Genomic DNA, 56880 nt, shown 5'->3' with positions numbered 1-56880 from the left:
GCTTTCACTACTACCGCCCGACACCGGACGGCCGGATCCTGTGGGGCGGCTACGACGCGGTGTACTACTTCGGCGGCCGCACCGATCCGGCCCTGGCCCGGCACGATGTCGCGCACCGCGCGCTGGCGCGGAACTTCTTCCGCACCTTTCCTCAGCTGGAGGGGCTGCGCTTCACCCACCGCTGGGGCGGGCCGATCGACTCCACGGCCCGGTTCACGCCGGTCTTCGGCCGCGACCGAGGGGTGTCCTACGCGATCGGCTACACGGGCCTGGGCGTCGCGGCATCCCGCTTCGGCGCGCAGACCGCGCTGGACCTCCTGTGGGGAGAGGACACCGAACGCACCCGGCTGCGAATGGTGCGCGACCGGCCGATCCCGTTCCCACCGGAGCCGCTGCGCTGGCCGCTGGTCCAGTACACCCGCAGAGCCCTGGCCCGAGCCGACGAGAGCGGCGGGCGCCGCGGCCGCTGGCTGCGCTTCCTCGACAACCGCGACATCGGCCTCGGCAGCTGACGGGTTGGTGTCCGGTGGCGTCGATTTCCCGCGAGATCGGCATCATCTGCGAGTGACCCTGCCGGTCAGTCCAGTTGTGGTCGTTCCTCGATCGGGAAAAGGATCGGGCTCAGCAGGTGAAGGCTGCGGCCTGGCGTGGGTTGGTTGTCCAGCCTGGACGCGATGACGCTGCGCAACTCGTTTATGAGCTCGACGAGTTCGTCCTGGCCGAGCCAGAGCGGAATCTGCCGGTAACCCACCGAGTCAGCGGTCGGGTCTGCGTTCTCCCGGTCGAGGTAGGTATTGAATTCGGCGTGCAGGGCTGCCATGGCTGCGGTGAATCCGTGGCGGTGGTCTTCCAGCGACATGGATGCTGCTGCGTCGGCGTCGATCGTCGCGTTCTCGCGGCGCAGGCGGTAGCGGCGTTCGACGGCTCCGTGCACCCGCTGTTCATCGACGACTTCCAGCAGCCCTGCCTCGGCCAGCAGGCCGACGTGCCGGTAGAGGGTGGTCTTGGGGACGTCGGGCAGGCTCGCGCACAGGTCGGAGGTAGTGCGCGTACGCCCGCCGGACATGGCGTGCACGATGCGAACCCGCACCGGATGCAGGAGAAGGTCAAGCGTGTCCACCGAGCCATGATCCCACATATGGTACCGTTTCCAAAAATGGAAAAGGATGTTTGTGCGCCGACATCGAGGAGTCAGCGATGCAAGACGAACCGTTCGTGGATCCCGGCATCGCGACTGGCGCGCCAGCGCTGGGGCGGTACTACGACGTAGGGGGTCGACGGTTGCTGCTGCATCGTTCGGGCAGCGGCGGCCCGGCGGTGGTGTTCCTGCCCGGTGGCGGCGCGGTTGGCCTGGACTACTGGAACGTGCAGGAGCGGGTCGCCGAATTCACCACGAGCGTGGTCTACGACCGGACAGGGACGGGCTGGAGCGATCGGGTCGACGTCCCGCTGACCTGCGCTGAAGTGGTCGACGAGCTGCGCTGGCTGCTGAGGGCTGCCGACGTGCCCGCGCCCTACCTACTCGTCGGCCACTCCCTCGGTGGGCTTCACGCCCGTCTCTACGCGACGCGCTTTCCCGGTGAGGTGGCCGGCCTGGTCCTGATGGACCCGGACCACGAGGACTACGACGATTACATGCCCCCGCAGTTGGCAGAGATGCGGGACGCGTGGGATCCGGACCAGGAGTTGCCCGACGAGTTGCCGGAGGAGGCCGTTGCGCTCTACCGCGACCTGTTCGCGCAGATGATGGGGGACTGGCCGGAGCGGATTCGCGAGTCGCTCATCGAATGCCACGTCAGCCCGGAATGGATCATGGACGGGTACGAGTTGGTGCCGTACCGCGATCGGTTCCTCGACGAGATGCGTCACGCAGGACCGCTGCCCGATGTTCCGTTGATCGTCCTCACAGCCATGGACATCGACGACTTCAAGAAGGCGGTGCTGATCGGCGAATCCGAGTCGCTGCTGCGCGAGGAGATCGACGGCAAGCGGCGGCTTCACGACGCGCTGGCCGCATCGGTCCCGCGCGGCGAGAACCGTCTCGTCGACGGCGCCGGCCACGCCTCCATTCACTGGCGCCGCCCCGACGCCGTGCTCCGAGCGGTCCAGGACCTGCTCGGCAGATGACCCCGCTCGTGAGTGCGCAACCGGGCTAGGGCCCCGATGCGTACTCACGAGCGTGACCGCCGTGACCGCCTATGCGTCGGGGTCGATCCAGTCCCGGTCGCCTTCCTGGAGTCAGTCGCTTATGTTGCTGAGCTTCGAGCCGAGCAGGTCGGCCTGTTCCGGCCCGATCACGATGTGCCGTCCATTGGAATCGGTGACGCGAACTTCGGGAATCCGCAGCGCTACGGTGACCGGCCCTTTGCTGCCCTGTGCCGGAATCTGCCAGGTTTTCTCCTGTGCTGCCTCGCTCATGATGTGCAATTCGATTTCGGTCCGCTTCCGTGCGAGCTCGTCGGCCATAACCCCTCCCGAATTCTCTTCGTGTTTGCCCTGGTGGTGGGTATGTTCTTGGAAGAAGATGCTGATCTTGCTCCCTGTCGCCTCGCGCTGAGCAATATCCTCAGCGTTGCGTTGAAGTCTGCCGAGTCAGCGGACCTGGTTCGTTGGATGGCGGCAGAGGAGTGATGCGAGAGGAGTGCGGAATGTCGCGCTTAACCTGACGGCCGCCCGATGGCGCAAGAGCAGCTACAGCAGCGATCAAGCCAACTGCGTCGAGGTGGCCTTTGCCGGGCCAGCTGTCGGGGTGCGGGACTCGAAGGACCCCGGTGGCGCGGTGCTCGCCTTCCCGGCCGATCGCTGGTCTCGGTTCGTCGAGTCGCTGCGCTGAGGGTCGGTCATGGATCTTCTTCCCGTGTTGCCCGGGTTCCTGGTCGCCGTGCTGCTGATTTCGGCTTCTCCTGGCCCGGCCATGGCGTTGATCTTCCGGCGGGCCGCGTTGCACGGCTTCGGTTCGGCCGTCGCGACGGTGCTCGGGTTGGAGACCGGGATCTACCTGTGGGCGCTGGCTGCGGGCGCGGGCTTGGCCGCTCTGGTGGCCGCGTCCGAGGCGGCGTACCTGATCTTGAAGGTCGCCGGTGCGGCACTGCTGCTGTACCTCGGGGTGCGGTCCTGGATCGCGGCGATCCGGGCTCGGGGAGCCGCCGAGGAGGCCCAGGTTCCGGTTCCGATGGCCCGGTCGTGGTGGCGGATCTTCGGTGAGGGCCTGGTGGTGCAGGCAGCCAACCCGAAGGCGGCGATCTTCATGTTCGCCTTCTACCCGCAGTTCATCCCGGCCGACCGGCCGCTACTAGGCACGACGGCGGTCCTCGCGCTGATCCAGGTGGCGCTGGAGACCGTCTTCTACCTGGTACTCGCGGCGAGCGTGTCTCGCGCCGGGGCGTGGTTCCGGCGCGCCAAGATCCGTCGTCGGCTCGAAGCCGTCAGCGGTACCGTCCTGGTCGGTCTGGGGCTGCGGGTCGCGGTCGAAAGCCGCTAGCGCGACCGCTCGACACAACACACCGGCGCTTCGCCTGTTCGAAGGAATTCGGGTGGCGGGGTACCGGCGTGATTCCGGCATCGCCCCACGCCCGGGCCGTGCGGTGCTTCCCGCCACCACCGAACGGGAACACTGCGGAATCGCTTGATCATTGCGCGTCATGGCTGCTGGTCATACCTTCGATGGACGGGCCGCCCGGCTCGTCTCGATCGCCCTGGCGAACACCGTCTGCGAGGGCATCAGCGACCGAAGGGGTGCAGCGCAGCCATGCCCAACATCGTTCGTGCGGCGCTGGTCCAGGCGAAGTGGACCGGCGACACCGCCTCGATGGTCGACCAGCACGAGAAGCACGCTCGCGCCGCGGCCGGCCAGGGCGCCGGGATCATCGGCTTCCAAGAGGTCTTCAACGCCCCGTACTTCTGCCAGGTGCAGGAGACGGAGCACTACCGCTGGGCCGAGCCGGTGCCCGACGGGCCGACCACGCAGCGGATGTGCGCGCTGGCGCGGGAACTCCGCATGGTCGTCGTCGTGCCGATCTACGAGGTCGACGGCCCCGGCTTCTACTACAACACCGCCGCCGTGATCGACGCCGACGGCAGCTACCTCGGCAAGTACCGCAAGCACCACCTGCCGCACCTGCCCGGGTTCTGGGAGAAGTACTACTTCCGGCCCGGCAACCTCGGCTGGCCCATCTTCGACACCGCGGTCGGCCGGATCGGCGTCTACATCTGCTACGACCGGCACTTCCCGGAGGGCTGGCGGGCGCTCGGGCTGGCCGGCGCGCAGCTGGTCTACAACCCGTCGGCGACCAGCCGCGGCCTCTCGTCCTACCTGTGGAAGCTCGAACAGCCCGCCGCGGCGGTGGCCAACGAGTACTTCATCGCGGCGATCAACCGGGTCGGCATCGAGGAGTACGGCGACAACGACTTCTACGGCACCAGCTACTTCGTCGACCCGTACGGGCAGTTCGTCGGCGAGCCCGCCAGCGACGCCGACGAGGAACTCGTGGTGCGCGACCTGGACTTCGACCTGATCGACGAGGTCCGGCAGAAGTGGGCGTTCTACCGCGACCGCCGCCCGGACGCCTACCGCCCGCTGACCGAGCCGTGAGAGGAGCGACGATGACGAGCACGCACGCAGAGCTGACCAAGCGGCACCGCGCGGTGCTGCCGGACTGGCTCGCGCTGTACTACGACGAGCCGATCGACATCCAGCGCGGCGAGGGGCGGCATGTCTGGGATGCCGAGGGAAACCGGTACCTCGACTTCTTCGGCGGCATCCTCACCACGATGACGGCGCACGCGCTGCCGGAGGTGACCGGGGCGGTCAGCGAGCAGGCGGGCCGGATCCTGCACACCTCGACGCTGTACCTGAACCGGCCGATGATCGAGCTCGCCGAGCGGGTCGCGGAGCTCTCCGGCATCGACGACCCGCGGGTGTTCTTCACGACCAGCGGCACCGAGGCCAACGACACCGCGCTGCTGCTGGCCACCGGCTACCGCGCCTCGAACCAGGTGCTGGCGCTGCGCAACAGCTACCACGGGCGGTCGTTCTCGGCCCTGGCGGTGACCGGCAACCGCGGCTGGTCGCCGACCAGCCTGTCCCCGGTGCAGACGGCCTACGTGCACGGCAGCCGCCGGCGCGGCACTCCGTTCGCCGGCCTGCCGGACGCGGAGTTCACCGCCGCGTGCGTGTCCGACCTGGAGGACGTGCTCGGGCAGCTGCACGGCAACGTCGCCTGCCTGATCGCCGAGCCGATCCAGGGCGTCGGCGGTTTCGCCACCCCGCCGGACGGGTTGTTCGCCCGCTTCAAGGAGGTCCTCGACCGGCACGGCATCCTGTGGATCAGCGACGAGGTGCAGACCGGGTGGGGGAGGACCGGCGAGCACTTCTGGGGCTGGCAGGCGCACGACGCCAACGGCGCGCCGGACATCGTCACCTTCGCCAAGGGCATGGGCAACGGCCTGTCGGTCGGCGGCGTCATCGCCCGCGCCGAGATCATGAACAGCGTCCGGGCGAACTCGATCTCCACCTTCGGCGGCAGCCCCGTCACCGCCGCCGGGGCGCTGGCAAACCTCGACTACCTCCTCGCCAACGACCTGCAGGCCAACGCCGCGCGCATCGGCGCGGTGCTGCGCGAACAGCTCGACGGTGCGCTCGGCCGGGTTCCGGGCGTCGTCGACGTGCGCGGCAAGGGCCTGATGATCGGTGTGGAGCTGGCGCACGCAGACGGAACGCCCGCACCGGAGATCGCCACCGACGTCCTCGAAGAGGCCCGGCGCAACGGCGTGCTCATCGGGAAGGGCGGCCTGGATGGCAACGTCCTGCGGATCGCGCCGCCGCTGAGCCTCACCGAGGCGGAGGCGCGCGAGGGTGGCCGGATCTTGTTGGCGGCGCTGGAGAAAGTGGGGCGGTCATGAGCAGAACGATCATCCGCGGCGGCCTGGTGATCACCGCGACCGAGGAGATCCGCGCGGACGTGCTCGTCGACGGCGAGCAGGTCGCCGCCATTGCCGCGCCGGCCGCCGCGGAGCAGTGGCTGTCCACCGCGGACACCGTGCTCGACGCGACCGGGCACTACGTCATCCCCGGTGGTGTCGACGGGCACACGCATATGCAGATGCCCTTCGGCGGGACGTTCGCGTCGGACACCTTCGAGACCGGGACCCGGGCCGCCGCGTGGGGCGGCACCACCACGATCGTCGACTTCGCGATCCAGCCGGTCGGCGGCTCTCCGCGCGAGGGCCTGGACGCCTGGCACGCCAAGGCCGACGGGCAGTGCGCGATCGACTACGGCTTCCACATGATCCTCTCCGACGTCGGCGACGAGGCGTTGAAGGAGATGGACGCGCTGGTCGCCGAGGGGATCACCAGCTTCAAGATGTTCATGGCCTATCCCGGCGTGTTCTACAGCGACGACGGGCAGATCCTGCGAGCCATGCAGCAGGCCGCCGGAAACGGCGCGCTGACGATGATGCACGCCGAGAACGGCATCGCCATCGATGTCCTGGTGCAGCAGGCGCTGGCCGCCGGGCGCACCGACCCGCGGTTCCACGGGCAGGTCCGGCACCCGCTGCTGGAGGCGGAGGCGACGCACCGGGCGATCCAGCTGTCCAGAGTGGCCGGTGCTCCGCTCTACGTCGTGCACGTCTCGGCCGCCGAGGCCGTCGCGGAGATCACCAGGGCCCGCGACAACGGGCTGAACGTCTTCGGCGAAACGTGCCCGCAGTACCTGTTCCTCACGGTCGACGACCTGGCCCGGCCGGAGTTCGAGGGCGCGAAGTACGTCTGCTCGACCCCGCTGCGGCCGGCCGAACACCAGGCGGACCTGTGGCAGGCGTTGCGCACCAACGACCTCTCGGTGGTGTCCACCGATCACTGCCCGTTCTGCTTCAAGGACCAGAAGGAGCTCGGCCGCAGCGACTTCTCGAAGATCCCCAACGGCATCCCGGGCGTGGAGAACCGGATCGATCTGCTGCACCAGGCCGTGGTGGAGGGGCGCATCAACCGCCGCCGGTGGGTCGAGCTGGCGTGCACCACGCCGGCTCGGATGTTCGGCCTGCACCCGCGAAAGGGCACGATCGCGCCCGGCGGAGACGCCGACATCGTGATCTACGACCCGCGCGCCGAGCACGTGCTCTCGGCCGAGACGCACCACATGAACGTCGACTACAACGCCTACGAGGGCAAGCGGATCACCGGCCGGGTCCGCACCGTGCTGTCCCGCGGCGAGGTCGTCGTCGACGACGGCACCTACACCGGCCGACCCGGGCGCGGCCGGTTCCTGGCCCGCGACACCTGCCAGTACCTGATCTGAATTCCTTCTTTGAAGCGGCGAAGCCGCTTACCCACCTTCGCAGCTTGCACCGCCGCGGGTTCTCAGACGTCGTCTGGCGAGGACAACCCCGATGCCGCGTATTGGTCACGTAAGTCGGGGCTCCCACAGTCCAGGCGGCGTTTGAGGTTCCGCTACCCGCACCGCAAAGCAAATCCGATTCAAGAACAGTTTTGGGGGAGTGATGGACTTCGGACTGGTTCTGCAGACCGATCCGCCCGCGTGGTCCGTTGTGGACCGGATGCGCCGGGCCGAGCGGCTCGGCTTCAGCCACGGCTGGACCTTCGACTCGTGCGTGCTGTGGCAGGAGCCGTTCGTCATCCACAGCCAGATCCTGGCCGCCACCGAGCGGCTCGTGGTCGGCCCGATGGTGACCAACCCGGCCACCCGCGACTGGACGGTCACCGCCTCGACGTTCGTCACGCTCAACGACATGTTCGGGCCGCGCACGGTGTGCGGCATCGGCCGCGGCGACTCGGCGGTGCGGGTCACCGGCGGGCGGCCGACCACGCTGGCGACGCTCGAGCAGGCCATGCGCGTGATCAAGGAGCTGGCCGAGGGCCGGGAGGTGCAACTGCACGGAACCCCGGTGCGGCTGCCGTGGGTGCGCGACGGCAGGCTGCCGATCTGGATGGGCGCCTACGGGCCGAAGGCCCTGGAGCTCGCCGGCCGGCAGGCGGACGGCTTCATCCTGCAGCTCGCCGACCCGTACCTGACGCGCTGGATGGTCGACCACGTCCGGGAGGCCGCCCGCGATGCGGGGCGCGACCCGGCGTCGATCACCGTGTGCGTGGCCGCCCCGGCCTACGTCGGCGACGACCTCGACCACGCCCGCGAGCAGTGCCGCTGGTTCGGCGGCATGGTCGGCAACCACGTCGCCGACCTCGTCGCCCGCTACGGCGACGCCGCCGAGGGGGTGCCCACCGCGCTCACCGACTACATCAGGGGCCGAAAGGGCTACGACTACACGCACCACGGCCGGACCGACAACCCGAGCACCGAGTTCGTGCCGGACGAGATCGTGGACCGGTTCTGCCTGCTCGGGCCCGTCGAGGCGCACGTCGCCAAGCTGCGGGAACTGCGCGATGCCGGCGTCGACCAGTTCGCGATCTACGCCATGCACGACGCTCTGGATTCCACAGTGGACGCCTACGGCGAAACCATCATCCCGGCCATGTCCTGACGCCCCACGGGCCTGCGGCGGCGGTCACACGGCCGCGGGTTTGTAGAGTTCCGCCGGAAAGTGGCAGCCCCGGTCGGCGGGGTGGAACGGGGAGGGGCGCCATGCGGCAGGGACTCGGCGCGAGGCTGGGCATCGGCTGGAAGCTGCACGGGGACGGCAGCACACCGCGCCCCGGCGAGGCGGTGGCTCCGGACGAACGGCTTTCCTGGGGGCGCACCGTCGGGCTCGGCGCGCAGCACGTGGTGGCCATGTTCGGCGCCACCTTCGTCTTCCCGGTGCTGATGGGCCTGGACCCGAACCTGGCGATCATGGTCTCGGGCGTGGCGACCATCCTGTTCCTGCTGATCGTGCAGGGCAAGATCCCCAGCTACCTCGGCAGCAGTGCGTCCTTCGTGGGCGTGGTGACGGTGATCCGGGCAGGCGGCGGGGACAGCTCGACGGTCACCGGCGCGATCCTGGTGCTCGGCCTGGTGCTGTCCGCGGTCGGGGTGATCATCCACTTCGTCGGCCCGCAGCTGGTGCACCGGCTGCTGCCGCCCGCGGTCTCCGGCGCGGTGGTGATGCTGATCGGCTTCAACCTCGCCCCGGTGGTCGCCGAGTCGTACTGGCCGCAGGACCAGTGGATCGCGCTGATCACCATGGTGGTGGTGCTCGGCTGCAGCGTGCTGCTGCGCGGATTCTGGTCCCGCATCGCGGTGCTGATCGGGCTGGTCGTCGGCTACGCCCTGTCGTGGCTGTTCGACCTGGGCTTCGGCCCGATCACCGCGCCGAACGCCAGCGGCGAGGTCAGCACGCACCTCCGGCTCGACCTCAGCGGCGTCGCGGATGCCAGCTGGTTCGGCCTGCCGACGCTGCACGCGCCGTCGTTCGACGCGGCGGCGATCATGGTCGTGCTGCCCGTGGTGATCGCGCTGATCGCGGAGAACACCGGGCACGTGAAGGCCGTCGAGGAGATGGCCGGCACCAAGCTGGACGGCAGCCTCGGGCGGGCGATCTTCGCCGACGGCTTCGCCAGCACCCTCTCCAGCGCGGTCGGCGGCCCGCCCACGACCACCTACGCCGAGAACATCGGCGTCATGGCGGCCACCCGGGTGTACTCCACGGCGGCCTACTGGGTGGCCGCGATCGTGGCGATCCTGTTCGGGCTGTGCCCGAAGTTCGGCGAGGTGATCGCCGCGACCCCAGGCGGCGTGCTCGGCGGCATCACCGTGGTGCTCTACGGCATGATCGGGCTGCTGGGCGCGAAGATCTGGACGGAGAACCGCGTCGACTTCGGCAATCCGGTCAACCTGATGCCGCTGGCCGCCGGGCTGGTGGCCGGCATCGGCGGGGTGTCGCTGCAGATCACGCCGCAGTTCAGCCTCAGCGGCATCGCGCTGGGCACCATCGTCACGCTGCTGGGCTACCACGTGCTGCGCTGGCTGGTGCCAGCCCGGAAGTGACCGCGTCGCCGCTGATCGTCAGTGCGGCCGCAGCGGGCAGGCCGTAGGTTCGCAGACGACCACCGGCGTCGAGGAGGCCGCCATGCTGCGTCCCGTGCACTTCGAGATCCACGTGGGAGACGTGGATCGCGCCCGCGAGTTCTACTCGACCGTGTTCGGCTGGCGGTTCCAGCAGTGGGGCGACGAGCAGTACTGGCTGATCTTCACCGGCGAGGGCCCGGGCATCGACGGCGGCCTGCTGCCCCGCAAGGGCTCCGAGCCCTCCGACGAGACCCCGATCGCGGCGTTCGCGACGACCATGGAGGTGGCGGACGTCGACGCGATGCTGTCGATCGTGGAGTCCGCGGGCGGCCGGGTGGCGATGCCGAGGACCGCGCTGACCGGCATGGGCTGGGTGGCTTACTGCCGGGACACCGAGGGCAACATCTTCGGCATGTTCCAGGCCGACGACCTGGCGAGCTGACCAGCGCCGCGTTCGAAGCGGTCAGACGGTCTGCTCATCGGCTGCTGCCGCGTTGTGCCGCGCCAGGGCGATGTCGGCGATGGTCACCGGCCTGCCGGGCAGCGGCGTGCCGGGGCGGGCCTGCAAGCCGTCGAGCATCAGCGTCAGGTAGCGGGCCGAAGCGTCCTGGCGGATGTCGTCCGGGGCGATGTGCACGCCCTGGAGCACGATCGAAAGGATCATGCCGAGGTCACCGCCGCTGACGTCCGGCCGCATCGAACCGTTCGCCTGCGCGGCGCGCACCATCCCGTCGAGGATCTCCAGCAGTTCTTCGCGTGCCTGCTCGACGTCCGGATCGGCGGCCAGGATCGCCCTGGCCCGCTGGGACAGCATCGAGAACCGGACGACCGTGCGCAGGTTGGCGGCGCGCAGCAGGAAGTCGCAGAGCGCGCGCCACGGGTCGGATTCCTGGTCGCCGATCGCCCGGGCCTCGTCCAGGACCTGCTGGAACGCGTCCCGGCCGATCGCGCCGAGCAGCGATTCGCGGTCGGGGAAGCGGCGGTACAGGGTGCCGATCCCGACACCGGCGGCGCGGGCGATCTCCTCCATCGGGACCTCGGTGCCGTGCTCGGTGAAGACGGTCCGCGCCGCAGCGATGATCCGGTCCCGGTTGCGGCGGGCGTCGGCCCGCAGCCGTGGAGTGGCGTCGGTCGTCATGGTCCTCGCTCGCGTGCTCTGCATTGGGTTGGGCGGATTGTCGCATGTGCTGAGCCGAAAGTAGGTGGACGAAATTCTTCCGCTTCGCTATAACCGGAAGAGAGTCATCCACTTGTTCTCTCGGTGATCAGGGAGTCACGATGTCCGACCAAGCCGTTGACCCGGCGGCCTACCCGAAGGCCCGCACCTGCCCGTTCGCACCCGAACCGGAATACGCCAAGCTGCGTGCCGAAGCGCCGATCACCAAGGTGCCGATGGCCGGCGGCGGCACCGCCTGGCTGGTCACCCGGCACGACCTCGTCCGCCAGGTGCTCGGCGATCGGCGGATGAGCTCCGACCGGCGCCGCCCCGGATTCCCGCAGCTCTCGCCCGGCCAGCGGACCGTTGCCGGCACCATCACCCCGTCACTGATCGGGATGGACGCGCCGGAGCACACCGAGGCCCGGCGCGCCGTGCTCGGCGAGTTCACCGTGCGGCGGATCGAGGCGATGCGGCCGCGCATCCAGCAGATCGTCGACGACTGCATCGACGAGATGCTCGCCGCGCCCCGCCCGGTCGACCTGGTGCGGGCGCTGTCGCTGCCGGTGCCGTCGCTCGTGATCTGCGAGCTGTTGGGCGTGCCCTACGCCGACCACGACTTCTTCCAGGAGCGCACCAGCCGGATTCTGCGGAAGACCACCCCCGCCGAGGAGCGCCTCGCCGCGGTCGAGGAGATCACGGCCTACCTGGACGAGCTCGTGACGGGCAAGGAACGGGAGCTCACCGACGACCTGATCGGCAGGCAGATCCGCAAGCAGCGCGAAGCCGGCGAGGTCGACCACGACGCGCTCGTGCGGATGGCGTTGCTGCTGCTGGTCGCCGGGCACGAGACGACCGCGAACATGATCTCGCTGGGCACGCTGGCGCTGCTGGAGAACCCGGACCAGCTCGCGGAGATCGTCGCCGACCCGGCCAAGACCCTGCCCGCCGTCGAGGAACTACTGCGCTACTTCACCATCGTCGAGGCGGCGACCTCGCGCACCGCCATGGATGACGTCGAGATCGGCGGCGCGCTGATCCGGGCGGGGGAGGGCATCGTCGCGCTGGGCAGCTCGGCCAACCGCGATCCCGAGGTCTTCGACCGGCCCGACGAGCTGGACATCGCCCGCAACGCCCGCGGGCACGTGGCGTTCGGCTTCGGCCCGCACCAGTGCCTGGGGCAGAATCTGGCGCGGCTGGAGCTGCAGATCGTCTTCGACACGCTGTTCCGGCGGCTGCCCGGGCTGCGGCTGGACGTCGCCGTCGACGACCTGCCGTTCAAGTCCGATGCGAACATCTACGGGATCTACGAAATGCCCGTGACCTGGTGAGAGGAGCGATCATGCGGATCGAGGCGGACCTGGACCGCTGCGTCGGGGCGGGCCAGTGCGTGCTGACCGAGCCGGCGCTGTTCGACCAGAACGACGAGGACGGCCGGGTGGTGCTGCTGGCGGCCAAGGTGGACGACGGCGACGCCGACTTGGTCGCTGCGGCCCGGGAGGCGGTGCACATCTGCCCGTCGGGCGCGCTGTCCCTGGTCGACGACCGGTAGCCGCGACGTGAAGCGGCGCCACCTCCCCCTCTCCTGGAGATGGCGCCGCCGGCGTGGTTGAGCCGCCACAGCGCAGCTTGCTGGCTGTAGCGCGCCGGTCACAGGGCATTAGGTCCCTGGACAGGCCCGATTAAGGTTTTCTTGATCTTTCCCGCAGCAGCTCGGTGATTTCCCGGGCGGCCGCGCGGCCGGCGCGGTTGGCCCCGATGGTGCTGGCCGACGGCCCGTAGCCGACGAGGTGCAGCCGGGGCTCGGCGACCGCGCGGGTTCCGGCCACCCGGATGCCGCCGCCCGGTTCGCGCAGGTGCAGCGGCGCGAGGTGGGCGATGACCGGCCGGAAGCCGGTGGCCCAGAGGATCACGTCCGCCCGCTGCGAGCGCCCGTCGGCCCATTCGACGCCGTCGGCGGTGATCCGCTCGAACATCGGCAGCCGGTTCAGCACGCCCCGGTCCCGCGCGGCCTGCACGGCCGGGGTGTTCGGCAGTCCGGTCACGCTGACGACGCTGCCCGGTGGCAGGCCGAGCCGGACGCGGCGCTCGACCTCGGCGACCGCGGCCCGCCCGTCGATCGGGGTGAACGCGGCGTCGGTGAACTCCGGCGGCCGCCGGGTCACCCAGGTCGTCTCGGCGACCTCGGCGATCTCCAGCAGGTGCTCCACCGCGGAGATCCCGCCGCCGACCACGATCACGTGCCTGCCGCGGAACTCCTCGGGCCCGCGGTAGTCGGCGGTGTGCAGCTGGCGGCCGGCGAACGAGTGCTGCCCCTGGTAGTGCGGCCAGAACGGGTTCTCCCAGGTGCCGGTGGAGTTGAGGACCGCTCGCGCGGCCCAGGTTCCCGCCGAGCTGTCCACCAGCAGTCGCTCGCCGCCGTCGCGCACCGCGTCGACCTTCACCGGCCGCAGCACCGGGAGTTCCTGCTCGTACTCGTACCGCCCGAAGTACTCCGGGACGACCTCGGCGGCGGGGCGAGCACCGTCGGTCTCGCGCAGCGGGCTGTCCGGCAGGTCGTGGATGCCGTGCACGCCGCCGAGGCGCAGCGACGGCCAGCGGTGCCGCCACGCGCCGCCGGGCCCGTCACCGTGGTCGAGCACCACGTGGTCGATGCCTGTTCGCTGCAGGTGGTACGAGCCGGTCAGCCCCGCCTGGCCGGCTCCGATCACCACGACGTCGATGTCCTCCACATCCAGCAGAACAGCCGCCGCGGCGGATTCTTCCCGCGCGGGAGGTGGTCTGTGCCACTGCCGCGGAGTTGCCCGGATAGGCCAAGAGAGTGCGACGCAAGACACCCGTGGGGTGCCTTTAATTCGACCGAAACAACGCCCTACGATTGATTCCGTAAGCAGTGGTTCCCCAAACCTTCTTCCGTTCGTCCTGCCCTTTGTCGGCGGTGCCTCGCGCGCGCGTGCGGAAGACGGGGAGGTTTGCAGAAGGGAGGCAAGAAGTGACAACGGTGTGGGTGGCCCTGGTGGCCGAGTCGGTTGTACTGCTGGCGGTGGCGGGAGCGATGACCAAGTGGGCGCAGCGGCTGCAGCCGGGCACCCCGGACCAGGTGATCGAGCCGATCGGCCCCGCGGCCGAGCGCATCGCCTGAGGAAGCGCGCAGCCGGGCTTGCTCCCGTCGCCGGGAACAAGCCCGCAAACCTCGGACCGGCCATGGCGGCGAATCCAATCGCCGCCCGGCCGGTTTTCGTTACTTGAATTCCGGGTGCATTTTGGATTGACTGCATCACGTCGATTCCACGATTTATCCGGCCCGGTTGTTTGCAAAGGTAACTAGTGCCTCGGTTGTCCCGGGCGCGCGGTGATCGGCATGTGATGCCGCACATGCGGGCCGCGGCGGGTGCGGCGACCGATAGGGTGAGCCGAACGAGGTCAACACGCCGATCGGGAAGGGCACCCGTGAGTCCAGTCGAACAGTCCAGTGGTCCACAGCCGGGTGGTCCGGTGTTGCCCCGTTCGGGCTCCGGATCGGTGCTGGCCAACTACCGGACGTTCGTCGAGCGCGCGGTGCGCAAGCCGAACCTGGTCGGCGCGGTCGCGCCCAGCTCGCCGAGCCTGGCCCGCGAGATGGCGGCCGTGGTGCCGACCTCCGGCAGCCCGGTGGTCGTGGAGCTCGGGCCCGGCACCGGAGCGCTCAGCGGCGCGATCGCCGAGCGGCTGCCCGCGGGCGGCCGGCAGGTGGCGATCGAGCTGGACGCCGGGATGGTCGAGTACCTGGGCACCGAACTGCCGTGGCTGGAAGTGATCCAGGGCGACGCGGCGCGGCTCGGCGACCTGCTCGCCGACGCGGGCATCGACAAGGTGGACGCGGTGGTCAGCGGCCTGCCGTGGTCGATCTTCCCGGCGAAGCTGCAGCACGACATCCTGGGCCAGATCGGCGCGGTCCTCGCGCCCGGCGGCGCCTTCACGACCTTCGCCTACGTGCACGCCCTGGGCATGGCCGGAGCCCGGCAGTTCCGCCGCCGCCTGGACCTGAGCTTCGACGAGGTGCTGACCTCGCGCACGGTGTGGCGAAACGTCCCGCCGGCCCGCATCTACGTCTGCCGCCGCCCCCGCCGGCCCTGAGCGCCGGGCCGTGCCGTGAGTGGTTTGGGGTGCTATGCCGCCCCAAAACGCTCACGGGACGGTGCACTTTAGGGTGCTAATGGCCTCCGGCGGGCGCACAGGTGTATCTGTACGGCGGGTTGTCGCCTCTGCATCCATGTGCCTCTTGTCATCCGAGAATCAGATCTGGCCGAGTGGGAGCTGCTGAACCGCGGTCAGCACGCCGTCTTCACCCGCAGGCAGCTGAGAAGGTTCGGAATCAGCCACGACACCGTGCGGGCCAACATCAGGGCGAACCGCTGGCAACGCGTTCATCGCGGTGTCATCGCGCTCTTCAGCGGTCCGCTCCGCGACCCGCCAAGATCAGCGCCGCAATGCTGTACGCCGATCTTCCGGCAGTGCTCAGCCATCAGACCGCTGCGCAGGAATGGGGTTGGCTACCGAAAGATGACGGCCCGATCCACATCACGGTTCCGTACGGGACTTCGGCCATGCCGCAGGAAGGTGTGTTGATCCACCGAAGTCGCGCGTTCAGGCACATCGTCGTAGCCCACGAGCCGCCGCGGACGTCGCGTGCGGACACTGTTGTCGACCTGGCTGCAGCCGAACCGCACAAGGCGGCAGCGGAACGGACCTTGCTGACGGTGGCTGCGGCGAACCGGGTATCGGCCGACGAAATCCGGGCGCGGTTGGCTGCGAGGCCGGCCTACCGCTACGGGACTGCTCTCGACCGGGCGGTGCGGTTGCTCGGTGAGGGGCTCACCTCGATGTTGGAAGCTCGGTACTTCCTCGACGTCGAGCAGGCGCACGGCATTCCCGGGGCGCGGCGGCAGGTGCCCGTGTCGGTGTTCGGCCGGAAGTTCTTGGAGGACTGCAGTTACGAGCACCTCGGAATTCCGCTGATCATCCGGCTGGACGGCCGCGCTTACCACAGTGATGCCGAGACGGCTTTCCGAGACCGTAGGCGGGACAACGCCGCCGAGCTCAGTGGAACGGCTCGGTTGGTGTACGGCTGGCAGGACGTCGACCGCGCCCCGTGTTCGGTCGCGCGCGAGGTCGTGGCGGTGCTCCGCAGGGAGGGGTGGCAGGGGCCGACGCTACGGTGTCGGAAGTGCTTGGGCCCGTGAGTGGTTTGGGGTGCTAAGACGCCCCAAAACGCTCACGGCCCACCTCCGCAACGGGACTCATCGCTGTCCGCCCTCAACCGCGTTCGGTGATGGTCCGCAGGGACTCCTTGAACTCGCGGTAGCGGGGCTCGGTGATCGCTTCGGCGTGCCGCCGTTCGATCGCGGCGATGATCCGGTCCGCCGCGCGCTGCTGGGCCAGCCCGCGCTCGGTCGGTACCACCAGCTTCGCCCGCCGGTCGGCGGGATCCGGCCGGCGTTCGACGTAGCCGAGCGCTTCCAGCTCGTCGATGATGGTGCCGATCACCTGCTTGTGTTGCCCCGAGAGCTGCACCAGCTCGCTCGCCCGCACGCCGGCCGGGTCCAAATAGGCCAGTACGGCGCCGTGGCGCGGGGTGAGGTCGGCGAATCCCTGATCGGCCAGCGCGTCGAACAGTTCCCGTTGCAGGGCGAGCAGCAGTCGGGCGCTCAGGGCCCCCAGATCGGGATCCGACGCCATCCGTTCGGCCCGCCGGTTGCGCTGCACTGCCACCTCACCAGCCGTCGTTGCTTGGGTTGTCCGCCAGTTTACGGGGCGCCCCAACGGGAACGGGCCCGGTGCGCTTGTGGCGCACCGGGCCCGTTCGGTAGTACCCGCCGGATCGGCAGGGGATCAGGAGCGGATCATCTTGCGCAGCACGTACTGCAGGATGCCGCCGTTGCGGTAGTAGTCCGCCTCGCCGGGGGTGTCGATGCGCACCTTGGCGTCGAACTCCACAGTGGAGCCGTCGGCCTTGGTCGCGGTCACCTTCACCGTCTGCGGCGTCTCACCCTCGTTGAGCTTGGTGATGCCCGCGAAGTCGAAGGTCTCCGTGCCGTCCAAGCCCAGTGACTTGGCCGACTGGCCCTCCGGGAACTGCAGCGGGATGACGCCCATGCCGATCAGGTTCGAGCGGTGGATGCGCTCGAAGGACTCGGCGATGACGGCGCGGACGCCCAGCAGCCGGGTGCCCTTGGCCGCCCAGTCGCGCGACGAACCGGAGCCGTACTCCTTGCCGCCGAGCACCACCAGCGGGATGTCCTGGGCGGCGTAGTTCTGCGCGGCGTCGTAGATGAACGCCTGCGGGGCGCCGTCCTGGGTGAAGTCCCGGGTGTAGCCGCCCTGCACGTCGTCAAGCAGCAGGTTGCGCAGCCGGATGTTGGCGAAGGTGCCCCGGATCATCACCTCGTGGTTACCGCGGCGGGAACCGTAGGAGTTGAAGTCCTTGCGGTCGATGCCGTGGTCGGTGAGGTACTTGCCCGCGGGCGAGTCCGGCTTGATCGCACCGGCCGGCGAGATGTGGTCGGTGGTGACCGAGTCGCCGAGCAGCGCGAGCACGCGGGCACCGGAGATGTCGGTGACCGGCGCCGGCTCCATCGCCATGCCCTCGAAGTACGGGGGCTTGCGCACGTAGGTGGAGTCCGCGGCCCACTCGAAGGTCTGGCCCTCCGGGGTCGGCAGCGACCGCCACCGCTCGTCGCCCTTGAAGACGTCCTCGTAGGACTTGGTGAACATCTCGTTGGTGATCGCCGAGTCGATGACGTCCTGGACCTCCTGCGGCGACGGCCAGAGGTCGCGCAGGAAGACCGGCTTGCCCTCGGTGTCGGTGCCCAGCGGGTCGTTCTCGAAGTCGAAGTCCATCGAGCCCGCGAGCGCGTAGGCGATGACCAGCGGCGGCGAGGCCAGGTAGTTCATCTTGACGTCGGGGTTGATCCGGCCCTCGAAGTTCCGGTTGCCCGACAGCACCGAGACCACCGACAGGTCGTTGTCCTGCACGGCGGCGGAGATCTCGTCCGGCAGCGGGCCGGAGTTGCCGATGCAGGTGGTGCAGCCGTAGCCGACCAGGTGGAAGCCGAGCTTCTCCAGGTACGGCCAGAGCCCGGCCTTCTCGTAGTAGTCGGTGACGACCTGCGAACCCGGGGCCATGGAGGTCTTCACCCACGGCTTGCGGGTCAGGCCCTTGTCCACGGCGTTGCGGGCCAGCAGCGCCGCGCCCAGCATCACCGACGGGTTGGAGGTGTTGGTGCAGGAGGTGATCGAGGCGATCACCACGGCGCCGTGGTCCAGCTCGAACTCGCCGAGCTCCTCCGAGGCGACCTTGACCGGCTTGGAGATCCGGCCGTTCGAGCCGTTGGCGGCCGAGACGACCTGCGGCGCGGACTCGTGGTGGGTGAGCGCCGGTGCGTCGCTGGCGGGGAAGGACTCCTCACCGGCCTCGTCGATCGCCTTGTCGTCGGCGGTCTCGACCTTGGCGTAGTCGGTCAGCGTGTGGCGGAACGACGGCTTGGCCTCGGCCAGCACGATGCGGTCCTGCGGACGCTTCGGGCCGGCGATCGACGGGACCACAGTGGACAGGTCCAGCTCGAGGTACTCGGAGTACTCCGGCTCGTGGTCCGCGTCGTGCCAGAGGCCCTGCTCCTTGGCGTAGGCCTCGACGAGGGAGACCTGCTCGGCGGAGCGACCGGTGAGCTTGAGGTACCGGACGGTCTCGTCGTCGATCGGGAAGATCGCGCAGGTGGAACCGAACTCCGGGCTCATGTTGCCGATGGTGGCGCGGTTGGCCAGCGGAACCGAGGCCACACCGGAGCCGTAGAACTCGACGAACTTGCCGACGACGCCGTGCTTGCGCAGCATCTCGGTGATCGTCAGCACCACGTCGGTGGCGGTGGCGCCGGCCGGGATCTCGCCGGTGAGCTTGAAGCCGACCACGCGCGGGATGAGCATCGACACCGGCTGGCCGAGCATCGCGGCCTCGGCCTCGATGCCGCCGACGCCCCAGCCCAGCACGCCAAGGCCGTTGACCATGGTGGTGTGGGAGTCGGTGCCGACGCAGCTGTCCGGGTAGGCCTGGCCGCCGCGGGCCATCACGGTGCGGGCCAGGTGCTCGATGTTGACCTGGTGCACGATGCCGGTGCCCGGCGGGACGACCTTGAACTCGTCGAAGGCGCCCTGGCCCCAACGCAGGAACTGGTAGCGCTCCTTGTTGCGGCCGTACTCGAATTCGACGTTGCGCTCGAAGGCGTCCGGCCTGCCGAACACGTCGATGATCACCGAGTGGTCGATCACCAGCTCGGCCGGGGCCAGCGGGTTCACCTTGGAGGTGTCGCCGCCGAGGTCGGCCACCGCCTCGCGCATGGTGGCCAGGTCGACCACGCAGGGCACGCCGGTGAAGTCCTGCATGATCACGCGGGCCGGGGTGAACTGGATCTCGGTGGCCGGCTCGGCCTTGGCGTCCCAGTTGGCGAGGGCCCGCACGTGGTCGGCGGTGATGTTCGCGCCGTCCTCGGTGCGCAGCAGGTTTTCCAGGAGGATCTTGAGGCTGTAGGGCAGCCGCTGCGCGCCGTCGACCGCGCTGAGCCGGAACACCTCGTAAGAGGCGTCACCGACGTTCAGCGTGCCGCGGGCGCCGAAGCTGTCCTTGCTCGCAGGTGCAGTCACGTTCAACTCCATCTCGCGACGGGCGCAAGTTCGGGAACGATTGCGAGTCTGGCGCACGTCAGACGAGCATGCGCGGGGACCCGCTCTCTTCGACGCTAACAGTACGCTTGTCCTGTATTCGTCCTCAACTAAGGGTCGGCAAACTATCGATCACATGTACCACGGCGTGCAAAACCGCGGGTTTTTCCGGCCTTCCCAGAGATTGGGACGGAAGTACAGAAAGCCGGTGTGGAGCCGTCGGAGCGACGTGTTTCGATTGGCGCATGCGCAACCTGACCGACAACGCGAAGTCCGCCGGTGTGGCGATCGCGATCGTCTCCGCGTTCTGCTTCGGCGGTTCCGGGCCGTTCGCGAAGCCGCTGATCACCGCGGGCTTCACCCCGTTGCAGGTGGCTTGGCTGCGGTTGGCGGGCGGCGCGTTGCTGATGCTGCCGTTCGTGATCCGCTACGCGCCCGCGGTGCGCCAGGTGCCGAAGTTGCTGGCCGGGTACGGGTTGTTCGCCATCGCCGGGGTGCAGGTCTTCTACTTCGCCGCGATCGCCACGGTGCCGGTCGGGGTGGCGCTGCTCATCGAGTTCCTGGGCCCGGTGATGGTGCTGGGCTGGATCCGGTTCGTCCGCCGCAAGCCGGTGACCCGCTCGGCGGCCATCGGCGTGGCGATCGCGATGGTCGGCCTGGCGTGCGTGGTGGAGCTGTGGTCCGGGCTGAGCTTCGACCCGATCGGCCTGCTGCTGGCGCTGGGCGCGGCGGGCTGCCAGGCCACCTATTTCTTGTTGTCCGACAGCGGACCGGAGGTCAACCCGTTCGCCCTCGCCGGCTTCGGGCTCGTGCTGGGCGCCGCGGTCGTCACGCTGCTCGCGCAGCCGTGGGAGCTGAACTGGGCGCTGCTGCTCGGGCAGGTCGAGCTGGCCGGGCACGAGTTCCCGGCGTTGTTCGCGGTCGGCTGGATCGTCGTGCTGAGCACGGTCCTGGCCTACCTGACCGGGATCGTCGCGGTGCGCCGCCTCTCGCCGCAGGTGGCCGGCGCGGTCGCGTTCCTGGAGCCGGTGGTCGCCACGGTGCTGGCGTGGGCGCTGCTCGCCGAGGCGCTGGGCCCGATCCAGCTGCTCGGCGGGGCGCTGATCCTCGTCGGCGCTTTCGTCGCGCAGCGCGCGGCACCGGCGAAGACCCAGGCCGCCGAGCTGGCAGGCGTGTAGGTCAGGCGGTGCGGATGGCCGACTTCACCAGGTGGATCAACAGGGTCTCGATGAGGGCGATGGCCACGCCGGTGAGGACGGTGGTGAGGAACTGGGGCATCGGTCTGCTTTCTCCCGCGGTTCTGCGTCGTTACGACCCGAATGTGCCCCGACCGGGTTAGCCGCTGTTGCGCTGGAGATGAAGCGCAGGTGAATCGAGCCAGAACAGTGCAGGTCAGGGGCTGTTCGGCGGCCACTTCTGCCACAGCAGCACCGCCAGTGTCGCCGCGATCGAAGTGCCGAGCGCGATGAGCCAGTGGTGCGGCAGGAGCGGGCTGCTGCCGAAGAACTGGCTGACGCCGGGTATCTGCACCAGCCCGACGAGGACCAGCGCCGATCCCACACCGGCGATGAGGACCAGCGGCGTGCGGCCGCGCACCGCGAGCGTCTGCGCCAGCTGCGCGGCCACCAGCGCGACCAGGCCGGTGGTGCGCGCCTGCGCCGCGGTGGACAGCGGGCGGGCCAGCATCCAGGCGAGCCCGGCGGCCCCGGCGGTGGCGGCCGCGCGGGCGGAGACGTCGCGGGCCAGCGCCGAGCCGAGCGAGGCCTCCGGGCCTTCTGCGAGGAGCTTCTCCGGGGTGGCGTGCGGTGGCGGCCGCACCGCGATCGCGATCGCCGGCATGATGTCGGTGAGCAGGTTGACCACCAGCAGCTGACGGGCGTTGAGCGAGGCGCCTGCGCTGACCAGGCCGGTGCCCAGCGCATATCCGATCTCGCCGAGGTTGCCGCCGAGCAGGATCGACAGCGCGTCGCGCACCGAGGTCCACATCGCCCGGCCTTCTACGATGCCGTCCGTCAGCGTCTCGATGCGGTCGTCGGAGACGACGAGGTCGGCCGCCTGCCGGGCCGCCGGCGTGGCGCGGGACCCGAATGCGATGCCCACCTGTGCGAGGTTGATCGCCGGTACGTCGTTCGCGCCGTCACCGGTCATCGCCACCACCCGGCCACCGGCCCGCAGCCGGCGCACGATGCGCGCCTTCTGCGCCGGGCTGACCCGGGCGAACACGGAGATCTTCGGCAGCTCGCCGGTGAGTTGTTCGTCGTCGAGCTGGTCCAGCTCCACTCCGGTCAGCACCCGCTTGTCGCCGAGCATGCCGAGTTCGGCGGCGATGGCTTCGGCGGTGCTGGGGTGATCGCCGGTGATCATGATGACGTCGACACCGGCGCCGCTGAGCTGCGCGACCGCCTCGGCGGCGGTCGGATGCACCGGATCGGCGAGGCCCAGAAGCCCGACGAACTCGAGCTCGTCCACATCGGACTCGGTGAGCCCGGGGCCTGCCGGCCCGGTGCGCTCGGCCACGGCCAGCAACCGGTAGCCCCGCAGCGCCAGCCGTTCGACCTCCGCGTCCACGTCGGCGCGCGCCTCGGCATCGAACGCACCGCGATCTCGCCAGCTGGTGCACCGGTCGAGCACGACCTCGGGCGCGCCCTTTACCGACAGCAGGCCACGGGTCCGCACCGCGTGGAAGCCGCGCGAGGGCTCGAACGGCAACTCGGCCAGCACGGCTCCATCGGCCGCGACGCCCGCCGCGCGGGCGCCGTCGAGCACGGCCCGGTCGGTGAGGTGCGGCAGCGGATGCTCGTCGTTCTGGCGAGGCGTGGCGCGCACCCCGGCGGCCACGATCTCCCGGTGCCCGTCGTCGAGGTCCTCAGTGGACTGACCGGTGCGGCCGTCGGACACCTGGCGCAGCGTGATCCGCCCCTGGGTGAGGGTTCCGGTCTTGTCGAAGCACAGCGCGTCGACGCGGCCCAGCGCTTCGATCGTCGCCGGACTGCGCACCAGGACGCCGCGCTTGGACAGGCGGCGCGCCGAGGCGAGCTCGGCGAGGGTGGCGACGAACGGCAATCCCTCCGGGACCGCCGCCACGGCCAGGCCCACTGAGCGCGCGACGGTCTGGCCCAGCGGGATGCCGCGCACCAGATCGGCGATGAACAGCACGCCGCCGGCGCCCACCGAGATCGGCAGCACGCGCTTGGTCAGCTCGCCCAGCCTGGCCTCGACGCCGCCGTCGTGCTCCCCCACGGTGCCCTGCGCGGTGCGCCCGAGCTCGGTGGACGTGCCGACGGCCACGACGACTCCGGTGCCGGAGCCGCTGGCGATGGCCGTGCCCTGGTAGAGCATGCACGCGCGGTCGGCGACCGCGAGCGCGGTCGTCGCCGCGATTTCCTTGGTGACCAGCTGAGATTCGCCCGTGAGGCTGGACTCGTCGACCTCCAGGGCCTCGACCGCCAGCAGCCGGCAGTCCGCCGGCACCCCGTCACCGGCTCGCAGCTCGATCACATCGCCGGGCACGAGCTGGTCGGCGGGCACCAGTTGCGCGATCCCGTCACGCCGCCGGCGAGCGGGCATCTGGCCGGCTTCGAGCAGCCGCGTCAGCTCGCGGTCGGTGGCGACCCGCTGAACGCCGTCGACCAGCGCGCTGGCCAGCAGCACGCCGCCGATCAGCGCGGCGTCGATCATCGATCCCAGGCCCGCCGAGATGACCGCGCCCGCTCCGAGCACCGGGGTGATCGGGGTGATCAGGCCTTCCACGGTCGCTCCGGCCACGGTCGGCGGCACCCGGCCGCCGTCGTGCGGCTGGTGCCGGGAGGCGGCGGCCGATTCGCTGAGCCCCTGCTCGGAACTGGATAACGTGGACAGCACCGCCGACGGAGGCATCGCGTGCCAGGGGGTGCGCTCCCGGGGAACCGGGGGAGCGCGGTTCGCCGCGGACATCCCGGCCCAGGTACCCGTGATGAAGGCGGCCAGCGTCGCGGCGTGCATCGGCATCGAGGCCCGCGCGGGCGCGCCGAGCGCCGGGCCGAACGCCGCGAACAGCGCCGCGATGCAGGAGCCGGCCACCGACAGCATCGTGGCGTGAAGGCTGGCGCGGCGGGCGTTCTCGGTCGCTGCCAGCAGCATGTGCGCCACATCGGCTCTCGAGCACAGCACGTCGGCACCCCACGGCTGTGCGTCCATTCTGGACAGTCCGATGCCGACGTCCGCGGCGGCCAGCGCGGAGTGCGCGCGGTCCGACACGACGGCCACGACGGCACCGTCCTCCTGCAGCCGCCGCACCGAACGGGCCAGGTTGTTGCCACCGGCGACGAGCCGGTCCAGCGGCAGCCGCTGATCCAGCCGGGTGCCGATTCCGGCCGCCGCCGCCGCCGATCCGTTGGCGCGCGCGGCCTCCACCAGCGCCTCCGCCAGCGGATCGAGTTCGTCGGCGACGCTCACCAGGGCGACCATCGTGGACTTGTGGTTCAGCGCCAACACCGTTGCGCCGCGCGAAGATTCGGCCTCGGCGACGCCGCGGGCGGCGTCCGGAAGGCTGTCCGGCAGCGGCGCGGTCGACCACTCGCCGCGGACCTGCTCGGCCAGCGGGTCCCGGGGATCGACGAGTTCGCTGGCGCGGGCGAACAGCCCCGCTGCGTCGGCCTCCGGGTCCAGCGGGATCACGGCGTCCAGGACACGGCGACCGGTGAGCAGGATCGACGCGTCGAACACGACGGTGTCGACCCGGTCCAGTCGTCGCAACGCGTCGGGTTCCAGCACGAGCCCGCCGCGCGCCGAGATCACGGTGGTCAGGTGGGTGGCGAAGGCCTCGCGACCGGCCTTCGCCGGACGCGGGACACCGGCCAGCAGCGCCGCGAGGGCGCGCTGCGGGTTGTGCGACGCGGCGAGGACGGTGCCGTATCCGGCCAGTGCCATTCCGCCGGAAACGTTGGCGACCCGCTCGACCGGACCGTTCGGAATCGGGCGCGGGCGAGCGGGGACCTCCACCGGATCGCAGCGGTGCACGGCCGCGGCCTGCTCCCACTGCTGCCAGGCCTGGTTCCGTGCGATCGCCTCGCGAGACGCGCAGAACCGCCCGCACATGTCGGTGAGCACGCCCAGTGGGCGACGGGCCAGGCCGTGCGAAATGGCACCGCCCAGCGCCAACGTGGTGTCGACCGGGGCGCGGCCGAGCTTGCGCTCCAACCCGCCACGCATCCACGGCACCGAGTCCACCAGCGACACCGCGGCGGGAACCAGCGGCGACACGGCCCGCACCGGCAGCAACGCGCCGACGGCGGAATAGCCGAGCCCGGCCACGCCCGCGATCAGGGCGCCCACGTCGCGGAGCACGGCCCCGGCGTTGCCCGGGTGCGTCGCGCTGCGCGGCGACATCGGTTCGCCGTCCAAGCCGTGATCGGCCTCGGCGTCCGCGATCACGCGGGCCAGCGCCGCGATGTCCACGACCTCCGGATCATGCGCGACCACCACGCGGCCCAACACGCCGTTGACCTCGGCGCTGCGCACCCCGTCGACCTCGAGCAACCGCTGCTCGACGTCGCGCGCCGCGGCCTCGGTGCCAGGCCGGTGCACCCCTCTCATCTCCAGGTGGCTGCGGTGGCGGCCGGCCCACACCCGCCGATCGGCCGGGGAGGCGGCCGCCGTGCGCGCCGCGCGCATCACCGGCGTGACGACCTCGGCGGCCTTCGACAGGAGCCAACCCAGCGGCATCGGGGAATCCTTCGCGATCAGGCCTCGCTGATCTCTTTGTGCACGCTGCGCTGGATGAGCGCGTTGCCGATGCCGATCGCCGCGGCCACCGGCCACTCGATCAGGCTGAACGCGGCCGCCACGGTCAGCCCGCCGTAGAACAGCGCCTGGTCGCGGGAGGGCAGCTGACCGCGCACGGTGTCGACAGCCGACGCCAGTTCCTTGCGGCCGGGAATCCCCGGGAGCTCGGGCAGCCGGACCTCGGTGGTGTGGAGCTCCGCCGTGACGTAGGGCAGGGTGATCGCCGTGCCGCCACGCGCCCGGCCGGACCTGGTCGCGGGCTGCCTGCGAGTGCGGTGCGAGGTGCCCGAACTCGTCGACGAGGTGCTCGAGCTTGTCGTGGTGGCCATTGGGGCACCCCCTCCTCCGGAACTGCAACCATTCAGGCTACGCCGGACGTCAGATCCTCATTAACCCGTTCGATCCCGTTGAAATACCCCGATCCGCGCGGACGAATCTCGGTGCCCGGAAGTTCAGGCGGCGGAAACGCGATCGAGTGCCGCCGACCGGTAGCGGCGGGCGATCAGGTCGATCACGCTCGGGTGCGCGCCGATCGGCTCGGCGACGCCGGCCACCGGCAGCTCCGCGAGCCGCCGGTGGAACAGCCCGGGCGCCAGCAGGTACGGCGCGATGAAGTCCGCCGGGCCGCAGACGTCGGCGGTCGCGGGCGAGGCGGTGGTGACGTAGCTCGGCGTCAGCCACCGGCCTGCGCGGCGGCCGAGCAGCCGCGCCGCGGTACGCACATCGGCCAGCGCCCGCTCGTCCGACGAACCGGCCGCGGCGAACGCGATCCGGTCGCCGGGCCGCCACCCGGAGGCGACCAACCGCCGCAGCATCGCCTCGACGATCTCCGGAGCCGGGCCCAGCGGAGCGCATATCGCCACGTCCTCGCGCCCGGTCGGGGCGATCTGCTCCGGCAGGTCGGTGCGCACGTGGTAGCCGGCCGCGAGGAACGCGGGCAGCGCAACCACCGGCCCGTCACCGGCCTCCTGCAGGGCCTCCGCGACGGTCGGGCCGATCACGTCCACGTACGCGACGTGCACCGGCACCCGCAGGCGGGCGGCCGCGGCGTCGGCGAGGCGTTCGACCACCCGCGGCCCGGCGGGATCGCGGGTGCCGTGGGCGACCAGCAGCAGCGGGGGAGTCAGGGTTGCGGATCTGCGCATCGCGGGGCGTTCCTCATCGGTTCCAGCGGAAGTCGGTATCCGCGCTTGATCACGGTCTGCACCAGCTCCGGCGCCCCCAGCGCGGCCCGCAGCCGCGCGACGGCCTGCTCCACGGCGTGCTCGTCCGCCGGGTTCCCGGCGCCGTTCAACGCCTCGGCCAGACTGCGCCGCGACACCACCCGGCCAGGCCGTTCGGCGAGCGCCCGGAGCAGCGTCTTCCCTTGCGGCGAAAGCGGTTTCACCACGCCGTCGACGACGGCGGCGTGCCCGCGCACCTGCAGTTCCCGGCCGCCGACCGGCAGCGTCGGCGCCCGGCTCGGCAGCGCGTCGCACAGCGAGCGCACCAGCGCACCGATGCGGAACCGCTTCGGGATCACCGCGGGCACGCTGTGATCGGCCAGCGGCGCGTGCGTCACCGGCCCGACGCAGGCGACCAGGACCGGCCCGCGCAGGGCATCGAGCAGGTCGCCCTGGCAGCGCCGTTCGGCGGCCAGCGACAGCAGGCTGGCCGCCGCGGGCGCGCTGGTGAACGTCACCGCGTCGACCTCCCGCGCGCACACCGAGGTCAGCAGGTTGTCCAGCGCGGTGATGTCGGCGGGTGCGGTCCAGCGGTACACCGGGATCTCGATGACCTCCGCGCCCGCGCACTGCAGCGCCTCGACGAAGTCGGGCAGCGGCTGGCCGTGCAGCTGCACCGCCACCCGGATCCCGTCCAGCGGCTGGTCGAGCAGGTGTTCCAGCAGCTCCGCCGAGGACTCCGAGGTCGGCGACCACGGATCGGGCAGCCCGGCGGCGCGGACCGCTCCGCGCGCCTTCGGCCCGCGGGCCAGCAGTTGCGCGGGGCGCAGCGCGTCGAGCAGCTCGGCGCCCACGCCCCAGCCTTCGGCCGCCTCGATCCAGCCGCGGAACCCGATACCGGTGGTCGCCACGACCACGTCCGGCGGGCCGGCGACGCAGTCCTGGCTCGCGCGACGCAGCTCCGCGTCGTCGGCCAGCGGCAGGATCCGCAGCGCGGGGCCGTGCACGACCCGAGCGCCGCGGCGCTCCAGCAGGGAACCGAGCTCGTCGGCCCGTCGCGCCGCAGTCACCGCGACGGTGTAACCAGCGAGTTCGTCGATCAAGGGACGGCGACCTCCACCACGTCGGCCCGGCGCCGCACCGGGTACACCGGCAGCCGCGCGCCCGGATCGTCCAGGCACAGCCCGGTCCGCAACGAGAAGACCTGCTTGAGCATCGGCGAGGCGACCGTGGGTTCGCCGTCGCGATCGCCGACGATGCCGCGGCTCATCACGCCGGCCCCGCAGAACGGGTCCACGTTGCCGACGGCGAACAGCTCGTCGTCGCGGGTGCGGAACAGTGCCACCGGTTGGTCGCTGATCAGCGCGGGCAGCCCGAACTCGGGCGGCAGCAGGTCGAGTTCGCAGATCTGTTGCCAGTTCACGTGAGCACCTCCTGGTTCGGGATGGCGGGCATCGGAAGCGCGACCGGGCCGGGCCGGATCTGGCCGCGCTCCTCGACGAACCGGATCGTCGGATCCGGCGCGTCGGGTGCGTTGACGAAGGACACGAAGCGGGCGAGCTTGCCGGGATCAGCCAGTACTCCGGCCCACTCGTCGGAGTAGTTCTCGACGTGGCGGTGCATCGCGGCCTCCAGCTCGTCGGCGATGCCGAGGGAGTCCTCGACGACCACCTCCCGCAGGTGGTCGAGCCCGCCGTCCAGCGCCTCCAGCCACGCCGAGGTGCGCTGCAGCCGGTCGGCCGTGCGCACGTAGAACATCAGGAACCGGTCGATGATCCTGATCAGCCGCTCGTCGTCGAGGTCGGCGGCCAGCAGCTCGGCGTGCCGCGGGGTGAAGCCGCCGTTGCCGCCGACGTAGAGGTTCCAGCCCCTGTCGGTGGCGATCACGCCGAAGTCCTTGCCGCGCGCCTCGGCGCACTCGCGGGCGCAGCCGGAGACGCCGGCTTTGATCTTGTGCGGCGCCCGCAGGCCCCGGTAGCGCAGTTCCAGCCGGATGGCCATGCTCACCGAGTCCTGCACGCCGTAGCGGCACCAGTCGTTGCCGACGCAGGACTTCACGGTGCGCAGTGCTTTTCCGTAGGCGTGGCCGGATTCGAACCCGGCGTCCACCAGCCGCCGCCAGATCAGCGGCAGCTGCTCCACCCGGGCTCCGAACAGGTCGATGCGCTGCCCGCCGGTGATCTTGGTGTAGAGGCCGAAGTCCTTGGCGACCTCGCCGAGCACGATCAGCTTCTCCGGGGTGATCTCGCCGCCGGGCACCCGGGGCACCACCGAGTAGGTGCCGTTGCGCTGCATGTTGGCCAGGAACCGGTCGTTGGTGTCCTGCAGCCCGGCCTGCTCGCCCTCGAGGATGTGGCCGTGGCCGAGGCTGGCCAGGATGGAGGCGACGGCGGGCTTGCAGATGTCGCAGCCGCGACCGCTGCCGTGCCTGCCGATCAGCTCGGAGAACGAGCCGATCCCGGTGGCCTGGGCGATCTCGAACAGTTCCGCGCGGGACTGCGGGAAGTGCTCGCACAGCGCCTTGGAGGCGGTCACGCCGCATTCGGCGAGCAGGTTCTTCAGCATCGGCACGCACGAGCCGCAGCTGGTGCCGGCCTTCGTGCAGCCCTTGATGCCGGGCACGTCGGTGAGCCCCTGCCCGGTGATCGCCGTCGTGATGTCCTCTTTGGACACGTTGTTGCAGGAGCACACCGTCGCGTCGCCGGGCAGCGCGCCGGCGTCGATGCCGGAACCGGCGGGCAGCAGTAGTTGTTCCGGCGGAGCGGGCAGTTCGCGGTCGATCAGCGGCCGCAGCACCGAGTAGGCGCTGGCGTCGCCGACGAGGACGCCGCCGAGCAGGATCCGCGCATCGTCGCTGAGCACGAGCTTGGCGTAGGTGCCCGCGGCGTTGTTGGCGTAGACGACCTCCAGGGCGCCGTCGGTCTGGCCGTGGGCGTCGCCGAAGCTGGCGACGTCGACGCCGAGCAGCTTGAGCTTGGTGGACAGGTCAGCGCCTGGGAAGGCCCCGTCGCCGAGGGCGAGGAGCTGCTCGGCGACGCCCTCGGCCATGCTGTAGCCGGGCGCGACCAGGCCGTAGCAGCGGCCTTCCACCGCGGCGCATTCGCCGATGGCCCAGATGTTCTCGTCGCTGGTGCGGCAGCTCTCGTCGACCAGGAACCCGCCGCGTTCCGCGCGCGCCAGCCCGGCGAGCTCCGCGAGCTCGTCGCGGGGCCGGACGCCTGCGGAGAACACGACGACGTCGGTTTCGATCACGGTGCCGTCGGCCAGCGTGACGCCGCGGACGCGGCCGTCGCCGTCGATGGACTTCGTCGCGGCACCGCAGTGAATGGTCAGGCCGAGATCGCCGACGAGCCGGCCGAGCACCTGACCGCCGCCCTCGTCGACCTGCAGCGGCATCAGCCGCGGCGCCATCTCCACGACGTGCGCGCGCATGCCCAGCAGCCGCAGCGCGTTCGCGGCCTCCAGGCCGAGCAGGCCGCCGCCGATGACGACGCCGGGCTCGCCTTCGGTCGCGGCGGCGCGGATCGCGTCGAGGTCCTCGATGGTGCGGTAGACGAAGCAGCCGTCGAGGTCATGGCCGGGCACCGGCGGCACGAACGGCCGCGAGCCGGTGGCCAGCACCAGCGCGTCGTAGCACAGCTCGGAACCGTCCGATGTGGACACCGTGCGGGCCGCCCGGTCGATGCCGGTCGCGGCGGTTTCCAACCGCAGGTCGACCAGCGGATCGTCCAGCAGCTCGTGGCCGGCCAGGCTGAGGTCCTCGGCGCTCTTGCCGTCCAGGTAGGACGACAGCGCCACCCGGTCGTAGGCGGGCCGGGGTTCCTCGCCGAGGACGACGATCCGCCAGGTGTCGCCCGCGTCGCGCTCCCGGAGCGTTTCGACGAGCCGGTGTCCGACCATGCCGTGGCCGACGACGACAAGCGTGCGGGTCATGCCGCGCCCTCCTTCTGGTGTTCGATGCGGTCGGCCAGCGCGCCGCAGATGCGGCCGACGTCGTCGACGCAGCCGCCGCAGCCGGTGGTCGCCCGCGTTGCCCTGGCCAGCTCGGGTACCGAGCGGGCGCCGCCCTGCCAGGCGGTGGTCAGGGCCTTCTTGGTCACGTTGTTGCAGCGGCAGATCACCGCGTCGTCGGGCAGCTCGGCGGGCGCGCCCGGCACGGCGGCCGGAGTGCCCAGCAGCAGCGCGAGGCGGTCGGTGGGCACCGGCAGGTCGCGGTCGTGCAGCTGGCTGACCGCCGCGATCGCCTCCGGGAAGCCGAACAGCACCGCGCCGGTGATCCGCTCCTCGCGCAGCGCGAGCTTCGCGTAGCGGCCGCGGGCCGGGTCCGACAGCGTCACGACCTCGGCGTCCGTGCTTTCGAGGCAGCCGACCGAGCCGATCGAGGCGAGGTCGATGCCGCGGGCCTTGAGCCGGGTGACGGTGCGGGTGCCGCGGTAGCGCGCGTCGCCGCCGGCGAGCAACTCCGCCAGCGCGTCGGCCTGCTCCCAGGCCGACGCGATCAGGCCGGACGCCTCGCCGTCGTGCTCGGCGCAGTCGCCGATGGCGTGGATGCGCGCATCGCCGGTGCGCAGCCGGTCGTCGACGACGATCCCGTGCCGCACCGGCAACCCGGCCCGCACCGCCAGCCCGGTTTCGGCGGTGACTCCGGTGCACGCCACGACGAGGCTCGCCGGCACGACGTCGCTGCTGTCCAGGATGAGCCGGCCGCGCCGGTAGGCGATCGCCCGGCGACCCAGCCGGAGCTCGACGCCGAGCTTGCCCAGCCGCTCGGCGAGCAGCCGCCCGCCGACGTCGTCGAGCTGCCGGTCCATCAGGTGCGGATTCGGATGCACCAGCGTCACTTCGTGCCCGCGCGCCAGCAGCGCCCGCGCCGCCTCGACACCGAGGATCCCGCCGCCCAGCACCGCGACCGGGCCCGCGGCGGAGCCGATCCGCGCGCAGTCGGCGAGCGTGCGCAACGCCTGGAGGCGGTCGCCGTCCAGCCCGGGGATCTCGGGCAGTCGCGGGCGGGAGCCGGTGGCCAACACGAGCACGTCGTACGGGTGCTCGTCGCCGGTGTCGGTGCGCACCACGCGCCGGGCGCGGTCGATGTCGGTGGCGGTGACCCGCAGGTGCACCTCGGCGTCCACAGTGGGCAGAGCCACGGTGGCGGGAGTCAGCGTCCGGTCCAGGACCGCGCCGAGCAGAACCCGGTTGTAGGCGGGGTGTTCCTCGCGGCCCAGCACCGTGATCGGGCCGGTGTGGCCGTGCGCGCGCAGCCGCTCGACCAGCCGGTGCGCGGCAGGCCCGTTGCCGACGACGACGATGCGGTTCATCGGGCGACCACCTCCTCGGCGGGTTCGATCCGGACGGCGCTGACCTTGAACTCCGGCATCCGGCTGCGCGGGTCCAGCGCGCCGCCGGTGAGCAGGTTGGCGCGCCCGGAGCCGGGGAAGTGGAACGGCAGGAACACGGTGTCGGTGCGCATCGTGGCGACGATCCGCACGCGCGCCAGCGCGCTGCCGCGCGGCGACGTGACCCGGGCGAGGCCGCCTTCGGCGACGCCGGCCCGGTCGGCGGTGTCCGGGTGGATCTCCACGAACGCCTCGGCGGCCGCCTCGTTGAGCTCGGCCACCCGCCGCGTCTGCGCCCCGGACTGGTACTGCGCCAGCACCCGGCCGGTGGTGGCGGTCAGCGGGAACGCCTCCCCTGGCGTTTCGGCCGGGTCGCGGTGCTCCACGGCGGCGAACCGGGCCAGCCCGTCGGGATGCGCGAAGCCGTCGAGGAAGAGGCGCGGCGTGCCGGGATGTTCCGGATCCGGGCAGGGCCAGTGCAGGGCCTCGCCTGCGTCGAGACGGTCGTAGGTGACGCCGCTGTAGTCGGCCTTGCCGCCGGCCGACGCGCGGCGCAGCTCCTCGAAGACCTCTCGGGGCGAAGTGGGGTAGCGGTGGCCGGGCTCGCCGAGCCGCACCGCCAGGCCGTGCAGCACTTCGAGGTCGCTGCGGGCGTGGCCGGGCGGCACCTGCAGCCGGCGGCGCCGCAGGATGCGGCCTTCGAGGCTGGTCATGGTGCCCTCTTCCTCGGCCCACTGCGTCACCGGCAGCACCACGTCGGCCATCTCCGCCGTTTCCGAGGGCACGAAGTCGGCCACCACCAGCAGGTCCAAAGTGGACATCCGGTTGACGATGTGGCCGGCGTTGGGCGCCGAAACCGCCGGGTTGGAGCCGAAGACCAGCAGCGCCCTGGGGCCGTCGGCGCTGCCCAAGGCGTCGAGCAGCTCGTAGGCGCTGCGGCCCGGGCCGGGCAGCACCTCGGGCAGCACGCCCCAGACCTCGGCCACGTGCGCCCGCGCGGCGGCATCGGTGATCATCCGGTATCCGGGCAGCTGGTCGGCCTTCTGGCCGTGCTCGCGCCCGCCCTGCCCGTTGCCCTGCCCCGTCAGGCAGCCGTAGCCGCGACCGGGGCGGCCCGGCAGGCCGAGCGCGAGGGCGAGGTTGATGAACCCGGACACGGTGTCGACGCCCTTGCTGTGCTGCTCGGCACCGCGACCGGTGAGCACGTAGGCGCTTTCGGCCTCGGCGAGCATCCGCACCGCCTGCCGCTGCGCGGTCACCGGAACCCCGGTGACCCGCTCGACGCGCTCCGGCCACCAGGTCATCGCCCGCTGCCACGCCGCGTCGAAACCCGTGGTCCGGGACCGGATGTAGGCGGTGTCGGCCCAGCCGTCGACCACGGCGATGTGCAGCAGCCCGAGCACCAGCGCCAGGTCGGTGCCCGGCGCGGGCCGCAGGTGCAGCGCGGCGCGTTCGGCCGTCGCCGTGCGCCGGGGATCGATGACCACGAGCTGCGCGGCACTCAGGTGCTGCATCAGCGGCGGCATGGTCTCGGCCGGGTTCGCCCCGGCCAGCAGCACCACGTCGGCTCCGCCGAGATCGGTGACCGGGAACGGCAGCCCCCGGTCGACGCCGAAGGCGGCGTTTCCGGCGGCCGCGGCCGAGGACATGCAGAACCGGCCGTTGTAGTCGATCTGGCTGGTGCCCAGCGCCAGCCGCGCGAACTTGCCGAGCAGGTAGGCCTTCTCGTTGGTCAGCCCGCCGCCGCCGAACACCCCGACCGCGTCCGGCCCGTGCTCGCGCCGGATCCGGTCGATGCCGGTGGCGACGGTCTCCAGCGCGGTGTCCCAGTCGACCGGCACGAGCTCGCCGCCGCGGCGCACCAGCGGGTTCCGCAGCCGGTCCGGGACGTCCAGCAGGGCCGGAGCGGTCCAGCCCTTCTGGCACAACCCGCCCCGGTTCACCGGGAAGTCCGTCGGCCGCACCGATACGCCGCGTCGTTCCCGCGTCAGCTGGGTGCCGCACTGCAAGGCGCAGTAGGGGCAGTGGGTGGCAACGGTCCGGATGTCAGGCACGACCGACCTCGGCTTTCGACGGCTCCTGGGCCGGTCGCGGCGCGGCCGTGCTCTTGAGCGCACCGCGCAGGTACACGGCCCAAGTGACGAGCCCGCAGACCACGTAGTAGCCGAGGAAGGTCGTCAGGGCGGCATCGCCGCTGGCGGCCGCGCCGCCGTAGGAGGCCCGGAAGGCGAGGTTGATGCCCACGCCGCCGAGCGCGCCGATCGCGCCGGCGATCCCGATCACCGCGCCGGACATCCGCCGGGCCCGGGCGAACGCCGCGACGGCCTCGCCGCCATCGGTCACGTCGTCCTCGGCCTCCTTGGCGAAGATCGCGGGGATCATCTTGTAGGTCGAGCCGTTGCCGATGCCGGTCAGCACGAACAGCACGATGAACGCCGCGACGTAGAGCGCGAAGGAGCCCTGCGACGACGCGACCAGCAGCACGCCGGTGCCCGCCGTCATGCCGACGAAGGCCCAGAGCGTGACCCGGGCACCGCCCAGCCGGTCGGAGAGCCAGCCGCCGAAGGGCCGGGACACCGAACCCATCAGCGGCCCGAGGAAGGTCCAGCTCGCGGCCTGCAGCGGGGTGAAGCCGAACTCGGTCTGCAGCACCAGGCCGAAGGCGAAGCTGTAGCCGATGAACGAACCGAACGTTCCGATGTAGAGGAACGAGATCCACCACGTGTGCTTGTTCGCGGCGGCCTCGCGCAACGCGCCGGGGCGCGCCCGCACCGCGTCCACGTTGTCCATGAACAGCGCCGCGCACAGGGCTGCCACCACGACCAGCGGCAGGTAGATCGCCGCGACGTAGGACGGGTGGGTGCCACCGGCGGTGGCGATCACCAGCAGGCCGACGACCTGGATCGCCGCCACGCCGAGGTTGCCGCCGCCGGCGTTGAGCCCCAGCGCCCAGCCCTGGTGGCGCTGCGGGTAGAAGGTCGTGATGTTCGTCATCGACGAGGCGAAGTTGCCGCCGCCGACCCCGGCCGTGGCGCCGATCAGCATGAACACCCACAGCGGCGTGCCCGGCTGCTGCACGAAGTGGAACGCCAGCGCGGTCGGCACCAGCAGGACCGCGGAGCTGAAGATCGTCCAGTTGCGGCCGCCGAAGCGGGTCACCGCCGCGGCGTAGGGCAACCGCAGCACGGCGCCCACCAGGTTCGGGGTGACCACCAGCAGGAACTTCTCGGCCGCGGTGAACGGCAGGCCGATGCTCGGCGACATGAACAGCACCAGCACCGACCAGATGCTCCAGACGGAGAAGCCGATGTGCTCCGAGAGGATCGAGAAGATCAGGTTCCGCCGCGCCACGCGCTTGCCGGTGGATTCCCAGAACCGCTCGTCCTCGGGATTCCAGCCCTCGATCCAGCGGCCGCTGCGGGCTTTGGCTCTCGCGGTCAACTCGGCTCCTCTCGTCGGGTTGCTCCGAAGGTAGGAACCGGGTGTTTCGAGCGGGCGCGCCGATCGTTACCACGATGCAAACCAGCCTTCACACGCCCAGCTCCGGGCGGTGTGAGCAGCCGAACGGCGCCCGAGGACTCCTCGGCCGGTCGGCCCATGGCACCGTGGAGTCGTGATGCAGCGAGGCACGGCCGACGGCGCGAGCGACGGCACGAACCGGCGGCGAGCCCGCGAACTGTTCGGCGGCGCGCGCCGGATCACCGCCCTCACCGGCGCGGGGGTGTCGACGGCCTCCGGAATCCCGGACTTCCGCGGTCCCAACGGCGTGTGGACCAAGAACCCGGCCGCCCAGCGGCTCAGCGACATCGACAGCTACGTCGCCGATCCGCAGGTCCGCGAGCAGGCGTGGCGCAGCCGGGCCGAACACCCGGCCTGGAGCGCCGAGCCCAACGCCGCCCACCGCGCCTTCGTGGACCTCGACCGCTCCGGGCGGCTGGGCGCGCTGCTGACGCAGAACATCGACGAACTGCACCAGCGCGCCGGCCTGGACCGCGACCGGGTCCTGGAGCTGCACGGCACGATCTTCAATACGGTGTGCCTGGACTGCGGCGCGACCGGCCCGATGAGCGCCGCGCTGGAACGGGTGGCGGCCGGCGAGCCGGACCCGCCCTGCCGGTCCTGCGGCGGCATCCTCAAGTCGGCGACCGTCTCCTTCGGGCAGTCCCTGGATCCCGACGTCATGCGCAGCGCCCAGCGCGCGGCGCTGAACTGCGACCTGTTCGTCGCGGCCGGCACCTCGCTGACGGTGCACCCGGCGGCGGGCTTCGTGGAGCTGGCCGTCAAGGCGGGCGCGGCGCTGGTCATCTGCAACGCCGAGCCGACCCCGTACGACGACGCGGCATCGGCGGTGCTGCGCGAGCCGCTGGTCGAGGTGCTGCCGGAGCTGGTCGCGGCGCCGCTGATCGACTCGCCGAACCCGCTGCGCACCTGGGGCGATCCCAGCACCTGGGGATGAACGTCCCCCCATCGATGTGACACGAGTGGCTGATGTTGCACGTGTCGTGATCGTGTCGAGTGGTGCAATCGGGACAGGAGTGGCAAAGTTCGTGGCCGTCGTGTGACTCCATTAGGCCCAATGATCGACCGCCGATCGGGCGTACCAGCTGGAGGTGACGGTCGTGTCGCGATCCCGAGGACTGCTCCGCGCGCGGAGCATTGCCGCGATCACGCTGCTGACGGCAGTCGGCCTGGCGGCGTCCGGCAGCGCCCTCGCGGTGCCGCCCCCGCCGCCCAACCCGAGCGACGCGGAGATCAACTCCGGCCGCGCGACGGCGCAGAACACGGCGGGCCAGGTGGGGGAGCTGGCCAACCGGCTCGCCGAAGCGGAGTCGCAGCTGATCGGCCTGCAGTCCCAGGTCGAGCTCAAGATGGAAGACGCGAACAAGGCGCGGGTCGACCTCGGCCGCGCCGAACGCGCCTACGACGACGCCCGCCGCGCCGCCGACGCAGCCGGTGCGGAGGCCGACGCCGCCGCCCAGCAGATCGAGCAGCAGCGCAAGCGGCTCGACGAGTTCGCGGCCAGCAGCTACCGGCAGGGCAGCGCGGTCGGCTCGGCCACGGCCTTCATCGGCTCGAAGAACCCGCAGGACGTGCTCGACCGCGCGGTGTTCCTGGACGCGATCAGCGAAACCCAGCTCGACGTCATGGACGATCTGGAGACGGCGCGGATCGAGAAGGTCAACAAGGACTCGCTGACCCGGGCGGCCCTGCAGGACGCGGAGGCGAAACGCCTCGCCGCCGATGAGGCGCGCAGCGCCGCGGAGGCCGCGGAGCAGGCGGCCATCACGGCGCAGGCGACGCAGGCGGAGCAAGCGCGCCGGCTGGAGGCGGACAAGGCGGGCGTGGAAGCGCAGCTCACCGAGGCGCGCTCCCACGTGGCGGGCCTGGAAGCGCAGCGCGGCCGGTACGAGAGCTGGCAAGCGGCGAAGCAGCGCGAGGAGGAGGCCGCCGCGCAAGCGGCCGCGCAGGCCACGTCGAGCAGCGCAGCCGCGCCGGCGGCGGACGCGGTCACGCGGCCGAGCGGGCGGTCGGTGGAAGTGGTCATCGGGCGGGCGCTGTCCCAGCTCGGCGTGCAGTACGCGTGGGGCGGCGGGACTTCGCGAGGCCCGTCGCGGGGCATCCGGGACGGGGGAGTCGCGGACTCCTATGGCGACTACGGCAAGGTCGGGTTCGACTGCTCGGGCCTGATGATCTACGCCTTCGCCGGTGCCGGCGTCGGCCTCGACCACTACAGCGGCTACCAGTACCAGTCCGGCCGCCGGGTTCCGGTGTCGCAGATACGGCGCGGCGACATGCTGTTCTGGCAGGACGGCGGCCGGATCCACCACGTGGCGTTGTACCTGGGCAACGGCAAGATGGTCGAGGCGCCGTACTCGGGCTCGCGGGTCCGTGTCACCGCCGTCCGCTACGGCGGCATCGCCCCGTACGCGGTCCGCATGCTCTGACGCGCCGGACGCGGTCCGGTTGGCCGTGGGTTTCGGTCGGCTGGAAGCATTGCGCGGCGTGGCGGTGGAATTCGCGGCACTGGTGCTAGCGGGCGGTCGGGCGCGTCGGCTCGGCGGCGTGGACAAGGTCCTGCTGCCGGTCGGAGGCCGGTCGTTGCTGGATCGCACCCTCGACGCCGTGGCGGCGGCGGATCCGGTGATCGTGGTCGGGCCGCCGCGGGCGACGGCCAGGGCGGTCGAGTGGACTCTGGAGGAGCCGCCGGGCGGCGGCCCGCTGGCGGGCGTGCAAGCCGGGTTGCGGAAGCTGCCGGCGTCACCGCGGCTGGTCGCGGTGCTCGCCGGAGACCATCCGCACTTGGTGCCGGCGACGATCTCGCGCCTGCTGGACGCGCTGCGCGCCGACCCCGGAGCCGCCGGAGCGGTGCTGGCCGACGACGCGGGCCAACCGCAATGGCTGGTGGGGGTGTGGCGGACCGCCGCGCTTCGCGAGGCGATGCCCGCGGAGGTGCGCAACGGCTCGATCCGCTCCGCGCTTGCGCCGCTGGCCCCGCTGCTGATCCCCGCCGCCGGGGCGGAAGCATCCGATGTGGACACGCCGGAAGACCTCGACCGGGCCCGCGAAACCCGAAGACCTGAGTGAGTGGCGCGACCTGCGGGGGCGAGGCTCATTTGGTTTATAGTATCTATAGCTTCAGTGAAGAGTGAAATTAACCGCTTCACAGCGGTCATACCGGGAGTGCGGTTGGGTGTGCGTGGGGCATTGCCCCCGCGCGAGCCTGCGATCGGCACGTGTCAGGATCTTGATCGGCCGAGAACGGCCGCATCGACGACAGGAGGCTGGGAGAAGTGACCGAGGCCGGCAACGGTGAGAGCGGGGGCGCCGGAGCCGCGGCGGCGCGCCCGGCGGACCAGGTGAGCACCCCGGCGCGGGACGCGCAGCTGCTGGAGCGCACCGTCTTTGAGGTCAAGCGTGTGATCGTCGGCCAGGACCGGCTCGTCGAGCGGGTGCTGACCGGGCTGCTGGCCAAGGGCCACATCCTGCTGGAGGGCGTGCCCGGCGTCGCCAAGACGCTGGCCGTGGAGACCTTCGCGCGGGTCGTCGGCGGCTCGTTCTCCCGCCTGCAGTTCACCCCGGACCTGGTGCCCGCCGACATCCTCGGCACCCGGATCTACCGGCAGGGCAGCGAGCGCTTCGATGTCGAGCTGGGCCCGGTGCTGGCCAACTTCGTGCTCGCCGACGAGATCAACCGCGCGCCGGCGAAGGTCCAGTCGGCGCTGCTGGAGGTCATGGCCGAGCGGCACGTCTCCATCGGCGGCCAGAGCTTCCCGATGCCCGCCCCGTTCCTGGTGCTGGCCACCCAGAACCCGATCGAGAACGAGGGCGTCTACCCGCTGCCGGAAGCGCAGCGGGACCGGTTCCTGTTCAAGCTGCCCGTCGAGTACCCCACGGCGGAGGAGGAGCGGGAGATCATCTACCGGATGGGCGTGGCGGCGCCGGAACCCAACCCGGTGCTCAACCCCGACGAGCTGATCCGCCTGCAGAACGTCGCCGCAGGCGTGTTCGTGCACCACGCGCTGGTCGACTACGTCGTGCGGCTGGTCGTGACCACCAGGCTGCCCAACGAGCACGGCCTCTCCGACATCGCCGGCTGGGTGTCCTACGGTGCCTCGCCGCGCGCCAGCCTCGGCATCATCGCCGCCTCGCGGGCGCTGGCCCTGGTGCGCGGCCGGGACTACGTGCTGCCGCAGGACGTGGTGGACGTGGTGCCGGACGTGCTGCGGCACCGCCTGGTGCTGTCCTACGACGCGCTGGCCGACGGGATCCCGGTCGAGCACATCGTCAGCCGGGTGCTGCAAACCGTGCCGCTGCCGCAGGTGTCGGCGCGGCCGCAGGCAGGCCCGCCCGCTCCGGTGGGCCCGACCGGCCCGGTCGGCCCGGTCGGCCCGGTCGGCTATGCGCCGCAGCAGCAGCCGCACCTCGGGCCGAACCCGCACCAGTGAGGAGCGACGCAGCGGTGTCGGCGACATCCCATTCCGGCCGCGACGACCGCCCGCCGTGGGCGCCGCCCGCCCTGGACACCGGGCGGTTGGAGGTCGCGCTGCGGACGTTGGAGCTCAGCGTGCGCGGCCGGCTCGACGGCCTGTTGCAAGGCAACCACCAGGGCTTGGTGCCGGGCCCGGGAAGCGAGCCCGGCGAGGCCCGGGTCTACCAGCCCGGCGACGACGTGCGGCGGATGGACTGGGCGGTCACCGCCCGCACCGCCGAACCGCACATCCGGCAGACGGTGGCCGACCGCGAGCTGGAGACCTGGGTGGCGATGGACCTTTCGCCGAGCCTGGATTTCGGCTCGGCGGCCTGCGACAAGCGGGAGCTGGCCGTCGCCGCGCTGGCCGCGGTGATGTTCTTGACCAGCGGCGGCGGCAACCGGATCGGTGCGGTGGTGGACAACGGCACCGGCCAGGTCCGGCTGCCGGCGCGCGGTGGCGCGGCGCACGCGCGGGCGCTGCTGAAGAAAGTGGCCGAGACGCCGCGGGCGGAGGAAGGCACGCGGGGTGATCTCGCGAAGCTGCTGGAGTCGCTGCGCCGGCCGCCTCGGCGGCGCGGGCTCGCGGTGGTGATCTCGGACTTCCTGGGCTCGACGGATTGGCAGCGCGCGCTGCGCGGCCTGGGCGCGCGCCATTCGCTGCTGGCGGTCGAGGTGCTGGATCCGCGCGACCTGGAACTGCCCGATGTCGGCACCGTGCTGCTGTCGGACCCGGAAACGGGGAAGCGGCGGGAGGTGCACACCACCCCGGTGCTGCGCAAGGAATTCGCCGCCGCGGCGGCAGCGCACCGCGATCAGGTTGCCGCCGTGCTGCGGCGCGCCGGGTGCGCGCATCTGGTGCTGCGCACGGATTCGGACTGGATCGCCGACGTGGTGCGGTTCGTGGTGGCGCGCAAGCGGGGTTGGTCCGGAGGAGTTGCTTGATGTTGAGTCTGTCGGGATTCGCCACGCCGTGGTGGTTCCTGCTGTTGTTGGTGGTCGCCGCGCTGGTCGTCGGCTACCTGTGGGCGCTGCGGCGCCGCCGCCGGGACACGCTGCGGTTCAGCAACCTGGAGGTGCTCGACCGGGTCGCTTCGACGCGGCAGGGCTGGTGGAAGCACGTGCCCCCGGCGCTGCTCGGGGTGGCGCTGATCATGCTGACGGTGGCGCTGACCGGGCCGACCGCCGAGCAGCGGATCCCGCGCAACCGGGCCACCGTGATGCTCACCATCGACGTGTCGCTGTCGATGAAGGCCACCGACGTCGAGCCGAGCAGGCTGGAGGCCGCGAAGGTCGCGGCGAAGGAGTTCGCCGACAAGCTGACGCCGGGCATCAACCTCGGGCTGGTGTCCTTCGCGGGCACCGCGACGGTGCTGGTGATGCCGACGACCGACCGGGCGGGCGTCAAGCAGGCCATCGACAGCCTGAAGCTGGCGGAGGCGACGGCCACCGGCGACGGGATCAACGCCTCGATGCAGGCGATCGACTCGTTCGGGAAGATGGTCGGCGGCCCGGCCGGCGCGCCGCCGGCGCGGATAGTGCTGATGGCCGACGGCGGGCAGACGATCCCGCGCGATCTGGACGCACCGCGCGGCGCCTACACCAAGGCCAAGGAGGCCAAGCAGGCCGGCATCCCGATCTCCACGATCTCCTTCGGCACCAAGCACGGCAGCATCGAGATCCAGGGCGAGCAGGAGTGGGTCGAGGTCGACGACGACGCGATGCAGGAGATCGCCCGGCTCTCCGGCGGCGAGTTCCACAAGGCGGCCAGCGCCGAGCAGCTGCGCGAGGTGTACGCGACGCTGGGTGAGCAGATCGGCTACGAGACCAAGCACACAGATGCCAGCAAGCCCTGGCTGGTGCTGGGTACGCTCACCGCGATCATCGCGGCCGGGGTGTCGATGTTCGCCGGCCGACGGTTGCCTTAGCGACGGGAGCGCCGGTGGGCCAGGCAGCGGGTTTTCTGTGGGAGTTCGTCAAATCGCCGACCACGACCGCTGCGGTCGGCCCCAGCTCGCGCTCGTTGGCCGAGCAGATGGTCGCTCCGGTCCCGCAGGCGGGCGACCCGGTCGTGGTCGAGCTGGGTCCGGGGACCGGCGCGTTCACCGAGGCGATCCAGCGTCGGCTCGGCGGCCGCGGGCGGCACCTGGCGCTGGAGCTCAACCCGCGGTGGGCGGCGGAGCTGGGGGAGCGGTTCCCGGCGGTGGAGTCGGTGTGCGCGAACGCCCGGGAGTTGCCGGAGTTGCTGCGGGAGCGTGGCCTGCGGGCTGATGTCGTGGTCAGCGGGCTGCCGTGGGTGGCGCACGCGCCGGTGGCCGGTGTGCCGCTGATCCGGCTGGTCGCCGAGTCGCTGGCGCCCGGCGGCGCTTACACGCAGTTCGCCTACACCTGGACGCGGTGGGCCCCGCCGGCTCGGCGGCAGCTCGCGGACCTGCGGGCCGAGTTCGAGGAGACGGTGATCAGCCGGACGGTCTGGCGCAACCTGCCGCCCGCGGTGGCCTACCTGGCCCGGCGGCCGCGGCGGGCGAGCTGATCGTGACCGAGCGGCGGCGGTGCGTTACGTTCCAGGGATGTCTGGTGCGGTAGTAGCCGGGTTGGGCGAGGTTCCGCTGCTCGTCGAGTTGGGCACTGCGCTGCTGCTGTCCAGCCTGGTCGGGCTGGAGCGGGAGATCCGGGCCAAGAGCGCCGGGCTGCGCACGCACGCCCTGGTCGGTGTCGGGGCGGCGCTGTTCGTGCTGGTGTCCAAGTACGGCTTCGGTGATCTGCTGGAGTTCGACAGGGTCTCGTTCGACCCGTCGCGGGTGGCGGCGCAGGTCGTCTCGGGCATCGGTTTCATCGGCGGCGGGTTGATCTTCGTGCGCCGGGACGCGGTGCGCGGCCTGACGACCGCGGCCACGGTGTGGCTGGTCGCCGCGATCGGCATGGCCTGCGGCAGCGGCCTGGTGCTGCTGGCCGCGGCGGCGACGGCGGTGCACTTCCTCGTGGCGATCGGCTATCCGCGGCTGTTGCGGTTGATGCGCAAGTCGTTGCGGGAGCCGCAGGTGCTGCGCGTCGGCTACCTCGACGGGTACGGCGTGCTGCGAAGTGTGCTGACGCTGTGCACCAGTCGCGGGTGGACGGTGATGGATCTCGAAGTGGAGCGCGAGGACACCGACGACGAGCGGCAGCGGACGGTGATGGTCGCGCTGCGGCTGCGCGGGAAGGTCCCGGCAGCGGCGCTGGTCGAGGAGATCAGCGCGCTGCCGGGCGTGCTGCACACTGCGGTCGGGGAAGCCTTCGAACCGGGCTTCTAGTCACTTGCGCACTTGAAGCGGCGCAGCCGCTTGGCCCATGCGCGAGATGAGTCCGACGAGTGCTATTCCTTCGCGCTGTTGCGGACTTCTTCCATGTCCAGTTCGCGGGCCTGGCGGATGAGGTCTTCGAAGACGTTCTCCGGCAGGGCGCCGGGCTGCTGGAAGACCAGGACGTTGTCGCGGACGATCGCCAGCGTCGGGATGGAGCGGACTTCGAAGGCCCCGGCGAGCTGCGGCTGGGCCTCGGTGTCCACCTTGGCGAAGACGATGTCGTCGTGCTTATCGGCGCTGCGCTCGAAGACCGGCGCGAACATCTTGCACGGGCCGCACCAGTCGGCCCAGAAGTCGATGATCACGAACTCGTTGCCGGAGACGACCTCGTCGAAGTTCTCGGTGGTCAGCTCGACCGTTGCCATGTGCTTTCCCTTCTGACCGGTTGCGGGCGTACCGGGGCAACGCGGCGTAGCGGGCCGCGCATTCCCCGACCGGGGTGTCGCATCCGCCACCCCGGGTCACGAAGCGCCGAGGGCGCGGGCGACGAGGGTGGCGAGGTGGACGGGTTCGGCGTCGGTGGTCTGGCGGAGCTGGGTCCGGCAGCTGAAGCCGTCGGCGACGATCTCGGTGCTCGGGGCGGCCGCTCGCACGGCCGGGAGCAGGACCTGTTCGGCGCAGGCGATCGAGACGTCGTAGTGGCCGCGTTCGAAGCCGAAGTTGCCCGCCAGGCCGCAGCAGCCGGAATCCAGCACCCGCGCGCGGGTTCCGGTGGCGTCCAATGTGGCCTGATCGGCGGTGAAGCCGAGCTCGGCGTGCTGGTGGCAGTGGACCTGCACCAGCGCCTCCGGCCCGGGCTCCCGCTGCCACCGCGCGCGGGTCGGCTCGACCTGTTCGGCGAAGGTCTTGGTCGCGGCGGCCAGTGCCGCGACGTCCGGGTCGTGCGGCGCGAGTTCGAGCGCATCGTTGCGGAGGAACGCCGTGCAGCTGGGTTCGAGGCCGACCACCGGCAGGCCGCGGTCCAGCTGCGGGCGCAGCCGGCGGGCGGTGCGGCGGGTCATCGCGCGGGCGGTGCGGAGCTGCCCGGTCGAATGCCAGGTGAGTCCACAGCAGACCGGTTCGCGCGGCATTTCCACGGCGTGGCCCAGCGCTTCGAGCGCGGCGACGGCGTCCCGGCCGATGTGCGGGTCGAAGTGGTTGGTGAAGGTGTCCGGGAACAGCACCACGCGGGTGGTGGGATCGGCGATCGTGCGCCGACCGGACCACCACGCCTGTAGTGTCTGCGCGGCCAGCTGCGGCACCTCGCGCCGCGCGTCGATCCCGCCGAGCCGCTTGATCGCCGGGGCCAGCGGGCCGGACAGCACCCGGTTGGCCAGCCGGGGCGCGCGGTGGCCGAGGGCCAGCCACAACGGCAGGAAACCCATCGAGTAGTGGGCGGCCGGGCGGATGCGGTGCCGGAAGTGGTGGTGCAGGAACTCGGCCTTGTACGTCGCCATGTCGACGTCGACCGGGCAATCCGACTTGCAGCCCTTGCACGACAGGCACAGGTCGAGCGCGTCGCGGACCTCCGGCGAGCGCCAGCCGCCGCGGACGACGCGACCGGCCAGCATCTCGTACAGCAGGTGCGCCCTACCACGGGTGGAGTGCTTCTCCTCCCTGGTCACGCGGTAGCTCGGGCACATCACCCCGCCCGTGGTGTTCAGGCATTTGCCCATCCCGACGCAGCGGCGGGTCGCGGCGGCGAGATCGCCGGAGTCGGCGTGCAGCGCCAGCGCGGTCCGGCTGGGCAGGCGAGGCGGGGCCACCAGCAGCCGCAGGTCGGCGTCGACCGGGCGCGGGCGCACGATCTGCCCCGGGTTGAGCAGGTCGTCCGGGTCGAAGGCGGCCTTGAACCGCTCGAAGGCCTTGATCACCTCGGGCGGGTACATCCGGGCCAGCAGCGCCGACCTCGCCCGGCCGTCGCCGTGCTCGCCGGAGACCGAACCGCCGTGCGCGACGACCAGGTCAGCGGCGGCCTCCAGGAACGTCCGGTACTCCGTCGCGCCGGGCGAGGACAGCAGGTCGAAGTCGATGCGGACGTGGATGCAGCCGTCCCCGTAGTGGCCGTAGGTCACCCCGCGGCGGCCGAAGGAGGCCAGCAGCGCGTCGAATTCCCGCAGGTAGGAGCCCAGCCGCTCGGGCGGCACCGCGGCGTCCTCCCACCCGGACCACCGCTCGGAGCCGGCCATCCGCGTCGAGTACCCGGAACCTTCCTCGCGGATCTTCCACAGCGCGGCCATCCGCGCCGGGGCGGTGTGGATCACGCTCTCCGCGCGCTCGCCCATCGCCGCCGCGATGCGCCGCGCCGCCGCCTCGGCCTCGCCCGGCTCGGAGCCACCGGATTCCACCAACAGCCAGCTGCGCCCACCGGGCAGCAGAGGCAGCGCGGGGGAGCCGGGGTTGCGCTGGCGCACGACGTCGACGAGTTCCGCGCTGAGCCCCTCGATGGCCAGGGCGTCGAGCCCGCGCAGCCGGGGCACTTCGTCGGCGGCGGCGTAGGTGTCGGGGAAGCCGAGCACCGTCATGGCCCGGGCCGGCGGCGAGGACACCAGCTGGACCGTCGCGCCCAGCACCACGGCGCAACTGCCCTCGGTGCCGACCAGCGCCCTGGCCAGGTGGAACCCGTTCTCCGGCAGCAGCTGGTCCAGGTTGTAGCCGGACACCCGCCGGGTGAGGTCCGGGAACGAGCGCCGGACGAGGTCGCCGGTGTCATCGCGCAGCGCCCGGAGCTCCTGGTAGAGCCGCCCGGTCCGGTCGCCGCGCGAGCACAACCGGTCGAGCTCGGCCGGCGTGGTCTCGCCGATCTGCAGGCGGGTGCCGTCGGCGAGCAGCACGTCCAGCGAATGCACGTTGTCGACGGTCTTGCCCCAGGCCACCGAGTGCGTGCCGCACGAGTTGTTGCCGATCATGCCGCCGAGCGTGCAGCGGCTGTGCGTGGACGGGTCCGGCCCGAAGGTCAGGCCGTGACCGGCGACCGCCGCGCGCAGCGAATCCAGCACGACGCCCGGCTGCACGCGGGCCAGCCCGCGCTCGGGGTCGATGTCCAGGATCTGGTTGAGGTGCCGGGAGAAGTCGAGCACCAGGCCGGGGCCCACGGCGTTCCCGGCGATGCTGGTGCCCGCACCGCGGCCGGTGACCGGCACGCCGTGCCGCCGGGCGACGGCGACCGCGGCGGCCACGTCGTCCTCGGTGCGAGGGAACACGACGCCGACCGGCACTTGGCGGTAGTTGGAGGCATCTGTGGAGTACAGCGCGCGGGTGCCTGGGTCGAAGCGAGCCGGGCCGGAGAGCTCGCCGCGCAGTTCGGCGGCGAGGACGTCGGACGAGGTGGCCATGCAAGCGCCTCCCGGGTTGCTGATCCTTTAGCGCAGTGTGCCTGCTCGCGTCGCTGTAGGGGGACCACGACATGGTGCAGTTTTTTCTGTATGGAGGCGATGGGCGGTCGTGGGCGGCCAACGGATAATGTCGCGGCTGAAACGAATCTTGCGGCATTGTTCGAGGGGAGATCCACAGTGGCACGGTCCGTTCTGGTGACCGGCGGTAACCGCGGCATCGGGTTGGCTATCGCGAAAGCCTTCCAGGCCGCCGGGGACAAGGTCGCGGTCACGCACCGCGGATCGGGCGCCCCGGAGGGGCTGTTCGGCGTCCAGTGCGACGTCACCGACCCGGATCAGGTGGCCGCTGCCTTCGACGAGGTCGAAGCCGCGCACGGCCGGGTCGAGGTGCTGGTGGCCAACGCGGGCATCACCGACGACACGCTGCTGCTGCGGATGAGCGAGGACCAGTTCAGCCGGGTCATCGACGCCAACCTGGCCGGTTCCTACCGGGTGGCCAAGCGGGCGGCGAGCAGCATGCTGCGCCTCCGCCGGGGCCGGATGATCTTCATCTCGTCGGTGGTCGGGCTCTCCGGCGGGGCCGGGCAGGCCAACTACGCGGCGAGCAAGGCGGGCCTGGTGGGCCTGGCCCGCTCGATCGCCCGCGAGCTCGGTTCGCGCAGCATCACGGCCAACGTGGTGGCGCCCGGCTTCGTCACCACGGACATGACCGACGCGCTGTCCGAGGAGCGGAAGAAGGAGATCTTCGGCCAGATCCCGCTGGCCCGGTTCGCCGCCGCCGAGGAGGTCGCGGGCACCGTGGAGTGGCTGGCCTCCGACGCCGCGGCCTACATCACCGGCGCGGTGATCCCGGTCGACGGCGGCCTCGGGATGGGCCACTGAGTCCGTTCCCGATGATCTAGCACTGTGGACGGACACAGTGGACGATTCGGTCTTTTCGCGCCCGGCGCGCGGCGGTAGTCGCTGGTGCCCAGGCGCCTCACGAAAGCATTGCGGAGGAAACACGTGAGCGGATTGCTCGAAGGCAAGCGGATTCTGGTCACCGGTGTGATCACCGACGCGTCGATCGCGTTCCACGCGGCCAAGGTAGCCCAGGAGCAGGGCGCCGAGGTGGTGCTCACCGGGTTCGGCCGGATGAGCCTGGTGCAGCGCATCGCGGGCCGGCTGCCCAAGCCCGCGCCGGTGCTGGAGCTGGACGTGACCAACTCCGAACACCTCGACAGCCTCGCCGACCGGGTGCGCGAGCACGTCGACGGGCTCGACGGCGTCCTGCACTCCATCGGCTTCGCCCCGGCCTCCTGCCTGGGCGGGGACTTCCTGGCCGCGCCGTGGTCGGACGTCTCGACCGCGCTGGAGGTCTCGGCGTACTCGTTCAAGTCGCTGAGCACCGCCGCGCTGCCGCTGCTGGGCGAGGGTGCCTCGATCGTCGGCATGGACTTCGACGCCCGCGTCGCCTGGCCCGCCTACGACTGGATGGGTGTGGCCAAGGCCGCGCTCGAGTCGACCTCCCGCTACCTGGCGCGCGAGCTGGGGCCGAAGGGCGTCCGGGTCAACCTGGTGTCGGCCGGCCCGGTGCGGACGATGGCGGCCAAGTCGATCCCGGGCTTCGCCGACCTGGAGGCCGGCTGGGGCGACCGCGCCCCGCTGGGCTGGGACGTCAACGACCCGACGCCGGTGGCCAAGTCGGTGTGCGCGGTGCTGTCGGACTGGCTGCCCGCGACCACCGGCTCGATGATCATGGTCGACGGCGGCGTGCACGCCCTCGGTATCTGAGGCGTTCGCGGCCCGCAGCCGGTGCCCCCGGCTGCGGGCGCTCGCCGCGCGGCGGCATCATGGTCGGGTGAGCTTTGATGCGTTGCTGTTCCTGTCGTTCGGTGGGCCCGAAGGCCCGGATGAGGTCCGGCCGTTCCTGGAGAACGTGACCAGAGGCAGGGGAGTGCCGCCGGAACGCCTCGACGAGGTCGCCGAGCACTACCACCACTTCGGCGGGGTGTCGCCGATCAACCGGCTCAACAAGGACATCATGTCCGCGCTGGAGGCCGAGCTCGCCGAGCAGGGCCGGGAGCTGCCGGTGTACTTCGGCAACCGCAACTGGCATCCGATGGCCGAGGACGCGGTCGCGAAGATGGCCGACGACGGGGTGCGCCGCGCGCTGGTGTTCGCCACGTCCGCGTGGGGCGGTTACTCGGGTTGCAAGCAGTACCACGAGGACATCGCGCGGGCCCGCGCTGCGGTCGGCGACCGGGCGCCGGAACTGGTGAAGCTTCGGCAGTTCTTCGACCACCCGCTGTTCATCGAGGCCAACGCCGACGCGGTGCGCCGCGCGTTCGCCGAGCTGGACCCGGCGCAGCGCGAGCAGGCGCGGCTGGTGTTCACCGCGCACTCGATCCCGCTGAAGGCCGACGCGCAGGATGGGCCGGACGGCCGCCCGCAGTGGTACTCCCGCCAGGTCGCCGAGGCGTCGCGGCTGGTCGCCGAGGCGGTCGGGGTGGACGCCTACGACGTGGTGTGGCAGTCGCGGTCGGGCCCGCCGCAGGTGCCGTGGCTGGAGCCGGACATCTGCGACCACATCGACGACCTGCACGCCAAGGGCGTCCAGGCGGTGGTGGTCAGCCCGATCGGCTTCGTCTCCGACCACCTCGAGGTGATCTGGGACCTGGACAACGAGGCCGAGGAGAAGGCCGCCGAGCTGGGCATGGGCTTCGCCCGCGCGGCGACGGCCGGCACTGACCCGCGCTTCGCGAAGCTGATCGTCGAGCTGATCGCGGAGCACACCGACGGCGCCGAACCCCGCAAGCTCTCCTCGCTGCCCGCGGCGGGCTCCACCGCTAACGGAGAGCCCTGCGCCCCAGGCTGCTGACGCGCGTTCCGGCGACCTGCCTCATGAGGGGCACCTTCAGGCGAAGGTGCCCCTCAATGCTCGGTTCAGGAGTGGTCCGCGTGGTCGGCGAGGACGCGGACCATTTCGGCGACCGACGCGCGGCGGGCAGCTCGGACCGCGTCGAACAGCGGGCGCAGCGCCTCCGTGCGGCCGCGGATCGCCGAGGCGGACATGGCGCCGCCGGGAGCGTCGTCGGTGGCGACCCACAGGATCGCCTCCACCTCGGTGGCTCGTTGCAGGATGCGCAAGGTGCGCTGCGGCACGCCCTCGGGCCACGACGGTGCCGGGCGGGACGCGACGGTCTCGGCGATCTCCTCGCGCACCCCGGGGCGGTGCTTGGCGACGCCGAGGTCGATCAGCGCGCTGGCGGCCTCCCGCATCGCCGAGGCCATGCCGTGCTCGGCCTCGCCGATCGGCAGGTGCTCGGCTGGCGGCAGATCCCCGATGCCGAACACCGTCCAGCGCAGGATCCCCTCGGCGATGGTCTGGGGGACCAGCCCGATCCCGGCCTGCGGCAGCACGACGGCCTCGCCGACGCGCATGGCCAGCTTCGCGAACGGGCTCGCGCCGCCAAGACCGCGGGCGTCGCCGGGCACCGGCAGCACCAGCTGGCCGTCGCCGGCCCCGGCTCTGCGCAGCGCGGCCAGCAGCAGCGCCGGACCGGCCGGGACCTCCTGCGGGCCGGGGAGTTCCAGCCGCGCGGCGAGATCCGCGTCGGCGGCAACCACTTCCTGCGATTCGGCCCAGGTCTGCAGGGCATCGAGCAAGTCGTCCGAGGCGGCTGCACCGTGCAGCCAGGCGGACGTCCAGACAACCATCGTGGCGCTTGGGCAAGGCACGTCGAGAGAGGGTACGGACCGGATCCGCGTCGTGTCGTCCCGGGGGCTCGCCACTGTGATCTGCGCGGCGGCGGCGCGCCGCCGCCCACGTTGTCCCCGATCGGATTAACGTGACGCCCCGTGCGTTCGGTCAACTACGGCAAGGACATCCTCGCGGGCCCGCGGCGGCGGAAGGTGCCCGAGATCCCCGCCGAACCCGGCCTGGTGGTCGAAGACCCGGCCAGCGGGTTCTGCGGCGCGGTGCTGCGGGTGGAGAAGGACACCGTCGTGCTGGAAGACCGGCACGGCAAGCAGCGGGTGTTCCCGCTGCGGCCGGCCGCGTTCCTGTTCGAGGGCAAGCCGGCGACGCTGGTGCCGGTGCGCGGCGGCGCCGCGGCGAAACCGGCGCGGTCGGCGTCCGGGTCGGTGCGGGTCGAAGGCTTGCGGGCGCGCACCGCGCGCGGCAGCCGGATCTGGGTGGAGGGCCGGCACGACGCCGAGCTCGTCGAGCGGATCTGGGGCCACGACCTGCGGGTGGAGGGCGTGGTCGTGGAGCCGCTGCACGGCGTCGACGACCTGCCCGGGCTGCTGGCGGAGTTCACGCCCGAGCCGGGTCGGCGGGTCGGCGTGCTGGTGGACCACCTGGTGGCCGGCAGCAAGGAGTCCCGCCTCGTCGAGGGCATCGACGACCCGGACGTGCTGATCACCGGTCACCCGTTCGTCGACATCTGGGAGGCGGTCAAGCCGCAGGTGCTGGGCATCCCCGGCTGGCCGCGGGTGCCGCGCGGGACGGACTGGAAGCAGGGCGTCTGCGCCGAGCTGGGCTGGGGCGAACCGGCCGACGGCTGGCGGCGGGTCCTGTCGTCGGTGTCGAGCTTCCGCGACGTCGAGACCCCGCTGCTGAACGCGGTCGAGCGGCTCATCGACTTCGTCACCGAGCCGAGCTGAGCCGAGCGTGGCCGACGACATCACGCGTTGATCACGTCGGGCAATTCGTCCCTTCCCCCCTCGCGGTGTCTGTCACCATGGGTGACATGACGCCCGCGCTGCTTTGGCTCATCGCCGGGGTGCTGATGATCGGTGCCGAGCTGCTTTCCGGGGAATTCGTCCTGGTGATGCTCGGGGCCGCGGCGCTGGGCGCCGCGGGCGCTTCGGCGCTGGGCGCGCCGCTACCGGTGGACGCGGTGGTGTTCGCGGTGCTGGGACTGGGGTTGATCTTCCTCGCGCGGCCCGCGTTGAAGCGCCGGTTGCGACTGCCCCACGAGCTCAAGACCAATGTGGACGCCCTGGTCGGCAAGCACGCGCTGGTGGAATCCACTGTGGACGCGCATGGTGGGCAGGTGCGCATCGAGGGGGCGCTGTGGTCGGCGCGGGCGTTCGACGAAACCCAGGCTATCGAGGCGGGCCAGACGGTCACCGTGATGGAGATCGCGGGCGCGACCGCCGTCGTGTGGGCCGAGCCGTGAGGAGATTGATGTACGCATGACCGGACTGATCGTGCTAGTGGTCGTGGTGCTGCTGGTGCTGATCATCGCCGTCAAGTCGGTGATGGTGGTGCCGCAGGCCCAGTCGGCGGTGATCGAACGGCTCGGGAGGTTCCGGTCGGTGGCCGAGCCGGGGCTGAACTTCCTGGTGCCGTTCTTCGACCGGGTGCGGGCCCGGATAGACCTGCGCGAGCAGGTCGTCTCGTTCCCGCCGCAGCCGGTGATCACCCAGGACAACCTGACGGTGTCCATCGACACCGTGGTGTACTTCCAGGTCACCGACTCGCGCTCCGCGGTGTACGAGATCTCCAACTACATCATCGCGGTGGAGCAGCTGACGACCACGACGCTGCGCAACGTGGTCGGCGCGATGAGCCTGGAGGAGACGCTGACCTCGCGGGACGCGATCAACACGCAGCTGCGCGGCGTGCTGGACCAGGAGACCGGACGCTGGGGCATCCGGGTCGCGCGGGTCGAGCTCAAGGCGATCGATCCGCCGCCGTCCATCCAGGACTCGATGGAGAAGCAGATGCGCGCCGACCGGGAGAAGCGCGCGATGATCCTCAACGCCGAGGGCGCGCGGGAGTCGGCGATCAAGACCGCCGAGGGCCAGAAGCAGGCCTCGATCCTCGCGGCCGAGGGCCAGAAGCAGGCGGCGATCCTGGCCGCCGAGGCCGACCGGCAGTCCAGCATCCTGCGGGCGCAGGGTGAGCGGGCCAGCCGGTACCTGCAGGCGCAGGGCCAGGCGAAGGCGATCGAGAAGGTTTTCGCGGCGGTCAAGCGCGGCAAGCCGACGCCGGAGCTGCTGGCCTACCAGTACCTGCAGACGCTGCCGCAGATGGCGCAGGGCGACGCGAACAAGGTGTGGGTGGTGCCCAGCGAGTTCGGCAAGTCCCTGGAAGGCTTCGCGCGGATGCTCGGCGCCCCGGGCGACGACGGCGTGTTCCGCTACGAGCCGCCGAAGGAGGAGCCGCCGGCCAGCGTGCCGGAAGAGGAGGAGGACTCGGTCAAGTCCTGGTTCGACACCTCGACCACGCCGGAGGTCGCGGAGGCGGTCCGGGCGGCCGAGGCGGTGGCCCGCAAGGAGGTGCCCAGCGCGACGGACCTCGGCACCCGCGTGCTGCCGGAGTCGCCGGACCAGCAGGGCTGAGCTGGAATCGGGAAGGGCTCGGCGGGACTTCGGTCCCGCCGAGCCCTTCCCGTTCTCCTGCCGTCAGCTGCCCGCGTAGGTCCCGAAGCTCCAGGTGTTGCCTTCCGGGTCGCGGACGACGAAGTCCCGGGAGCCGTAGTCCTGATCGGACGGTTTGAGGACGACCTCAGCCCCGGCGGCGACGGCGCGTTCGAACAGCGCGTCGGGATCGTCGGTGACCACGTAGGCGGTGCCCGAGCCGCGCGGCTTGGCGAACGGGCTCGCCGGGTCGCAGGTGCCGAACATGATGCCGCCGCCGTGCGGCCAGCCGAGTTCCACGTGCACGATCTCGCCGTCGTCGCCGGGCACGATCAGGGTTTCCTCGAAGCCGAAGGCCTCGACCAGGAAGCGGATGCCGGCCTTCTTGTCGGTGTAGGGGATCAGCGGCCAAATTCCGGTTCGCGTCGCATTCGTCGTCATGGCCTCAGGATGCGTCGGCGAGGTGCGTCGCGCCTTGGATGAATGGAAGCTCCTCGGCCATCCACCGCGATGGCGGCACGCCGGTGAACTCCAGCCAGTCCCGGTTGAAGTGGGCCTGGTCGGCGTAGCCGCAGTCGGCGGCGACGTCGGCGAGGCTGCCGCGAATCCCGGTGATCAACCGGCCGCGCGCCTGCTCGAGGCGCATCACCCGGCTGATCAGCTTTGGCGGCGGGCCGAACTCGCGGCGGAACCGCGAGCCGAGGTGCTGGCGGCTCCAGCCGACGTCGGCGGCCAGGGACGCGACGGGAACGTGCCCGTTGGTCTCGGTCATCCGCCGCCAGATCCAGTCGAGCTCGGGGGAGGGGATGGCGGCCGGGGCCGCGAACCGGGCGAGAGCCTCGTTGAGGTGGGCGAAGCGATCGGCCCAGGTGGTCGCGGAACGCAGCCGCTCGACGAGTTCGGTGGCGGCCGGGCCCAGCAGGGCGGTGAGGTCCACGCCGGTGTCGACGAGTTCCCCGGCGGGCAGGCCCAGCAGGGCGCGGGCGCCCAACGGGGTCAGGCCGAGCTGGATGCCGTGCTGCAGTTCGCCGTGAGCGACGCGGGTCGGCTTGCTGTGCAGTCCGCCGACGAGGGAGGTGTAGGACTGCGGAGGCCCCGATTCCGGGGCGATGTCGACCGTCTCGTCCAGCGTGAGGATCACGGTCAGGGTCCGCGACGGCAGGCCGCGGTGCACACCGGGCGCGGAGCGGATGCGGTATCCCGCGATGTCCGTGATCAGCGGTCGCAGGTGGGGCGGCGGCGTCGCCTTGACGTACTGCGTCTCAGCCACGTGACGAAGATTAGACGGCGGGTCTGACGCCCGCGGCGAGATCCGGCTGTCTAGGGCTACTCGCGGGCAGCACCGGTTCGCGCCGCGGTGGCCGCCAACGTGGTGTAGCGCATCGTGAATCCGCCCCCGATCTCGTCGATGGCGGCCCCGACGGCGTTCAGCACCTCCGCCAGCTCGTCCGGCGGGAATTGGGTGAGGCCGCCGGTGGTGGGCAGCAGGTTCAGCCATTCCTCGCGGGTGTAGGGCTGCTCCCAGTCGAACCGCCACTGCTCCGGTTCGCTGAACTCGCCCGCCCGCCGGATCCCGTCGGCGGCCTTGGCGAACATCGCCTGGTAGCCGTCCAGGGCAGGCCTGGCCGATTGGGCATCGCCCGCCGGCCGGAGGTTCATGGGCGAGTCCGGCGCCATCCGCCGGAACGCCGCGGCGTAGGCCTCCGCCACGGGAGGTGGGGGCTCGAACACGTGCCCGAACACCGCCAGCCGGCCGCCGGGCCGAAGCGCCTGCGCGGCCTTGGCCGCGCCCGCGACCGGGTCCACCCAATGCCAGGCCTGGCCGGCGACGACCGCGTCGAACGCTCGGCCGGTGGGTTCCCACGCTTCGAAGGTCGCCACCTCGACCTCGACCCCGGTTCGACGCGCGAACTCGGCCATCCGCGCGTCGGGGTCGACGCCGAGCACCGTGCAGCCGGCCGCCTGGAACTGCCGGGCCTCGATGCCGGTGCCGCAGCCGACGTCGAGGACGTCGGAACCGGGGCTGGCGGCGACGATCCGCTCCACCAGGGCGTCGGGGTAGCGCGGCCGAGCCTGGTCGTAGCGCTCGGGGTCCACGCCGAACGACTCCGCCATCTTGCGGGCTCGATGCGACTCGAGGCGGGAAGGCTGTGGTTGCTCGGGCGGTATAGTGGGCATGTGCCCACATTAGTGGGCGCATGCCCACTAGTGCAAACCGGGTGGGGATCATCGAGGTACGGAGGAATGCGCGGTGCCGACCGGGGTGCACATTCGTGACGCGCGGCAGCAGTTGTTCGACGCCGCCGAGCGTGTCCTGCTGCGAGACGGAGCCAGCGCGCTGACCAGCAGGGCGGTCACCGTCGAGGCTGGCTGCGCCAAGGGCGTCCTGCATCGGCACTTCGCCGACTTCGACGCCTTCCTCGTCGAGCTCGTGCAAGATCGCATCGCCCGGGTCGAGGACCAGGCCGCCGCCCTGCGCGCCTCCGCCGGGACCGGCACCGTCGCCGGCAACCTCGCCGGCGCGCTGGCGGACCTGTTCGATTCCATCGCGGTGGCGATCGTGAGTCTCGTGATCTTCCGGGACGAGCTGCGGGTCCGGCTCCGCCGAACCGGGCCCGCCCATGGCTTCCCGGTCCTGGCGGAGGCCGGCGCGATGATCGCGTCGTACCTCGCCGACGAGCGCGAACTGGGCCGCATCGCGGCCGACGCGGACGTCGACTCCCTCTCGCTCTCGCTGATAGGGGCCGGGCACCTGCTGTTCGCCGGCCGGGAGGGCGCCCCGCCGGATGCCGGAGCGGTCGACAAGGTGGTGGCCACGGTGATCGCCGATGCTGTGCAACGACGACTGCTCTGAACCGGCTCGGCCCTCACGAACGCCCGAGCACTCCACAGTGGATGCCGACCGATCCGGCCTATTGCGGAGCGGCGGTGATCTGAACGCGATCGCTGTCGTTGTCGGAGAGGAACGACGCCAGTTCCTGCCCGTGCTCGGCGACGGCGGTGCGGTCGGCTCGGGAAAAGCGACGCAGCGGGGTGACGATCACGGTGTCGGCCTCGACGTTCCAGGTTGCGGCGACCCGGCCGTCGACCAGGACGACGCGGGCGCCGGTGACCGACAGGCCGCGGTGGGCGTCGTCGATGATCCGGCTGCGGTCGTGGTAGCCGAGGATCGCGTTGTCGAACGCAGGCAGGAACCGCACCGGGGCCGGTGTGCCGGGGTCGGGGCGCGGCGCGTCGGGAAGATCCAGCAGTTCCCGGCCTCGCTCGTCGCGGAAGGACACCAGCTCCTCGCGCATCGCGGCCACCGCCGCCGGCAGTCCGGCGAGGCCGCACCAGGCGCGCAGGTCCGTCGATGATGCGGGGCCGAACGCGGCCAGGTAGCGCCGCACCAGCGCCTGGCCCACCGGATCGGAGCCGTCCGGGGACAGGGGATCGATCTCGCGCCCCAGCCAGGAGGAAAGCAGCGCATTGCGCACTCCTGCTTTCGTCCTCCAGACCCCGCGCGGCGGCAGCTGCGCCACCGGGATGAGCGCGGCGAGCAGCATTTCGCCCAGCGCCCGCAGTCCCGGCGTCGGCCAGCGCTCGGCGAGCACCCGCGCGAGCTCGCTCATCGAGCGCGGCTCGTCGTCGGCCATCACCGCCAGGCCTGCCGCCGCGAGCTCGCCGAGGTCTACTCCGTCGAGCTCGCGGCGGTAGGTCCCGAGCACCCGTTGCCGCAGCATGGCGTCGGGGGGGGGCGCCCCCGCCCCGCCCCCCCGGGGGGGCGGCGGGGGCGGGGGGCGTGGCCCGGTGGGGGTGTGGTGAGAGGGCGGGGGGGGAGGAGCCCCTCCC

Annotated in this window: 52 protein-coding genes and 1 pseudogene (1 of these 53 only partly in view); 31 read left to right on the top strand and 22 right to left on the bottom strand. The window is 71.5% G+C overall.

Annotated features, from left to right (window positions below; translation table 11 throughout):
• Positions 1-512, top strand: the final stretch of a protein-coding gene (locus tag AB0I53_RS21520) for an FAD-dependent oxidoreductase (protein WP_358605579.1). 877 nt of this gene lie to the left of the window's left edge; only the last 512 of its 1389 coding nucleotides appear in the window; its start codon lies off the left edge, out of view; it ends in the stop codon at positions 510-512.
• A 65-nt stretch (positions 513-577) separates the two neighbouring features.
• On the opposite strand, the gene AB0I53_RS21515 is transcribed toward AB0I53_RS21520, so the two are convergent.
• The gene (locus AB0I53_RS21515; RefSeq protein ID WP_358605576.1) at positions 578-1120 is read right to left on the bottom strand and encodes a helix-turn-helix domain-containing protein; all 543 of its coding nucleotides are present in this window, start codon (positions 1118-1120) and stop codon (positions 578-580) included.
• Between the two features lie 77 nt (positions 1121-1197).
• On the opposite strand from AB0I53_RS21515, the gene AB0I53_RS21510 reads away from it, so the two are divergent.
• The gene (locus tag AB0I53_RS21510; protein ID WP_358605573.1) at positions 1198-2127 is read left to right on the top strand and encodes an alpha/beta hydrolase; all 930 of its coding nucleotides are present in this window, start codon (positions 1198-1200) and stop codon (positions 2125-2127) included.
• A 111-nt stretch (positions 2128-2238) separates the two neighbouring features.
• Here the strand turns inward: AB0I53_RS21510 and AB0I53_RS21505 are convergent, their stop codons facing one another.
• Positions 2239-2466, bottom strand: a complete 228-nt coding sequence (locus AB0I53_RS21505; protein ID WP_358605570.1) for a hypothetical protein — start codon at positions 2464-2466, stop codon at positions 2239-2241.
• 175 nt (positions 2467-2641) lie between these two features.
• On the opposite strand from AB0I53_RS21505, the gene AB0I53_RS21500 reads away from it, so the two are divergent.
• The 8 genes from AB0I53_RS21500 to AB0I53_RS21465 all read left to right on the top strand — a co-directional run bounded on the left by AB0I53_RS21500 (position 2642) and on the right by AB0I53_RS21465 (position 10404).
• On the top strand, positions 2642-2833 hold the full coding sequence (locus tag AB0I53_RS21500; RefSeq protein ID WP_358605566.1) for a DUF397 domain-containing protein: 192 nt from the start codon (positions 2642-2644) through the stop codon (positions 2831-2833).
• Positions 2834-2842: 9 nt separating this feature from the next.
• Complete coding sequence (locus AB0I53_RS21495) at positions 2843-3481, top strand: LysE family translocator (RefSeq protein WP_358605563.1); 639 nt, start codon at positions 2843-2845, stop codon at positions 3479-3481.
• 267 nt (positions 3482-3748) lie between these two features.
• Positions 3749-4591 (top strand): nitrilase-related carbon-nitrogen hydrolase, encoded by an 843-nt coding sequence (locus AB0I53_RS21490; protein ID WP_358605560.1) that lies wholly within the window; start codon positions 3749-3751, stop codon positions 4589-4591.
• Between the two features lie 11 nt (positions 4592-4602).
• Entirely contained in the window at positions 4603-5901 is a 1299-nt protein-coding gene (locus AB0I53_RS21485; protein ID WP_358605557.1) for an aspartate aminotransferase family protein, read from the top strand.
• Positions 5898-7298: a dihydropyrimidinase gene (gene hydA / locus AB0I53_RS21480; protein ID WP_358605554.1), complete on the top strand. Its 1401-nt coding sequence runs from the start codon at positions 5898-5900 to the stop codon at positions 7296-7298. The genes AB0I53_RS21485 and hydA overlap by 4 nt, the downstream gene beginning before the upstream one ends.
• 202 nt (positions 7299-7500) lie before the next feature.
• The gene (locus tag AB0I53_RS21475; protein ID WP_358605551.1) at positions 7501-8499 is read left to right on the top strand and encodes a TIGR03842 family LLM class F420-dependent oxidoreductase; all 999 of its coding nucleotides are present in this window, start codon (positions 7501-7503) and stop codon (positions 8497-8499) included.
• A gap of 101 nt (positions 8500-8600) precedes the next feature.
• A complete protein-coding gene (locus AB0I53_RS21470) occupies positions 8601-9941 on the top strand; it encodes a solute carrier family 23 protein (RefSeq protein WP_358605548.1) in 1341 nt (446 codons plus the stop codon).
• Positions 9942-10023: 82 nt separating this feature from the next.
• Complete coding sequence (locus AB0I53_RS21465) at positions 10024-10404, top strand: VOC family protein (RefSeq protein WP_358575898.1); 381 nt, start codon at positions 10024-10026, stop codon at positions 10402-10404.
• A 21-nt stretch (positions 10405-10425) separates the two neighbouring features.
• On the opposite strand, the gene AB0I53_RS21460 is transcribed toward AB0I53_RS21465, so the two are convergent.
• Positions 10426-11100: a helix-turn-helix domain-containing protein gene (locus AB0I53_RS21460; RefSeq protein WP_358605545.1), complete on the bottom strand. Its 675-nt coding sequence runs from the start codon at positions 11098-11100 to the stop codon at positions 10426-10428.
• Positions 11101-11240: 140 nt separating this feature from the next.
• On the opposite strand from AB0I53_RS21460, the gene AB0I53_RS21455 reads away from it, so the two are divergent.
• Both AB0I53_RS21455 and AB0I53_RS21450 read left to right on the top strand, forming a co-directional pair.
• The gene (locus tag AB0I53_RS21455; protein ID WP_358605542.1) at positions 11241-12449 is read left to right on the top strand and encodes a cytochrome P450; all 1209 of its coding nucleotides are present in this window, start codon (positions 11241-11243) and stop codon (positions 12447-12449) included.
• An 11-nt stretch (positions 12450-12460) separates the two neighbouring features.
• Positions 12461-12670, top strand: a complete 210-nt coding sequence (locus AB0I53_RS21450; protein ID WP_358605539.1) for a (4Fe-4S)-binding protein — start codon at positions 12461-12463, stop codon at positions 12668-12670.
• Positions 12671-12800: 130 nt separating this feature from the next.
• Here AB0I53_RS21450 and AB0I53_RS21445 read toward each other — a convergent pair whose 3' ends face one another.
• Positions 12801-13850, bottom strand: coding sequence for an NAD(P)-binding domain-containing protein (locus AB0I53_RS21445; RefSeq protein WP_358605536.1), 1050 nt, complete (start codon positions 13848-13850; stop codon positions 12801-12803).
• Between the two features lie 260 nt (positions 13851-14110).
• Here AB0I53_RS21445 and AB0I53_RS21440 point away from each other — a divergent pair, with 260 nt between their 5' ends.
• The 3 genes from AB0I53_RS21440 to AB0I53_RS21430 all read left to right on the top strand — a co-directional run bounded on the left by AB0I53_RS21440 (position 14111) and on the right by AB0I53_RS21430 (position 16340).
• A complete protein-coding gene (locus AB0I53_RS21440; RefSeq protein ID WP_358605533.1) occupies positions 14111-14260 on the top strand; it encodes a hypothetical protein in 150 nt (49 codons plus the stop codon).
• 416 nt (positions 14261-14676) lie between these two features.
• Entirely contained in the window at positions 14677-15234 is a 558-nt protein-coding gene (locus AB0I53_RS21435) for a methyltransferase domain-containing protein (RefSeq protein WP_358605709.1), read from the top strand.
• 623 nt (positions 15235-15857) lie between these two features.
• The gene (locus AB0I53_RS21430) at positions 15858-16340 is read left to right on the top strand and encodes a hypothetical protein (protein WP_358605530.1); all 483 of its coding nucleotides are present in this window, start codon (positions 15858-15860) and stop codon (positions 16338-16340) included.
• Positions 16341-16413: 73 nt separating this feature from the next.
• Here AB0I53_RS21430 and AB0I53_RS21425 read toward each other — a convergent pair whose 3' ends face one another.
• Both AB0I53_RS21425 and acnA read right to left on the bottom strand, forming a co-directional pair.
• Positions 16414-16863, bottom strand: coding sequence for a MarR family transcriptional regulator (locus AB0I53_RS21425; protein WP_358605527.1), 450 nt, complete (start codon positions 16861-16863; stop codon positions 16414-16416).
• A gap of 126 nt (positions 16864-16989) precedes the next feature.
• The gene (acnA, locus tag AB0I53_RS21420; protein WP_358605524.1) at positions 16990-19806 is read right to left on the bottom strand and encodes an aconitate hydratase AcnA; all 2817 of its coding nucleotides are present in this window, start codon (positions 19804-19806) and stop codon (positions 16990-16992) included.
• Positions 19807-20057: 251 nt separating this feature from the next.
• Between acnA and AB0I53_RS21415 the strand changes: the two genes are divergently transcribed.
• Positions 20058-20990: an EamA family transporter gene (locus AB0I53_RS21415; RefSeq protein WP_358605521.1), complete on the top strand. Its 933-nt coding sequence runs from the start codon at positions 20058-20060 to the stop codon at positions 20988-20990.
• 214 nt (positions 20991-21204) lie between these two features.
• On the opposite strand, the gene AB0I53_RS21410 is transcribed toward AB0I53_RS21415, so the two are convergent.
• The 9 genes from AB0I53_RS21410 to AB0I53_RS21370 form a co-directional block, all read right to left on the bottom strand.
• Entirely contained in the window at positions 21205-25515 is a 4311-nt protein-coding gene (locus AB0I53_RS21410) for a cation-translocating P-type ATPase (protein ID WP_358605518.1), read from the bottom strand.
• Positions 25516-25532: 17 nt separating this feature from the next.
• Positions 25533-25904 carry a hypothetical protein gene (locus AB0I53_RS21405; protein WP_358605515.1) on the bottom strand — a complete coding sequence of 124 codons (372 nt, stop codon included), beginning with the start codon at positions 25902-25904 and terminating at the stop codon, positions 25533-25535.
• A 123-nt stretch (positions 25905-26027) separates the two neighbouring features.
• Entirely contained in the window at positions 26028-26720 is a 693-nt protein-coding gene (locus tag AB0I53_RS21400; protein WP_358605512.1) for a sirohydrochlorin chelatase, read from the bottom strand.
• A complete protein-coding gene (locus tag AB0I53_RS21395) occupies positions 26699-27841 on the bottom strand; it encodes a uroporphyrinogen-III synthase (protein WP_358605509.1) in 1143 nt (380 codons plus the stop codon). The genes AB0I53_RS21400 and AB0I53_RS21395 overlap by 22 nt, the downstream gene beginning before the upstream one ends.
• Positions 27838-28161, bottom strand: a complete 324-nt coding sequence (gene nirD, locus AB0I53_RS21390) for a nitrite reductase small subunit NirD (RefSeq protein ID WP_358605506.1) — start codon at positions 28159-28161, stop codon at positions 27838-27840. The genes AB0I53_RS21395 and nirD overlap by 4 nt, the downstream gene beginning before the upstream one ends.
• Positions 28158-30671: a nitrite reductase large subunit NirB gene (gene nirB, locus AB0I53_RS21385; protein ID WP_358605503.1), complete on the bottom strand. Its 2514-nt coding sequence runs from the start codon at positions 30669-30671 to the stop codon at positions 28158-28160. The genes nirD and nirB overlap by 4 nt, the downstream gene beginning before the upstream one ends.
• Positions 30668-32053 carry an FAD-dependent oxidoreductase gene (locus AB0I53_RS21380; protein WP_358605500.1) on the bottom strand — a complete coding sequence of 462 codons (1386 nt, stop codon included), beginning with the start codon at positions 32051-32053 and terminating at the stop codon, positions 30668-30670. Before AB0I53_RS21380 ends, nirB begins: the two co-directional genes overlap by 4 nt.
• Positions 32050-34125, bottom strand: a complete 2076-nt coding sequence (locus tag AB0I53_RS21375) for a molybdopterin oxidoreductase family protein (RefSeq protein ID WP_358605497.1) — start codon at positions 34123-34125, stop codon at positions 32050-32052. Before AB0I53_RS21375 ends, AB0I53_RS21380 begins: the two co-directional genes overlap by 4 nt.
• On the bottom strand, positions 34118-35512 hold the full coding sequence (locus AB0I53_RS21370; RefSeq protein ID WP_358605494.1) for a nitrate/nitrite transporter: 1395 nt from the start codon (positions 35510-35512) through the stop codon (positions 34118-34120). The genes AB0I53_RS21375 and AB0I53_RS21370 overlap by 8 nt, the downstream gene beginning before the upstream one ends.
• Before the next feature lie 175 nt (positions 35513-35687).
• Between AB0I53_RS21370 and AB0I53_RS21365 the strand changes: the two genes are divergently transcribed.
• The 8 genes from AB0I53_RS21365 (at position 35688) to AB0I53_RS21330 (ending at position 43333) form a co-directional block, all read left to right on the top strand.
• Positions 35688-36527, top strand: a complete 840-nt coding sequence (locus AB0I53_RS21365; protein ID WP_358605492.1) for a Sir2 family NAD-dependent protein deacetylase — start codon at positions 35688-35690, stop codon at positions 36525-36527.
• A 163-nt stretch (positions 36528-36690) separates the two neighbouring features.
• A complete protein-coding gene (locus tag AB0I53_RS21360) occupies positions 36691-38016 on the top strand; it encodes an NlpC/P60 family protein (protein WP_358605490.1) in 1326 nt (441 codons plus the stop codon).
• Between the two features lie 58 nt (positions 38017-38074).
• Complete coding sequence (locus tag AB0I53_RS21355; RefSeq protein ID WP_358605487.1) at positions 38075-38656, top strand: molybdenum cofactor guanylyltransferase; 582 nt, start codon at positions 38075-38077, stop codon at positions 38654-38656.
• A 272-nt stretch (positions 38657-38928) separates the two neighbouring features.
• Entirely contained in the window at positions 38929-40017 is a 1089-nt protein-coding gene (locus tag AB0I53_RS21350; RefSeq protein WP_358605706.1) for a MoxR family ATPase, read from the top strand.
• Positions 40018-40031: 14 nt separating this feature from the next.
• A complete protein-coding gene (locus tag AB0I53_RS21345) occupies positions 40032-40985 on the top strand; it encodes a DUF58 domain-containing protein (RefSeq protein ID WP_358605484.1) in 954 nt (317 codons plus the stop codon).
• A 2-nt stretch (positions 40986-40987) separates the two neighbouring features.
• Positions 40988-41968 carry a VWA domain-containing protein gene (locus tag AB0I53_RS21340; protein ID WP_358605703.1) on the top strand — a complete coding sequence of 327 codons (981 nt, stop codon included), beginning with the start codon at positions 40988-40990 and terminating at the stop codon, positions 41966-41968.
• Between the two features lie 14 nt (positions 41969-41982).
• Positions 41983-42573: a methyltransferase domain-containing protein gene (locus tag AB0I53_RS21335; RefSeq protein WP_358605481.1), complete on the top strand. Its 591-nt coding sequence runs from the start codon at positions 41983-41985 to the stop codon at positions 42571-42573.
• 37 nt (positions 42574-42610) lie between these two features.
• Complete coding sequence (locus AB0I53_RS21330) at positions 42611-43333, top strand: MgtC/SapB family protein (protein ID WP_358605478.1); 723 nt, start codon at positions 42611-42613, stop codon at positions 43331-43333.
• A 62-nt stretch (positions 43334-43395) separates the two neighbouring features.
• On the opposite strand, the gene trxA is transcribed toward AB0I53_RS21330, so the two are convergent.
• Both trxA and AB0I53_RS21320 read right to left on the bottom strand, forming a co-directional pair.
• Positions 43396-43749 (bottom strand): thioredoxin, encoded by a 354-nt coding sequence (gene trxA, locus AB0I53_RS21325; RefSeq protein WP_358605475.1) that lies wholly within the window; start codon positions 43747-43749, stop codon positions 43396-43398.
• A 96-nt stretch (positions 43750-43845) separates the two neighbouring features.
• Positions 43846-46698, bottom strand: a complete 2853-nt coding sequence (locus tag AB0I53_RS21320; RefSeq protein ID WP_358605472.1) for an FAD-linked oxidase C-terminal domain-containing protein — start codon at positions 46696-46698, stop codon at positions 43846-43848.
• A 177-nt stretch (positions 46699-46875) separates the two neighbouring features.
• Between AB0I53_RS21320 and fabG the strand changes: the two genes are divergently transcribed.
• From fabG to AB0I53_RS21305, 3 genes are all read left to right on the top strand, one after another.
• Positions 46876-47580: a 3-oxoacyl-ACP reductase FabG gene (fabG, locus tag AB0I53_RS21315; RefSeq protein ID WP_358605469.1), complete on the top strand. Its 705-nt coding sequence runs from the start codon at positions 46876-46878 to the stop codon at positions 47578-47580.
• A gap of 123 nt (positions 47581-47703) precedes the next feature.
• Positions 47704-48471, top strand: a complete 768-nt coding sequence (gene fabI, locus AB0I53_RS21310; protein WP_358605466.1) for an enoyl-ACP reductase FabI — start codon at positions 47704-47706, stop codon at positions 48469-48471.
• 67 nt (positions 48472-48538) lie between these two features.
• The gene (locus tag AB0I53_RS21305) at positions 48539-49558 is read left to right on the top strand and encodes a ferrochelatase (RefSeq protein ID WP_358605463.1); all 1020 of its coding nucleotides are present in this window, start codon (positions 48539-48541) and stop codon (positions 49556-49558) included.
• A gap of 65 nt (positions 49559-49623) precedes the next feature.
• Here the strand turns inward: AB0I53_RS21305 and AB0I53_RS21300 are convergent, their stop codons facing one another.
• Complete coding sequence (locus AB0I53_RS21300) at positions 49624-50397, bottom strand: hypothetical protein (RefSeq protein ID WP_358605461.1); 774 nt, start codon at positions 50395-50397, stop codon at positions 49624-49626.
• A gap of 141 nt (positions 50398-50538) precedes the next feature.
• On the opposite strand from AB0I53_RS21300, the gene AB0I53_RS21295 reads away from it, so the two are divergent.
• The 3 genes from AB0I53_RS21295 to AB0I53_RS21285 all read left to right on the top strand — a co-directional run bounded on the left by AB0I53_RS21295 (position 50539) and on the right by AB0I53_RS21285 (position 53031).
• The gene (locus tag AB0I53_RS21295) at positions 50539-51345 is read left to right on the top strand and encodes a DUF3097 domain-containing protein (protein ID WP_358605458.1); all 807 of its coding nucleotides are present in this window, start codon (positions 50539-50541) and stop codon (positions 51343-51345) included.
• A gap of 86 nt (positions 51346-51431) precedes the next feature.
• Positions 51432-51863 (top strand): NfeD family protein, encoded by a 432-nt coding sequence (locus AB0I53_RS21290; RefSeq protein ID WP_358605455.1) that lies wholly within the window; start codon positions 51432-51434, stop codon positions 51861-51863.
• Positions 51864-51879: 16 nt separating this feature from the next.
• Positions 51880-53031, top strand: coding sequence for an SPFH domain-containing protein (locus tag AB0I53_RS21285; protein ID WP_358605452.1), 1152 nt, complete (start codon positions 51880-51882; stop codon positions 53029-53031).
• Positions 53032-53094: 63 nt separating this feature from the next.
• Here the strand turns inward: AB0I53_RS21285 and AB0I53_RS21280 are convergent, their stop codons facing one another.
• From AB0I53_RS21280 to AB0I53_RS21270, 3 genes are read right to left on the bottom strand one after another with little or no spacing between them, the layout of a single operon-like run.
• The gene (locus tag AB0I53_RS21280) at positions 53095-53490 is read right to left on the bottom strand and encodes a VOC family protein (RefSeq protein ID WP_358605449.1); all 396 of its coding nucleotides are present in this window, start codon (positions 53488-53490) and stop codon (positions 53095-53097) included.
• A 4-nt stretch (positions 53491-53494) separates the two neighbouring features.
• A complete protein-coding gene (locus AB0I53_RS21275) occupies positions 53495-54319 on the bottom strand; it encodes a helix-turn-helix domain-containing protein (protein WP_358605446.1) in 825 nt (274 codons plus the stop codon).
• A 56-nt stretch (positions 54320-54375) separates the two neighbouring features.
• Positions 54376-55164 carry a class I SAM-dependent methyltransferase gene (locus AB0I53_RS21270; protein WP_358605443.1) on the bottom strand — a complete coding sequence of 263 codons (789 nt, stop codon included), beginning with the start codon at positions 55162-55164 and terminating at the stop codon, positions 54376-54378.
• A 136-nt stretch (positions 55165-55300) separates the two neighbouring features.
• Between AB0I53_RS21270 and AB0I53_RS21265 the strand changes: the two genes are divergently transcribed.
• The gene (locus tag AB0I53_RS21265) at positions 55301-55903 is read left to right on the top strand and encodes a TetR family transcriptional regulator (RefSeq protein WP_358605440.1); all 603 of its coding nucleotides are present in this window, start codon (positions 55301-55303) and stop codon (positions 55901-55903) included.
• 58 nt (positions 55904-55961) lie between these two features.
• On the opposite strand, the pseudogene AB0I53_RS21260 reads toward AB0I53_RS21265, so the two are convergent.
• A pseudogene (locus AB0I53_RS21260) lies at positions 55962-56777 on the bottom strand (winged helix DNA-binding domain-containing protein); the annotation flags it as partial.
• Between the last annotated feature and the right edge of the window lie 103 nt (positions 56778-56880).

The organism is Saccharopolyspora sp. NPDC050389 (assembly GCF_040655595.1).
Taxonomy (GTDB): domain Bacteria; phylum Actinomycetota; class Actinomycetes; order Mycobacteriales; family Pseudonocardiaceae; genus Saccharopolyspora.
Note: the sequence above shows the minus strand (reverse complement) of the source record. Positions and strands in the feature narration are given on the sequence as shown.

What these genes read in the sequence shown, in the direction of transcription:
- AB0I53_RS21510 (WP_358605573.1), top strand. Translation starts at nt 1,198, where the DNA reads ATGCAAGACGAACCGTTCGTGGATCCCGGCATCGCGACTGGCGCGCCA.
- AB0I53_RS21505 (WP_358605570.1), bottom strand. Translation starts at nt 2,466, where the DNA reads ATGGCCGACGAGCTCGCACGGAAGCGGACCGAAATCGAATTGCACATC.
- AB0I53_RS21495 (WP_358605563.1), top strand. Translation starts at nt 2,843, where the DNA reads ATGGATCTTCTTCCCGTGTTGCCCGGGTTCCTGGTCGCCGTGCTGCTG.
- AB0I53_RS21490 (WP_358605560.1), top strand. Translation starts at nt 3,749, where the DNA reads ATGCCCAACATCGTTCGTGCGGCGCTGGTCCAGGCGAAGTGGACCGGC.
- AB0I53_RS21485 (WP_358605557.1), top strand. Translation starts at nt 4,603, where the DNA reads ATGACGAGCACGCACGCAGAGCTGACCAAGCGGCACCGCGCGGTGCTG.
- hydA (WP_358605554.1), top strand. Translation starts at nt 5,898, where the DNA reads ATGAGCAGAACGATCATCCGCGGCGGCCTGGTGATCACCGCGACCGAG.
- AB0I53_RS21475 (WP_358605551.1), top strand. Translation starts at nt 7,501, where the DNA reads ATGGACTTCGGACTGGTTCTGCAGACCGATCCGCCCGCGTGGTCCGTT.
- AB0I53_RS21470 (WP_358605548.1), top strand. Translation starts at nt 8,601, where the DNA reads ATGCGGCAGGGACTCGGCGCGAGGCTGGGCATCGGCTGGAAGCTGCAC.
- AB0I53_RS21465 (WP_358575898.1), top strand. Translation starts at nt 10,024, where the DNA reads ATGCTGCGTCCCGTGCACTTCGAGATCCACGTGGGAGACGTGGATCGC.
- AB0I53_RS21460 (WP_358605545.1), bottom strand. Translation starts at nt 11,100, where the DNA reads ATGACGACCGACGCCACTCCACGGCTGCGGGCCGACGCCCGCCGCAAC.
- AB0I53_RS21455 (WP_358605542.1), top strand. Translation starts at nt 11,241, where the DNA reads ATGTCCGACCAAGCCGTTGACCCGGCGGCCTACCCGAAGGCCCGCACC.
- AB0I53_RS21450 (WP_358605539.1), top strand. Translation starts at nt 12,461, where the DNA reads ATGCGGATCGAGGCGGACCTGGACCGCTGCGTCGGGGCGGGCCAGTGC.
- acnA (WP_358605524.1), bottom strand. Translation starts at nt 19,806, where the DNA reads ATGGAGTTGAACGTGACTGCACCTGCGAGCAAGGACAGCTTCGGCGCC.
- AB0I53_RS21415 (WP_358605521.1), top strand. Translation starts at nt 20,058, where the DNA reads ATGCGCAACCTGACCGACAACGCGAAGTCCGCCGGTGTGGCGATCGCG.
- AB0I53_RS21410 (WP_358605518.1), bottom strand. Translation starts at nt 25,515, where the DNA reads ATGCCGCTGGGTTGGCTCCTGTCGAAGGCCGCCGAGGTCGTCACGCCG.
- AB0I53_RS21405 (WP_358605515.1), bottom strand. Translation starts at nt 25,904, where the DNA reads ATGGCCACCACGACAAGCTCGAGCACCTCGTCGACGAGTTCGGGCACC.
- AB0I53_RS21400 (WP_358605512.1), bottom strand. Translation starts at nt 26,720, where the DNA reads ATGCGCAGATCCGCAACCCTGACTCCCCCGCTGCTGCTGGTCGCCCAC.
- nirB (WP_358605503.1), bottom strand. Translation starts at nt 30,671, where the DNA reads ATGACCCGCACGCTTGTCGTCGTCGGCCACGGCATGGTCGGACACCGG.
- AB0I53_RS21380 (WP_358605500.1), bottom strand. Translation starts at nt 32,053, where the DNA reads ATGAACCGCATCGTCGTCGTCGGCAACGGGCCTGCCGCGCACCGGCTG.
- AB0I53_RS21365 (WP_358605492.1), top strand. Translation starts at nt 35,688, where the DNA reads ATGCAGCGAGGCACGGCCGACGGCGCGAGCGACGGCACGAACCGGCGG.
- AB0I53_RS21330 (WP_358605478.1), top strand. Translation starts at nt 42,611, where the DNA reads ATGTCTGGTGCGGTAGTAGCCGGGTTGGGCGAGGTTCCGCTGCTCGTC.
- trxA (WP_358605475.1), bottom strand. Translation starts at nt 43,749, where the DNA reads ATGGCAACGGTCGAGCTGACCACCGAGAACTTCGACGAGGTCGTCTCC.
- AB0I53_RS21320 (WP_358605472.1), bottom strand. Translation starts at nt 46,698, where the DNA reads ATGGCCACCTCGTCCGACGTCCTCGCCGCCGAACTGCGCGGCGAGCTC.
- AB0I53_RS21300 (WP_358605461.1), bottom strand. Translation starts at nt 50,397, where the DNA reads ATGGTTGTCTGGACGTCCGCCTGGCTGCACGGTGCAGCCGCCTCGGAC.
- AB0I53_RS21290 (WP_358605455.1), top strand. Translation starts at nt 51,432, where the DNA reads ATGACGCCCGCGCTGCTTTGGCTCATCGCCGGGGTGCTGATGATCGGT.
- AB0I53_RS21285 (WP_358605452.1), top strand. Translation starts at nt 51,880, where the DNA reads ATGACCGGACTGATCGTGCTAGTGGTCGTGGTGCTGCTGGTGCTGATC.
- AB0I53_RS21280 (WP_358605449.1), bottom strand. Translation starts at nt 53,490, where the DNA reads ATGACGACGAATGCGACGCGAACCGGAATTTGGCCGCTGATCCCCTAC.
- AB0I53_RS21270 (WP_358605443.1), bottom strand. Translation starts at nt 55,164, where the DNA reads ATGGCGGAGTCGTTCGGCGTGGACCCCGAGCGCTACGACCAGGCTCGG.